Origin of the sequence: Polaromonas sp. (assembly GCF_016185115.1) — a bacterium.
In the GTDB taxonomy this organism is placed as follows: domain Bacteria; phylum Pseudomonadota; class Gammaproteobacteria; order Burkholderiales; family Burkholderiaceae_C; genus Polaromonas.
In genome coordinates this window covers 390627-446856 of the sequence record NZ_JACPOF010000017.1, presented here as the reverse complement: position 1 = coordinate 446856, position 56230 = coordinate 390627, and the positions used below count along the sequence as shown (strand labels likewise).

At 60.5% G+C, this 56230-nt stretch carries 54 protein-coding genes (2 of these 54 only partly in view); 37 read left to right on the top strand and 17 right to left on the bottom strand.

Annotated features, from left to right (window positions below; all coding sequences use genetic code 11):
* On the bottom strand, window positions 1-802 hold the start of the coding sequence (locus HYX42_RS12275; protein ID WP_293403325.1) for a peptide chain release factor 3. The gene continues 815 nt to the left of window position 1, outside the view; only the first 802 of its 1617 coding nucleotides appear in the window; its start codon is at window positions 800-802; its stop codon lies off the left edge, out of view.
* A 25-nt stretch (window positions 803-827) separates the two neighbouring features.
* On the bottom strand, window positions 828-1091 hold the full coding sequence (locus HYX42_RS12270; RefSeq protein ID WP_293403323.1) for a DUF1653 domain-containing protein: 264 nt from the start codon (window positions 1089-1091) through the stop codon (window positions 828-830).
* 326 nt (window positions 1092-1417) lie between these two features.
* On the opposite strand from HYX42_RS12270, the gene HYX42_RS12265 reads away from it, so the two are divergent.
* Both HYX42_RS12265 and HYX42_RS12260 read left to right on the top strand, forming a co-directional pair.
* Entirely contained in the window at window positions 1418-2671 is a 1254-nt protein-coding gene (locus tag HYX42_RS12265; protein ID WP_293403321.1) for an RsmB/NOP family class I SAM-dependent RNA methyltransferase, read from the top strand.
* 190 nt (window positions 2672-2861) lie between these two features.
* A complete protein-coding gene (locus HYX42_RS12260; RefSeq protein ID WP_293403319.1) occupies window positions 2862-4061 on the top strand; it encodes an acyl-CoA desaturase in 1200 nt (399 codons plus the stop codon).
* A 311-nt stretch (window positions 4062-4372) separates the two neighbouring features.
* Here the strand turns inward: HYX42_RS12260 and rpmG are convergent, their stop codons facing one another.
* The 3 genes from rpmG to trxB all read right to left on the bottom strand — a co-directional run bounded on the left by rpmG (window position 4373) and on the right by trxB (window position 5892).
* Complete coding sequence (rpmG, locus tag HYX42_RS12255; RefSeq protein ID WP_007863188.1) at window positions 4373-4540, bottom strand: 50S ribosomal protein L33; 168 nt, start codon at window positions 4538-4540, stop codon at window positions 4373-4375.
* Between the two features lie 11 nt (window positions 4541-4551).
* Window positions 4552-4785: a 50S ribosomal protein L28 gene (gene rpmB, locus HYX42_RS12250; RefSeq protein WP_293403299.1), complete on the bottom strand. Its 234-nt coding sequence runs from the start codon at window positions 4783-4785 to the stop codon at window positions 4552-4554.
* A 162-nt stretch (window positions 4786-4947) separates the two neighbouring features.
* Window positions 4948-5892, bottom strand: coding sequence for a thioredoxin-disulfide reductase (trxB, locus tag HYX42_RS12245; protein ID WP_293403297.1), 945 nt, complete (start codon window positions 5890-5892; stop codon window positions 4948-4950).
* A gap of 147 nt (window positions 5893-6039) precedes the next feature.
* Between trxB and HYX42_RS12240 the strand changes: the two genes are divergently transcribed.
* From HYX42_RS12240 to HYX42_RS12200, 9 genes are all read left to right on the top strand, one after another.
* Window positions 6040-6717 carry a Crp/Fnr family transcriptional regulator gene (locus HYX42_RS12240; protein ID WP_293403294.1) on the top strand — a complete coding sequence of 226 codons (678 nt, stop codon included), beginning with the start codon at window positions 6040-6042 and terminating at the stop codon, window positions 6715-6717.
* A gap of 87 nt (window positions 6718-6804) precedes the next feature.
* A complete protein-coding gene (locus tag HYX42_RS12235) occupies window positions 6805-9150 on the top strand; it encodes a DNA translocase FtsK (RefSeq protein ID WP_293403292.1) in 2346 nt (781 codons plus the stop codon).
* Between the two features lie 39 nt (window positions 9151-9189).
* Complete coding sequence (gene lolA, locus HYX42_RS12230; protein WP_293403290.1) at window positions 9190-9864, top strand: outer membrane lipoprotein chaperone LolA; 675 nt, start codon at window positions 9190-9192, stop codon at window positions 9862-9864.
* 44 nt (window positions 9865-9908) lie between these two features.
* A complete protein-coding gene (locus HYX42_RS12225) occupies window positions 9909-11279 on the top strand; it encodes a replication-associated recombination protein A (protein WP_293403288.1) in 1371 nt (456 codons plus the stop codon).
* A 223-nt stretch (window positions 11280-11502) separates the two neighbouring features.
* Window positions 11503-12432: a branched-chain amino acid ABC transporter permease gene (locus HYX42_RS12220; RefSeq protein WP_293403286.1), complete on the top strand. Its 930-nt coding sequence runs from the start codon at window positions 11503-11505 to the stop codon at window positions 12430-12432.
* 9 nt (window positions 12433-12441) lie between these two features.
* On the top strand, window positions 12442-13554 hold the full coding sequence (locus HYX42_RS12215) for an ABC transporter ATP-binding protein (RefSeq protein WP_293403284.1): 1113 nt from the start codon (window positions 12442-12444) through the stop codon (window positions 13552-13554).
* Between the two features lie 10 nt (window positions 13555-13564).
* A complete protein-coding gene (locus tag HYX42_RS12210; protein ID WP_293403282.1) occupies window positions 13565-14332 on the top strand; it encodes an ABC transporter ATP-binding protein in 768 nt (255 codons plus the stop codon).
* A gap of 24 nt (window positions 14333-14356) precedes the next feature.
* Window positions 14357-15073 (top strand): ABC transporter ATP-binding protein, encoded by a 717-nt coding sequence (locus HYX42_RS12205; protein ID WP_293403280.1) that lies wholly within the window; start codon window positions 14357-14359, stop codon window positions 15071-15073.
* Between the two features lie 23 nt (window positions 15074-15096).
* Complete coding sequence (locus HYX42_RS12200; protein ID WP_293403278.1) at window positions 15097-15447, top strand: VOC family protein; 351 nt, start codon at window positions 15097-15099, stop codon at window positions 15445-15447.
* Window positions 15448-15828: 381 nt separating this feature from the next.
* Here the strand turns inward: HYX42_RS12200 and HYX42_RS12195 are convergent, their stop codons facing one another.
* From HYX42_RS12195 to HYX42_RS12180, 4 genes are all read right to left on the bottom strand, one after another.
* Window positions 15829-16815: a tripartite tricarboxylate transporter substrate binding protein gene (locus HYX42_RS12195; protein ID WP_293403276.1), complete on the bottom strand. Its 987-nt coding sequence runs from the start codon at window positions 16813-16815 to the stop codon at window positions 15829-15831.
* Window positions 16812-17441 carry a nuclear transport factor 2 family protein gene (locus HYX42_RS12190; protein ID WP_293403274.1) on the bottom strand — a complete coding sequence of 210 codons (630 nt, stop codon included), beginning with the start codon at window positions 17439-17441 and terminating at the stop codon, window positions 16812-16814. The genes HYX42_RS12195 and HYX42_RS12190 overlap by 4 nt, the downstream gene beginning before the upstream one ends.
* 149 nt (window positions 17442-17590) lie before the next feature.
* Complete coding sequence (locus HYX42_RS12185) at window positions 17591-18511, bottom strand: LysR substrate-binding domain-containing protein (RefSeq protein WP_293403272.1); 921 nt, start codon at window positions 18509-18511, stop codon at window positions 17591-17593.
* A gap of 47 nt (window positions 18512-18558) precedes the next feature.
* Window positions 18559-19482: a tripartite tricarboxylate transporter substrate binding protein gene (locus HYX42_RS12180; RefSeq protein WP_293403507.1), complete on the bottom strand. Its 924-nt coding sequence runs from the start codon at window positions 19480-19482 to the stop codon at window positions 18559-18561.
* A gap of 285 nt (window positions 19483-19767) precedes the next feature.
* On the opposite strand from HYX42_RS12180, the gene HYX42_RS12175 reads away from it, so the two are divergent.
* Window positions 19768-20988, top strand: a complete 1221-nt coding sequence (locus tag HYX42_RS12175; RefSeq protein WP_293403270.1) for an MFS transporter — start codon at window positions 19768-19770, stop codon at window positions 20986-20988.
* A 19-nt stretch (window positions 20989-21007) separates the two neighbouring features.
* Here HYX42_RS12175 and HYX42_RS12170 read toward each other — a convergent pair whose 3' ends face one another.
* Window positions 21008-21937: a LysR family transcriptional regulator gene (locus HYX42_RS12170; RefSeq protein ID WP_293403268.1), complete on the bottom strand. Its 930-nt coding sequence runs from the start codon at window positions 21935-21937 to the stop codon at window positions 21008-21010.
* A gap of 110 nt (window positions 21938-22047) precedes the next feature.
* Here HYX42_RS12170 and HYX42_RS12165 point away from each other — a divergent pair, with 110 nt between their 5' ends.
* The 6 genes from HYX42_RS12165 to HYX42_RS12140 all read left to right on the top strand — a co-directional run bounded on the left by HYX42_RS12165 (window position 22048) and on the right by HYX42_RS12140 (window position 28717).
* Window positions 22048-23706, top strand: coding sequence for an FAD-dependent monooxygenase (locus tag HYX42_RS12165; RefSeq protein ID WP_293403266.1), 1659 nt, complete (start codon window positions 22048-22050; stop codon window positions 23704-23706).
* Window positions 23707-23775: 69 nt separating this feature from the next.
* Window positions 23776-24762: a tripartite tricarboxylate transporter substrate binding protein gene (locus HYX42_RS12160; RefSeq protein ID WP_293403264.1), complete on the top strand. Its 987-nt coding sequence runs from the start codon at window positions 23776-23778 to the stop codon at window positions 24760-24762.
* 37 nt (window positions 24763-24799) lie between these two features.
* Window positions 24800-25909, top strand: a complete 1110-nt coding sequence (locus tag HYX42_RS12155) for an aromatic ring-hydroxylating dioxygenase subunit alpha (protein ID WP_293403262.1) — start codon at window positions 24800-24802, stop codon at window positions 25907-25909.
* Window positions 25906-26859, top strand: a complete 954-nt coding sequence (locus HYX42_RS12150; RefSeq protein WP_293403260.1) for a VOC family protein — start codon at window positions 25906-25908, stop codon at window positions 26857-26859. Before HYX42_RS12155 ends, HYX42_RS12150 begins: the two co-directional genes overlap by 4 nt.
* 44 nt (window positions 26860-26903) lie before the next feature.
* Window positions 26904-27773 carry a fumarylacetoacetate hydrolase family protein gene (locus tag HYX42_RS12145; RefSeq protein ID WP_293403258.1) on the top strand — a complete coding sequence of 290 codons (870 nt, stop codon included), beginning with the start codon at window positions 26904-26906 and terminating at the stop codon, window positions 27771-27773.
* 11 nt (window positions 27774-27784) lie between these two features.
* Window positions 27785-28717, top strand: coding sequence for a 3-keto-5-aminohexanoate cleavage protein (locus HYX42_RS12140; RefSeq protein ID WP_293403256.1), 933 nt, complete (start codon window positions 27785-27787; stop codon window positions 28715-28717).
* A 269-nt stretch (window positions 28718-28986) separates the two neighbouring features.
* On the opposite strand, the gene HYX42_RS12135 is transcribed toward HYX42_RS12140, so the two are convergent.
* Window positions 28987-29712: a TetR/AcrR family transcriptional regulator C-terminal domain-containing protein gene (locus HYX42_RS12135; protein ID WP_293403253.1), complete on the bottom strand. Its 726-nt coding sequence runs from the start codon at window positions 29710-29712 to the stop codon at window positions 28987-28989.
* A 133-nt stretch (window positions 29713-29845) separates the two neighbouring features.
* Between HYX42_RS12135 and HYX42_RS12130 the strand changes: the two genes are divergently transcribed.
* From HYX42_RS12130 to HYX42_RS12110, 5 genes are all read left to right on the top strand, one after another.
* Window positions 29846-30859: an ABC transporter substrate-binding protein gene (locus tag HYX42_RS12130; protein WP_293403252.1), complete on the top strand. Its 1014-nt coding sequence runs from the start codon at window positions 29846-29848 to the stop codon at window positions 30857-30859.
* Complete coding sequence (locus tag HYX42_RS12125) at window positions 30856-31671, top strand: ABC transporter ATP-binding protein (protein WP_293403250.1); 816 nt, start codon at window positions 30856-30858, stop codon at window positions 31669-31671. Before HYX42_RS12130 ends, HYX42_RS12125 begins: the two co-directional genes overlap by 4 nt.
* The gene (locus HYX42_RS12120; RefSeq protein ID WP_293403248.1) at window positions 31658-32467 is read left to right on the top strand and encodes an ABC transporter permease; all 810 of its coding nucleotides are present in this window, start codon (window positions 31658-31660) and stop codon (window positions 32465-32467) included. The genes HYX42_RS12125 and HYX42_RS12120 overlap by 14 nt, the downstream gene beginning before the upstream one ends.
* Window positions 32468-32570: 103 nt before the next feature.
* Complete coding sequence (locus tag HYX42_RS12115; RefSeq protein ID WP_293403246.1) at window positions 32571-34628, top strand: hydantoinase/oxoprolinase family protein; 2058 nt, start codon at window positions 32571-32573, stop codon at window positions 34626-34628.
* Between the two features lie 12 nt (window positions 34629-34640).
* Entirely contained in the window at window positions 34641-36416 is a 1776-nt protein-coding gene (locus tag HYX42_RS12110) for a hydantoinase B/oxoprolinase family protein (RefSeq protein WP_293403244.1), read from the top strand.
* A gap of 252 nt (window positions 36417-36668) precedes the next feature.
* Here HYX42_RS12110 and xdhB read toward each other — a convergent pair whose 3' ends face one another.
* Together xdhB and xdhA are read right to left on the bottom strand one after the other, a co-directional pair.
* Window positions 36669-39074, bottom strand: a complete 2406-nt coding sequence (gene xdhB, locus HYX42_RS12105) for a xanthine dehydrogenase molybdopterin binding subunit (RefSeq protein WP_293403242.1) — start codon at window positions 39072-39074, stop codon at window positions 36669-36671.
* Window positions 39071-40567, bottom strand: coding sequence for a xanthine dehydrogenase small subunit (xdhA, locus tag HYX42_RS12100; RefSeq protein WP_293403240.1), 1497 nt, complete (start codon window positions 40565-40567; stop codon window positions 39071-39073). Before xdhA ends, xdhB begins: the two co-directional genes overlap by 4 nt.
* A 72-nt stretch (window positions 40568-40639) precedes the next feature.
* Here xdhA and HYX42_RS12095 point away from each other — a divergent pair, with 72 nt between their 5' ends.
* The 10 genes from HYX42_RS12095 to guaD all read left to right on the top strand — a co-directional run bounded on the left by HYX42_RS12095 (window position 40640) and on the right by guaD (window position 51382).
* Window positions 40640-41593 (top strand): LysR family transcriptional regulator, encoded by a 954-nt coding sequence (locus tag HYX42_RS12095; RefSeq protein ID WP_293403238.1) that lies wholly within the window; start codon window positions 40640-40642, stop codon window positions 41591-41593.
* A gap of 13 nt (window positions 41594-41606) precedes the next feature.
* Entirely contained in the window at window positions 41607-43154 is a 1548-nt protein-coding gene (locus tag HYX42_RS12090) for an ABC transporter ATP-binding protein (RefSeq protein WP_293403236.1), read from the top strand.
* 2 nt (window positions 43155-43156) lie between these two features.
* A complete protein-coding gene (locus HYX42_RS12085; protein ID WP_293403505.1) occupies window positions 43157-44266 on the top strand; it encodes an ABC transporter permease in 1110 nt (369 codons plus the stop codon).
* The gene (locus HYX42_RS12080; RefSeq protein WP_293403234.1) at window positions 44266-45186 is read left to right on the top strand and encodes an ABC transporter permease; all 921 of its coding nucleotides are present in this window, start codon (window positions 44266-44268) and stop codon (window positions 45184-45186) included. Before HYX42_RS12085 ends, HYX42_RS12080 begins: the two co-directional genes overlap by 1 nt.
* A gap of 178 nt (window positions 45187-45364) precedes the next feature.
* The gene (locus tag HYX42_RS12075) at window positions 45365-46516 is read left to right on the top strand and encodes a BMP family ABC transporter substrate-binding protein (protein ID WP_293403232.1); all 1152 of its coding nucleotides are present in this window, start codon (window positions 45365-45367) and stop codon (window positions 46514-46516) included.
* Between the two features lie 96 nt (window positions 46517-46612).
* Window positions 46613-47656, top strand: a complete 1044-nt coding sequence (locus tag HYX42_RS12070) for an adenosine deaminase (protein ID WP_293403230.1) — start codon at window positions 46613-46615, stop codon at window positions 47654-47656.
* 2 nt (window positions 47657-47658) lie between these two features.
* Entirely contained in the window at window positions 47659-48849 is a 1191-nt protein-coding gene (locus HYX42_RS12065) for an MFS transporter (protein WP_293403227.1), read from the top strand.
* A 200-nt stretch (window positions 48850-49049) separates the two neighbouring features.
* Window positions 49050-49685 carry a 7-carboxy-7-deazaguanine synthase gene (gene queE / locus HYX42_RS12060; protein ID WP_293403225.1) on the top strand — a complete coding sequence of 212 codons (636 nt, stop codon included), beginning with the start codon at window positions 49050-49052 and terminating at the stop codon, window positions 49683-49685.
* Window positions 49682-50044 (top strand): 6-carboxytetrahydropterin synthase, encoded by a 363-nt coding sequence (locus tag HYX42_RS12055; RefSeq protein ID WP_293403223.1) that lies wholly within the window; start codon window positions 49682-49684, stop codon window positions 50042-50044. Before queE ends, HYX42_RS12055 begins: the two co-directional genes overlap by 4 nt.
* A gap of 54 nt (window positions 50045-50098) precedes the next feature.
* Entirely contained in the window at window positions 50099-51382 is a 1284-nt protein-coding gene (gene guaD, locus HYX42_RS12050; RefSeq protein WP_293403221.1) for a guanine deaminase, read from the top strand.
* Between the two features lie 10 nt (window positions 51383-51392).
* Here the strand turns inward: guaD and HYX42_RS12045 are convergent, their stop codons facing one another.
* A complete protein-coding gene (locus tag HYX42_RS12045) occupies window positions 51393-51953 on the bottom strand; it encodes a dCMP deaminase family protein (protein ID WP_293403219.1) in 561 nt (186 codons plus the stop codon).
* A gap of 281 nt (window positions 51954-52234) precedes the next feature.
* On the opposite strand from HYX42_RS12045, the gene HYX42_RS12040 reads away from it, so the two are divergent.
* Together HYX42_RS12040 and HYX42_RS12035 are read left to right on the top strand one after the other, a co-directional pair.
* On the top strand, window positions 52235-52567 hold the full coding sequence (locus HYX42_RS12040; RefSeq protein WP_293403217.1) for a hypothetical protein: 333 nt from the start codon (window positions 52235-52237) through the stop codon (window positions 52565-52567).
* 150 nt (window positions 52568-52717) lie between these two features.
* Window positions 52718-53197, top strand: a complete 480-nt coding sequence (locus HYX42_RS12035; RefSeq protein ID WP_293403215.1) for a hypothetical protein — start codon at window positions 52718-52720, stop codon at window positions 53195-53197.
* 16 nt (window positions 53198-53213) lie between these two features.
* Here HYX42_RS12035 and HYX42_RS12030 read toward each other — a convergent pair whose 3' ends face one another.
* Window positions 53214-54128, bottom strand: a complete 915-nt coding sequence (locus HYX42_RS12030; RefSeq protein WP_293403212.1) for a delta(1)-pyrroline-2-carboxylate reductase family protein — start codon at window positions 54126-54128, stop codon at window positions 53214-53216.
* Window positions 54129-54251: 123 nt separating this feature from the next.
* Here HYX42_RS12030 and HYX42_RS12025 point away from each other — a divergent pair, with 123 nt between their 5' ends.
* Window positions 54252-54641, top strand: coding sequence for a hypothetical protein (locus HYX42_RS12025; protein WP_293403210.1), 390 nt, complete (start codon window positions 54252-54254; stop codon window positions 54639-54641).
* Window positions 54642-54658: 17 nt separating this feature from the next.
* Here HYX42_RS12025 and pcp read toward each other — a convergent pair whose 3' ends face one another.
* Complete coding sequence (gene pcp, locus HYX42_RS12020) at window positions 54659-55309, bottom strand: pyroglutamyl-peptidase I (RefSeq protein ID WP_293403208.1); 651 nt, start codon at window positions 55307-55309, stop codon at window positions 54659-54661.
* Between the two features lie 56 nt (window positions 55310-55365).
* Complete coding sequence (locus HYX42_RS12015) at window positions 55366-56064, bottom strand: DUF4136 domain-containing protein (protein WP_293403207.1); 699 nt, start codon at window positions 56062-56064, stop codon at window positions 55366-55368.
* A 152-nt stretch (window positions 56065-56216) separates the two neighbouring features.
* On the opposite strand from HYX42_RS12015, the gene HYX42_RS12010 reads away from it, so the two are divergent.
* A protein-coding gene (locus HYX42_RS12010; RefSeq protein WP_293403205.1) for a neutral zinc metallopeptidase crosses the window boundary here: on the top strand, window positions 56217-56230 show its 5' end (the start). 868 nt of this gene lie beyond the right edge of the window; 14 of the gene's 882 nt are visible here — the first part of the coding sequence; it begins with the start codon at window positions 56217-56219; its stop codon lies beyond the right edge, outside the window.

The following is a 56230-nucleotide window of genomic DNA, read 5'->3' as shown; positions in this document are numbered from 1 at the left end:
CCTCCTGCACGCCGAAGTTGTTGATGGCCGAGCCGAAGAACATCGGTGTTTGTTTGCCCGCCAGGAATTCATCACGGTTGAATTCAGGCGTTGCGCCGGCGACCAGTTCAATCTCGCCTTGCGCCTGGGTGTATTCGGCACCGAAGCGTTTGACTGCTTCTGCGTTGTCCAGCCCGGTCAGGATTTCATCGTCGCCACCGGCTTTTTCTTCGCCGGGGCTGAAGACGCGCATGCGGTCTTCGCGCCTGTCATACACACCGTGGAAGAGCTTGCCCATGCCCACCGGCCAGGTGAAAGGGATAACAGTCATGCCGAGTTCGCGCTCGATCTCGTCCATCACGCTCATGGGGTCCTGAACCTCACGGTCCATCTTGTTGACGAAGGTCAGGATGGGCGTGTTGCGCGCGCGGCAAACCTGCAGCAGGCGGCGGGTCTGCGGCTCGACGCCGTTGGCGGCATCAATCACCATCAGCGCCGCATCAACAGCGGTCAGCACGCGGTATGTGTCTTCAGAGAAATCCTGGTGGCCCGGCGTATCGAGCAGGTTGATCACGCAGTCGCGGTATTCCATCTGCATGACCGATGAAGCCACCGAGATGCCGCGCTGCTTTTCAATCTCCATCCAGTCCGAGGTCGCATGACGCGCGGCCTTGCGGGCCTTGACGCTGCCGGCGATCTGGATCGCGCCCGAGAACAGCAGCAGCTTTTCTGTCAGCGTGGTTTTACCCGCGTCGGGGTGGGAGATGATGGCAAACGTGCGGCGGCGCTTGACCTGTTTTTCGATTTCAGTGGATTCGGACATAACCCACGATTATCGACGACGTCGCTTATTTGATGGGTGTCGCGTCATCAACCTTGGTGAACCGTGGCTGCTGCACGCCTTCAATCACAACCTCCTCATTGAACATCGCCGCTGGTCGCACCCACAAGCCATGCTCCCCGTAAAGCGCTCGGTAAAGCGTCATGGGCTCCAGACTTTCGCTGTGGCGCACGGTGCCGACCACGTCGTAGAGCATGCCCTTGTAGTGGCGGTAACGGCCCAGTGGCGTTTCGATGAGCGGCGGAAAATTCTCTGGCGTTGTGTCGGACATGCTTGCGGTGTAAGGGTAAAGGGCTGGGAGAAGAGTAGGGGTGGGACAATAAGGAACTTGTCCGTGGGTAATTTGGGGTCGCGTTGCGACGCAATCGGGATGAGTTGGCTGCCAATATCACGCCGCATGGGCTCATGCCCATGCAAGGGATTTGGTAGTCAAATCGCCCGATTTCGTCACAACCCGCAGGGCAAATGGGTTTTCGGGCGATCTGCGTTGTTGCAAAATCAGGCAAGGCATCAGTCTTGCCTTGGATTTTGCGCCTGGCAGCTCATCACGAAAACCCATTTGCGCGGCCCCAAATTACCCACGGACAAGTTCCCTCTATGCATCCTAAAGCCTTACTCGACAGTTGTTCCGAGCTTCTCAAGCAGGTCCTCAAATTTGACCACCCGGCAGACATGGTGCTTTCGCGCTATTTCCGCGAGTTTCGCCTCGGGCCGCGTGAGCGCGCAACGGTTGCCGAAACCATATACGATGTATTGCGCAAGAAAAACCTCTATACCTACCTCGCCCAGCACGGTAGCGGCCCGCCCGAGCGCCGGCTGGCGATCCTGGGTTTTGCTGCAGACCGCGACTTCCTGCTGGCTGCACTGACCGACCAGGAAATCGACTGGTTAAAAAGGTGTGACCAGGTCAAACCGGCCGATTTGATGGAACTCCATCGCCACAACCTGCCGGCATGGCTGGTCGAGCCGCTCAAGGAGCAGCTCGGCGACGACTTCTGGCCGCTGGTCGAAAGTCTCAATGCCCCAGCCGGGCTTGATATGCGCGTGAACACGCTGAAAGACAAGCGTGCCGACATCCAGAAGGAGCTGACCAGGGCATCACTCAAGACCGTGGCCACGCCTTATTCGCCCTGGGGCCTGCGCCTGGCCGACAAGTCCCAACTGGGCAAACTTGATGCCTTCACGCGCGGCGCCATCGAGGTGCAGGACGAAGGCTCGCAGTTGCTGGCCTTGCTGGTTGATGCGAAGCGCGGCGAGATGGTGGTTGATTTTTGCGCCGGTGCAGGCGGCAAAACCCTGGCCCTGGGCGCCATGATGCGCAACACCGGCCGCCTGTATGCCTTTGACACCTCGGGTCACCGGCTGGATGCGCTCAAACCGCGGCTGGCGCGCAGCGGTTTGTCGAACGTGCATCCGGTGGCGATTGCGCATGAGCGCGATGACCGCATCAAGCGCCTGGCCGGCAAGATCGACCGGGTTCTGGTCGATGCGCCCTGTTCGGGACTCGGAACGCTCAGGCGCAACCCTGACCTGAAATGGCGGCAGAACCCCAAGGCGATTGAAGAGCTGGTTGCCAAACAAACCGCGATTTTGCAAAGCGCCGCGCGCCTGCTGAAACCGGGCGGCCGGCTGGTCTACGCGACCTGCAGCGTGCTGAGGCAGGAAAACGAGGCGATTGCGGAGGCCTTTGGCGCTGCAAATAAAGAATTCACGCCTCTTGAAACCGGATCTTTATTGACTCACCTTGGGGTGGAGCATGCCGAAACGCTTGTGAGCGGCCCGCATTTGCGCCTGTGGCCGCATCTTCACCATACCGATGGTTTCTTTGCGGCAGTTTGGGAAAAAGCATGATCATCGGCCAATAAGCCGGAACAAGTTCTCAAATGCGCTGATTTGAAGTGTTTCGGGAACCTGACTCCCTCTGAAGGTCAGATGAAAAGCTTTGTTTTCGGGGGGCTTCCGTTTAGAATAAGGGGCTGCCCGGATCGCCCGAACAGCGGCCATTTTTGGCTGCATTTTCCGGATTGTTTAAAGGACATACATGTTTGTTTTTGACGCCGCCATTGACTGGCTGGCCCACGGACTTCTCGCTGCAAGCTGGTGGCAAATTGTGTTGTACACCTTGGTGACCACACACATCACCATTGCCAGCGTGACGATTTACCTGCATCGCCACCAGGCGCACCGCGCCATGGACCTGCACGCCATTCCGTCGCATTTTTTCCGTTTCTGGCTGTGGCTTGGCACCGGTCAGGTGACCAAAGAGTGGGTGTCCATTCACCGCAAGCACCACGCCAAATGCGAAACCATTGAAGACCCGCACAGCCCGCAGGCCCACGGCATCAAGAAGGTGTTCTGGGAAGGTGCCGAACTTTATCGCGCCGAAAGCAAAAACAAGGAAACCATGGTCAAGTACGGCCACGGCACCCCTAACGACTGGCTTGAACGCAACCTGTATACCCGCTACAGCTGGCAGGGCGTTGGCCTGATGATGATCATCGACCTGGCCCTGTTCGGCGTTGCCGGCCTGGCCGTGTGGGCCGTGCAGATGGCCTGGATTCCCGTGACGGCAGCCGGCATCATCAACGGTATCGGCCACTACTGGGGCTATCGCAACTTCGAGGCGCCTGACGCCAGCACCAATATTTCGCCCTGGGGCATCATGATTGGCGGCGAAGAGTTGCACAACAACCATCACACCTATCCAACATCGGCCAAGTTCTCTGTAAAACCTTACGAGTTCGACATCGGCTGGATCTACATCCGTGCGCTTGAGCGCGTGGGCCTGGCCAGCGTCAAGAAGGTGCCGCCCAAGCTGCAACTGGGTTCCATCCAGCCTGTGGCCGACGAGAAAACCCTTGAAGCCCTGATCGCCCACCGTTATGAAGTGATGGCTGGTTTCGCGCGCGAACTGCGCCGTGCTGGCCGTGCCGAAGTTGAACTGCTGCGGGCAAAAAAAGCGGACATTTCTGTCTTGCGCGTCGCCAACCGCTGGCTGCATCGTGACGACGACAAGGTGCCTGCCACGGCCAGGACGCAGATTGCCCAGGCCAGGGCTGAACACCCTGTGCTGGACAAGATGGTCACCATGCGTGAAGAGCTGCGCCAGATGTGGCTGAGCACCAATGCATCGCGTGAGCAACTGGCTGCTGACCTGCAGGCCTGGTGCCACCGTGCTGAGGAAAGCGGTATTTCCGCCCTGCGCGAGTTCTCGATGAAGCTGCGCGCTGCCCGCGCCTGATCACCTCCCTGGCGCAAGCCAGACAAAACTGACCGCCGGCGGAAACGCCAGGCGGTTTTTTTACGCCGGTCTTCGCTGCAAGCGGCCGCGACTGACCATGCCGGCAACCATGTATGAATCTCCCTGCCGCAGCACTGAGAAAGTATCGACAGGCTGCTGCAGAGGTCGTGCGCTGCGGTTTGGCCGGAACTGCCAAAGGCGAGGGCGATTCGGCAGTGCTTGCCTGAAACACGAATCATGCAGACATAAAAAAACCGCTGTGATAACAGCGGTTTTTGTCGCAGCAAACGCTGCGTGGAGAGCAGGCCGAATTACTTCAGCTTGATTTCCTTGTATTCCACGTGCTTGCGTGCTTTTGGATCAAATTTCATGATCAGCATTTTGTCGGGCGTGGTCTTCTTGTTTTTGGTGGTCGTGTAGAAGTGACCGGTGCCGGCGGTTGATTCCAGCTTGATTTTTTCGCGTGCGCCTTTAGCCATGTCGGTTCTCCTTAGACTTCACCGCGGGCACGAAGGTCCACCAGGACGGCATCGATGCCTTTTTTGTCGATCAAACGAAGACCGGCGCTGGTGATGCGCAGGCGCACCCAGCGGTTCTCGGACTCGACCCAGAAACGGCGGTATTGCAGGTTAGGCATAAACCGGCGTTTCGTTTTGTTGTTGGCGTGGGAAACGTTGTTTCCTACCATCGGGCCTTTGCCCGTAACCTGACAGACGCGTGCCATGAGCACTCTCCGTAAAAAATTGAAATCGGATGCGAAAACCAAAATCGTTTAGACGTTCTGGAATTCAGCTTAGCCAATGATTATAGCCTGAAAAAGGATTTCGTCCAAATCCTGTTGCCCGAAGGCAAGCATGGGTCGGTAATTGGCAGAAAACGTCGCTTTTCAGTCGTTTTGCTCAAGGAAGCGCTGGGCATCGAGGGCCGCCATGCAGCCGGTGCCTGCGCTGGTGATGGCCTGGCGGTAAATATGGTCCTGCACGTCGCCCGCCGCAAAAATGCCCGGCACGCTGGTCATGGTCGCAAAACCCTGCAGGCCGGTTTTGGTGATGATGTAGCCGTCCTTCATCTCCAGCTGGCCGCTGAAGATGTCGGTATTGGGCTGATGGCCGATGGCGATAAAACAGCCCTTGAGGGTGATGTCCTGCTTCGTGTCGTTCAGCGTGCTTTTGAGGCGAACACCGGTGACGCCGCCTTGGTCGCCCAGCACTTCTTCCAGCGTGTTGTGCACCTTGAGGACGATTTTCCCGGCTGCCACCTTCTCGTTGAGCTTGTCGACCAGGATGGCTTCCGCCTTGAATTTGTCGCGGCGATGAACCAGGTAAACCTTGCTGGCAATGTTTGACAGATACAGGGCTTCTTCAACAGCGGTGTTGCCGCCGCCCACCACGCAGACCTCCTGTTCCCGGTAGAAAAAACCGTCGCAAGTCGCACACCCTGAGACGCCGCGGCCCATAAAAGCGGTTTCAGAATCAAGCCCCAGGTATTTGGCCGATGCGCCGGTGGCAATGATGAGCGAGTCGCAGGTGTAAGTGCCGCTGTCGCCGGTCAGGGTGAAGGGGCGCTTGCTGAAATCGACCTTGTTGATGTGGTCAAAAATGATTTCTGTCTTGAAACGCTCTGCATGCTCGAGAAAGCGCTGCATCAGGTCTGGCCCCTGTACGCCGTGTACGTCGGCGGGCCAGTTGTCGACCTCTGTTGTGGTCATCAGCTGGCCGCCCTGCGCGATGCCGGTGATGAGCACCGGGTTCAGGTTGGCGCGCGCGGCATAGACGGCGGCGGTGTAGCCAGCAGGGCCGGAGCCGAGAATCAGGACTTTAGAATGTTTCATTGTGAAAAGTGATTTTGCGATACAGGCAACTCAGTTAAAGTCGCGATATTGGGGAAGCTGAACCCAGCATGCAATCCTGGCATTAAAAATGCAATTGTATGAAGACGCTTTAGTCCTGTCGTCGGTGAGGTCGGAGGAAATTCAAATATGTCTACGATGGTGTCCAACCTGGAACTGATTCGCCGGGTTCCCCTGTTTTCCATGCTGACTGCCGCCCAGGCTGAATCGGTGTCCGAGGCAGTGATCAAATCCCGCTTCAAGCGGGGTGAGGCTATCGTCGAGCAGGGCAAAAAGTCCAACGCCCTGTCCATCATCCTGACCGGCCGTGCCCGCGTCATCACCACAGATGCACGCGGCCGGGAAGTCATTCTTGCCACGATGCAGCCCGGCGATTATGTCGGCGAAATGAGCCTGATAGACAACGAACCCCATTCCGCCACCGTGCGCGCAGAAGTCCAGACCGATGTGCTGGTGCTGGGCCGGCAGGAGTTTGCCCGCTGCCTGCCTGAAAATTCGTCCATGGCCTATGCCGTGATGAAGGGCCTGGTTCAGCGCCTGCGCCACGCAGACCGCAAGATCGAATCGCTGGCCTTGATGGACGTGTACGGACGCGTTGCCCGTGCGCTGCTTGAATTTGCCGTTGTTGACTCCGAAGGTAATGCGATCATCCGCGACAAGGTGTCCCGCCAGGATCTGGCCAAAATGGTCGGCGCCTCGCGCGAGATGGTCAGCCGTGTGATGAAAGACCTTGAAGAGCGCGGTTTTATCGAAACCCGCAGCGACGGCTCCATGCTGGTCAAGGAACGCCTGAATTCCCTCGGTTAGCCCTTACGGCTGTTCGCCTGACCGCTGCGGCAGCCTGCCTGCCGTTTTCGGACCTTTTACCCGACTGCGGTAAGCTCTGAAAAGTACATGACCTACTCTCTCGACACCCTGAATTCCCGAAATGCCCAGGCCGCAGGCGCGCCTGCTGGCGTCAAGCGGTTTGCCCATGAGGTTGCCCTGATTCTTGGCCTGCTGGGCCTGGTTTTCTGGCTGGCGGCCCTGCTCAGCTATTCACCGCAGGATGCCGCCTGGTCCACCTCTGGCAGCGGGCAGGCCACCGGCTTGCTGCCAGCGGCGGCACGCAATTGGGGTGGTCGCCTTGGTGCATGGCTGGCCGATGCCAGTTATTTTCTTCTCGGCTTCTCGGTCTGGTGGATGCTTGCCGCTGGTGCCCGCGTCTGGCTGGCCTCACTGGCGCGCTGGCTGCGGGGTGAATCGCGTGCCGAATCTTCCGGCCTGCACACGAGCCGCCTGAAGTTCTGGTTGTCGCTGCTGCTGCTGCTGGCTGCCAGTGCCGGACTGGAGTGGTCGCGGCTCTACCGTTTTGAAGGCCGGCTGCCTGATCAGGCGGGCGGCGCCCTGGGTTATCTGGTTGGCAGTGCCGGCATGAAGTGGATGGGTTTTGCCGGTTCGGGCCTGGTGCTGATTGCGCTGGGTGTGATTGCCGTGTCCGTGGTGTTCAGTTTTTCCTGGGCGCACGCGGCCCAGGGCATTGGCGAGTGGATTTACAACCTCATCGACTCGCGCCGTGAAAAACGCGAGATTGCAGAAGATCTTGCTCTCGGCAAACTCGCCGCGCGTGAGCGTGAAGAGACCCTTGTCGATGAGCGCATAGAAATTGAAGAACACCACCCTGTGCCTGTGCTGATTGAGCCCACGCTGGTCGACATTCCCAAAAGCGAACGTGTCGCCAAAGAGCGCCAGAAGCCGCTGTTCAGCGAGATGCCGGACTCCAAACTCCCGCAGGTCGATCTGCTCGACGGTGCAGTGGGCCGCCAGGAAAGCGTAGCGCCCGAGACGCTTGAGATGACCTCGCGCCTCATCGAGAAAAAGCTCAAGGACTTTGGCGTTGAAGTGCGCGTGGTTGCTGCAGCGCCAGGCCCGGTCATCACGCGTTATGAAATCGAACCCGCCACAGGCGTCAAGGGTTCGCAGGTCGTCAACCTTGCCAAAGACCTGGCGCGTGCGCTCAGCCTGGTGTCTATACGCGTGATTGAAACCATTCCCGGCAAGAACTTCATGGCGCTAGAGCTGCCCAACGCCAAGCGCCAGTCCATCAAGCTCAGTGAAATTCTGGGTTCGCAGGTGTACAACGAAGCCCGCTCGCTGCTTACGATTGGCCTGGGCAAGGACATCGGCGGCAATGCCGTGGTGGCTGACCTCGCCAAGATGCCGCACTGCCTGGTTGCCGGCACCACTGGTTCAGGCAAGTCGGTCGGTATCAACGCGATGATCCTGAGCCTGCTTTACAAGGCCGATGCACGTGATGTGCGCCTGCTGCTCATCGACCCCAAGATGCTGGAAATGAGCGTCTATGAAGGCATTCCGCATTTGCTGGCCCCCGTCGTCACCGACATGCGTCAGGCCGCGCACGGTTTGAACTGGTGCGTGATGGAGATGGAAAAGCGCTACAAGCTCATGAGCAAGCTTGGCGTGCGCAACCTGGCCGGCTATAACGCCAAGATTGAAGAAGCCAAAGACCGCGGCGAATTTCTTTACAACCCTTTCAGCCTGACGCCCGACCAGCCCGAGCCGCTGGAGCGCCTGCCCTACATCGTGGTGGTCATTGATGAGTTGGCCGACCTGATGATGGTGGTCGGCAAAAAGATTGAAGAGCTGATTGCGCGTCTTGCACAAAAGGCGCGTGCTGCCGGCATCCATCTGGTGCTGGCCACTCAGCGCCCCAGCGTTGATGTGATCACCGGCCTGATCAAGGCGAATATTCCTACCCGCCTGTCCTTCCAGGTGTCGAGCAAGATCGACAGCCGCACCATTCTGGACCAGATGGGCGCCGAGGCTTTGTTAGGCATGGGTGACATGCTTTACATGCCGAGTGGTACAGGCTTTCCAATCCGGGTGCATGGTGCGTTTGTGAGTGACGACGAAGTTCATCGCGTGGTGGCTTACCTCAAGTCCCAGGGCGAACCCAACTACATCGACGGCGTGCTGGAAGGCGGTACCGTGGACGGGGAGGGCGGCGACCTGGGTGGGGACCTGAGCGAAGCCGGTGGCGACAAAGACCCCATGTACGACCAGGCCGTAGAGGTGGTGCTGAAAAACCGCAAGGCCTCGATTTCGCTGGTGCAGCGTCACCTGAAGATTGGTTATAACCGCTCGGCGCGCATGCTGGAAGAGATGGAGAAAGCCGGCCTGATCAGTGCCATGTCGGGCAGTGGTCAGCGTGAAATTCTGGTGCCCGCACGGGCTGAATGACGACAGGCAAATCGACAGGCTGGCCCCAAACTTGTTCTCATGATTACAAAAGCCATTTCTTCATCTTCTCGTCTACTGGCCGTCGCTTCTTTGGCCTTGGCTTGTGTTGCCGCGCATGCGCAGACTTCGGGGCTGGACAGTCTTGAAAATTTCGTCAAAAACACAAAGAGTGGCCGCGCCGCGTTCACACAGGTCGTGACCAGCCCCGCCAAAGACGGCGCAGCGCCCAAAACAAAAACCTCCAGTGGCACGTTTGAATTTCTGCGGCCCAACCGCTTCAGGTTTGTCTACACCAGGCCGTTTGAACAAAGCATTGTGTCTGACGGCCAGACGCTGTGGCTGCATGACATGGACCTGAACCAGGTGACCTCGCGCAAACTCGCGCAGGCGCTGAACGGTACGCCCGCAGCAGTGATCGCAACGGCGTCTGACCTTAAAGGCCTGCAGGCTGATTTCAATCTGAAAGCGTTGCCTGAAAAGTCAGGTTTGCAGTGGGTTGAAGCCACCCCCAAGGGCAAGGACGGCCAGTTGCAGAGCATCACCGTCGGTCTCAAGCCCACAGACAAGGGCAGTGAACTGGCCGCACTTGAAATCCTCGACAGCTTTGGCCAGAAGTCGGTGATGACCTTCAACCAGTTTGAAGTCAACCCCACGCTGGCGCCTGCCAGCTTCCAGTTCAAGCCGCCTGCCGGTGCGGCCGTGATCCGCCAGTAAACGAAGCGCTTGCCGGCCTCTTGAGCGGGTTAAGCTTGGACACCATGACGGCAACCCGATCCACCAGCAACAAAAAAAACACGCCTGCGATTCCGCTGGCGGAGCGGCTGCGCCCGCAAACACTTGGTGAAGTCATAGGTCAGCAGCACCTGCTCGGCGAAGGCATGCCGCTGCGCATCGCGTTCGAGTCCGGCCAGCCGCATAGCTGCATTCTCTGGGGCCCGCCCGGCGTCGGCAAGACCACCATTGCGCGCCTCATGGCCAGCAGCTTTGATGCGCACTTCATCACCATCTCTGCGGTGCTGGGTGGTGTCAAGGAAATCCGTGAAGCGGTAGAGCAGGCCACCATCTGGCGCGGCCAGAGCGGTGACCTCGCAGATGCCGGGGGCAAGCCCACCATCGTATTTGTTGACGAGGTGCACCGTTTCAACAAAAGCCAGCAGGATGCTTTTTTGCCGCATGTTGAAAGTGGCCTGTTTACCTTTATTGGCGCAACGACAGAGAATCCGTCTTTTGAGGTGAACTCGGCTTTGCTCTCACGCGCAGCAGTTTATGTACTGCAGCCGTTGTCGGAAGACGACCTGCGCAAGATCGTCGCCGTAGCGCTTGAACGCAAGGCGCTGCAGGGCATTGAAAGCATGGAGGCCGCAGCTATCGACAGGCTGGTGGCCTATGCCGATGGCGACGCGCGCCGGCTGCTCAACACACTGGAGTCGCTGGCAGTCGCGGCAGGCAACGAAAAATCCGGCCCGATTACCGAAGTCACTGATGCCTGGCTCATGAAGGTGCTGGGCGAGCGCATGCGCCGCTACGACAAGGGCGGCGAGCAGTTCTACGACACGATCTCGGCGCTGCACAAATCCGTGCGCGGGTCAGACCCTGATGCCGCACTCTACTGGTTCATGCGCATGCTCGATGGCGGCGCCGAGCCCAAATACATGGCCCGCCGGCTGATACGCATGGCCAGCGAAGACATCGGCCTGGCCGACCCGCGCGCGCTGCGCATGGCGCTTGATGCCGCCGAAGTGTATGAACGGCTCGGCTCACCTGAAGGTGAACTGGCGCTGGCGCAGTGTGTGCTCTATCTGGCGATTGCCCCCAAATCCAATGCCGCTTATGTGGCCTTCAATGAGATCAAGGCCTTCATCAAGAATGACGGAACGCGCCCTGTGCCCATGCACCTGCGCAATGCCCCGACCAAACTCATGAAGTCGCTGGATTACGGCAAGAACTACCGTTACGCCCACAACGAGGAAGATGGTTTTGCGGCCGGTGAAAACTATTTCCCCGAAGGCATGCAGGCGCCCGAGTTTTACCGCCCGGTCAACCGCGGCCTTGAAATCCGCATTGCCGACAAGCTCAATGAGCTGAAGCAGAAAAACCGGGACAAACAGTCCGGGTCAAAAGGCGACTGAAAAAGAGTATCGACCTGTGTTTTCCACGGGTAAACCCCGCAGAAACCGGCAGGTTGGCCCGATTCTCGCTAAAGCCCCGTGGCTACAATTTGCGCATCAGCTCGCCCCCGGCTCTGTGGACAGTCTTTGGACAAGTTCCATTGCCACCAAGGCGGGCTTTTTGTTAACCTGACCTCACAATCAGGCGCGCAGAATTTTCTACAAGTCATGGGAGAGCCGTTTTATGGAAGTATTCCTGCAACAGATCATCAACGGTCTGGTTCTGGGCAGCATGTATGCCCTGATCGCTCTGGGGTACACCATGGTGTACGGCATCATCAACCTCATCAACTTCGCGCACGGCGAGGTACTGATGGTGGGCGCACTGACCAGCTGGACCATCATCGGCCTGATGCGCGAGTCCATGCCCAATGCCCCTGGCTGGCTGATCCTGCTGATTGCCTTGCTGATTGCCTGCGTAGTTTGCGCTGCGCTGAATTTTGCGATTGAAAAAATCGCCTACCGCCCACTGCGCAACTCCCCCAAACTGGCACCGCTGATCACCGCCATCGGCATGTCGCTGCTGCTGCAGACACTTGCCATGATCATCTGGAAGCCCAATTACAAACCCTACCCGACACTGCTGCCGGCCGACCCCATCCATGTAGGTGGCGCGGTCATCACCGTGACGCAGATTTTCATTCTTGGCGCCACGGCGGTCTCGCTGTCCATCCTGATGTGGCTGGTGCATTACACAAAACTGGGCAGGGCCATGCGCGCTACCGCAGAGAACCCGCGCGTTGCCGCACTCATGGGTGTCAAACCGGACACGGTTATCTCGGCCACCTTCATCATCGGCGCCGTGCTGGCCGCACTGGCCGGCGTGATGTATGCCTCCAATTACGGCACCGTGCAACACACCATGGGTTTTTTGCCCGGCCTCAAGGCTTTCACCGCTGCGGTGTTCGGCGGCATCGGCAACCTTGGCGGTGCGGTGCTGGGCGGCATCCTGCTCGGGCTCATCGAGTCGATAGGGGCGGGTTACATCGGCCCGCTGACAGGCGGCGTTCTGGGCAGCCAGTACTCCGATATCTTCGCGTTCATCGTGCTGATCTTCGTGCTCACCCTGAGGCCGTCAGGCCTGCTGGGCGAACGTGTGGCGGACAGGGCCTAGGAACACATCATGATGAAACCCAACAAACTCGTCACCTCCATCATCGTCGCCATCGGACTGCTGATACTGCCAGTGCTGTTGCAGCAGGGCGGCAACGCCTGGGTGCGCATTGTCGACATGGCGCTGCTTTATGTGCTGCTGGCGCTGGGCCTGAACATCGTGGTCGGTTATGCCGGCCTGCTGGATCTGGGCTACGTGGCCTTCTTTGCGGTCGGTGCCTACCTGTTTGCATTGCTCGGTTCGCCGCATCTGGCCGATGCCTTTCCGGCCATCAAGGCGGCGTTCCCCAACGGGCTGCATTTACCCATCTGGGCCATCATCCCCGCTGCGGCTGCGCTGGCGGGATTATTCGGCGTATTGCTGGGCGCACCCACGCTGAAATTGCGCGGTGATTACCTCGCCATCGTCACGCTGGGTTTTGGTGAAATCATCCGCGTCTTCCTGAACAACCTGGACCGTCCCATCAACCTGACCAATGGCCCCAAAGGCATCAGCCAGATTGATTCGATGAAGTTCTTCGGCTTTGACCTTGGCAAGACGCATGAATTTCTCGGCATCACCTTCAACTCGGTGTCCATGTATTACTACCTCTTCCTGGCGCTGGTGATCGTCTCCATCGTCATCTGCCACCGGCTTGAAAATTCGCGCATAGGTCGCGCCTGGATGGCGATTCGTGAAGACGAGATCGCCGCCAAGGCCATGGGCATCAACACCCGCAACCTCAAGCTGCTGGCCTTCGGTATGGGTGCTACTTTCGGCGGTGTGTCGGGCGCGATGTTCGCGGCCTTCCAGGGTTTTGTATCGCCCGAGTCTTTCAGTTTGATGGAGTCCATCATGATTGTTGCCATGGTGGTGCTGGGTGGCATTGGGCATTTGCCGGGCGTCATCATTGGCGCGCTGTTGCTTGCAGCCCTGCCCGAAGTATTGCGTCACGTTGCAGGTCCGCTACAGGCCATGACCGATGGGCGGCTTGATTCATCCATCCTGCGGCAGTTGCTGATCGCACTGGCGATGATTGTCATCATGCTGCTACGACCGCGCGGGCTCTGGCCTTCACCCGAGCATGGCAAGACGCGCATCAAGCCTGTTGCGCCCGTGCCTTCCAGTTCCATCAATCCATAAGGAGAATGGCATGAGCGAAACCATTCTCAAAGTCTCAGGTGTCTCCAAGCGCTTTGGTGGCCTGCAGGCCCTCAGTGATGTTGGCATCCACATCGAGCGCGGCCAGGTCTATGGCCTGATAGGCCCCAACGGCGCGGGCAAGACCACATTTTTCAATGTGCTGACGGGCCTCTACACGCCCGACAGCGGCAGCTTTGAACTGGCCGGCAAGAAGTACACACCTACGGCGGTGCATGAGGTCGCCAGGGCCGGCATTGCCCGTACCTTCCAGAACATCCGCCTCTTCGCAGAAATGACGGCGCTTGAGAACGTCATGGTGGGCCGGCACATCCGCACCAAATCCGGCTTGATGGGCGCTGTCTTGCGCACGCCTGGCTTCAAATCCGAAGAAGCGGCGATTGCCAAACGCGCACATGAGTTGCTGGACTATGTAGGCATAGCCAAATACGCAGACTTCAAGGCCCGCACGCTGAGCTATGGCGACCAGCGCAGGCTTGAAATTGCCCGCGCACTGGCGACAGACCCGCAACTCATCGCGCTCGACGAGCCCGCCGCCGGCATGAATGCGACCGAGAAGGTGCAGCTGCGCGAACTCATAGACCAGATCCGCAAGGACAACCGCACGATCCTGCTGATCGAACATGACGTCAAGCTCGTCATGGGCCTGTGCGACCGCGTGACCGTGCTCGACTACGGCAAGCAGATTGCCGAGGGTGCGCCTGCCGATGTGCAGAAGAATGAAAAAGTGATCACCGCCTATCTGGGCACTGGTCACTGAGCGCCATTGGAAAGAAACAACAACATGGCAAACACACTTCTCAAGATCAGCGGCCTGAAGGTCGCGTACGGCGGCATCCAGGCTGTCAAGGGCGTTGACCTGCATGTCAACGAGGGTGAACTCGTCACGCTGATCGGCTCCAACGGCGCAGGCAAGACCACCACCATGAAGGCCATCACCGGCACGCTGCCCATGGTCGATGGCGACATTGAGTACCTCGGCAAAAGCATACGCGGCAAGGGCGCGTGGGATCTGGTCAAGGCGGGCCTGGCCATGGTGCCCGAAGGCCGAGGCGTGTTCACGCGCATGACCATCACCGAGAACCTGCAGATGGGCGCCTACATCCGCAGTGACAAGGCGGGCATTGCCGAAGATATAGAAAAGATGTTCACCATCTTCCCCCGCCTGAAAGAGCGCAAGGACCAGCTCGCCGGCACCATGAGCGGCGGCGAGCAGCAGATGCTGGCCATGGGCCGCGCGCTGATGAGCCGCCCCAAGGTGCTGATGCTCGACGAACCGTCGATGGGCCTGTCGCCCATCATGGTTGACAAGATTTTTGAGGTGGTGCGTGATGTGTATGCGCGCGGCGTCACCGTGCTGCTGGTCGAGCAGAACGCCAGCCGTGCGCTGGGCATTGCCGACCGCGGTTATGTGATGGAGTCGGGCATCGTCACCATGAATGGCGATGCGAAGAAGCTGCTGGATGACCCGCGTGTGCGGGCTGCTTATCTGGGTGAATAAATCCTGGATCGCAGGAGCGCAGCATGCCAGCCCACAACAAGATCAACTACGTCGAATACCCGGCCCGTGACCTCGATGCGACCAAACTGTTTTTTCAAACCGCGTTTGGCTGGGCCTTCGATGACTATGGCCCTGACTACATCGCCTTTTCAGGGCAGGGCCTGGATGGCGGGTTCTTCAGGTCAGAGCTGACTGCAAGCACGGACAAGGGCAGCGCGCTGATTGTTTTTTATAGCGACCGTCTTGAAGAGACTTTGGCGAGTGTTGTCGCTGCGGGCGGCAAGGTCGTGAAGCCCATCTTCGCGTTTCCGGGCGGTCGCAGGTTCCACTTCACCGAGCCCAGCGGGAACGAGTTTGCGGTTTGGTCGGAATAGAGGGTCATCCGGTCGCTTCAAGCCCAGCGGTGATGGTACGGATTGCTGGATTCACTGGAATTGCTATTAAATTCGTAGCTACTCACGTGCATATCTATTGGCCTACAGCCATATTTGGCACCTAAAACAGGCCTTTTTGACCTGCTTTTCGGCTATTTCAAGCCATACAAATTGAAAAATGGGCCGCTCAGGCGCATTTTTTAACATCCACGTTAAATTTTTGCCGTGGGCGTTAAAAAAATGCGGATTGCCGTTCATCGCTTGTCATTGCGGACCTGATCCGCAATCCATGCTCAACGAAGCGGGGATGGATCCGGGATCAAGTCCGGGATGACGCGGGATGATTCAGGGGTCAGCGGCAATCCCGCATCTCAACGTCCGTCAATCCAGCGTGATCCCGGCGTCCTTGATCACCTTGGTCCACTTGGTGTACTCGGCCTTCACGAAGCGCGCTGTTTCAGCGGGTGGTACCCAGGGTTTCGGATCGAACCCGCCGGCGGCCAGCTCCTTGCGCATGTCTTCATCAGCCAGTGAGGCTTCCATGGCTTTGTTCAAACGCGCAATGGCCTCAGGCGGTGTTTTCGATGGCGCGAAAAGGCCAAACCAGGTGGTCATCTCCAGCGCAGGAAAGCCGGATTCGCGGGCGGTCGGGATGGTGTTCAGCGTGGCGTCGCGTTTCGGGCCTGTCACAAACAGGGCGTTGACCTGCTTGCTTTCGATAAAGCGGCGCGCTGACGGCAGCGAGTCGATGTAGATGTCGACGCGCCCGCCCAGCAGATCGATGTAGACTGGCTGCGCGCCCTGGTAGGGCACGTTGGTCATGTTGACGCCGGCTTCCTTCAGAAACGCCGCTGCCAGCACCTGCTGGCCGGTGCCGGCGCCGATGTTGGCGAGGTTCAGCTTGCCGGGGTTGGCCTTGGCATATTTGACGATGGACGCCAGGTCGGTCAAACCCAGATCCTTGCGGGTCACCATCACATACGGGCTTTCGGCTGCGATGCCGATGGCGGTGAAATCGGCGAGCGGGTCGTAGGGCAGTTTTTTGTACAGCGCCGCGTTGAACACCATGTTGGCCAGGCCGCCCATGGCCAGGGTGTAGCCGTCGGGTGGCGCCTGCAGGACGGCCATGGTGCCGACCAGCGAGCCCGCGCCTGGGCGGTTGACCACCACAATGCTCTGGCCGAGGTTTTTGGTCATGGCCTTTTCAAGGCGGCGGGCTACCAGGTCATAGCCGCCGCCGGCGGTGGTGCCGACGATCAGCGTGACGGCTTTGGTCGGGTAGGCCTGCGCCATCGACGACGACGCCATGCCCAGGCCAAGACCTGTGCTCATGCACACGGCAGCCAGTGTCGAAATGATTTTTTTCATGATTTGTCTCCTTCAAGCCAGGCTCTGCCTTTGGCGTAGATTGCTTGTTCTTCGTCGCTGTAAGTGGCTGGAATGCCCAGGGTGATGCTGTGGCCCTCGGATGCCTGCACATAGGCCAGATGGCGAAAGCCCAGCGGGTATTTCGCAAGTTCGGTGGGGTCGAGGCTGACAGAGCCGGCCGGGTCTACGGTGCGCAGAAAGTCCTTGTCGTACACCGGCTCACGCGACTGTATGCGCCACTGGCCATCATCGCACTTGAGCAGGCAGTCGATGAAGCGGCCGTACACGGTGATGTCGACCAGCTGGCCGTGCACTTCGCTGCGCAGCAGCAGCGTGATGCGCGATTCAGCCGTGGCGCGCCTGCCCTTGACGTAGCTGGTGGTGCCGCCAATGACGTGCATGCCGCCGCGGTCCTTGGGTTGCCGCTTGCGGCCCTGGATGCTGGCCTCCAGGAAACCTGCGGCCGGACCGTTGTACCAGGTGGTCACCATGGTGGCGTCCGGTGTGTAGCAGTTGCGCAGCCGCTCCCAGTCGCCGGTATCGCGCCAGTTGCCCCAGTTTTGCGTCAGTTGCGCAATCTGGAACTGGTCCAGCAGTTCGTCCATGCTCACGGAATGTTGTGTCAAGACTTGTCTCCTTCAGTCGCGCTTGTCGTTGTTGGGGAAGGCAAATCGCCTGTCCGTATGCCACTGTAGGGACTGGGGGCGTATCCGTGAAGATGGCAGTTTGATGCGACCCATGCCTGCGAGGCATGTGTGGGGCGCATACGAAAAGCCTATATGGCTGGCGGGGGATAGCGCTTGAGCATGGGCACCGCCGCGCGGCGGATCATGTCGCAGAAGTACTCCGCTGCCGGCGTGGGCGGCACGGCGGCGCGGTAGATCAGCGCGATGGCGGGAGCGCTGAGTATCTGTTCGACTTCAATCACGGTCAGCAGGTCCCTGAACATGGGCAGGTCGGCCCATGTGCGCGAGCTGATCACGATGGCGTCACTGCTCGTCAGTGCGGTGATCAGCGTCATGCTGGAGCCCACGCGCATCGACAACCGGGGGGGCGGCAGGCCTTGCGCTTCAAAGATGGCGCCGAATTCAAGTTCGGCCTTGTCGGTGATGGAGGTAGTGAGCCAGTTCGCATCGACCAGTTCGGCCAGCGACCTTGCGCCGGCCAACGGGTGGCCCTTGCGCGCCAGCACCACACGTGAGGGCTGAAAGAGTTTCTCGACCCGCAGGTCTGGCGGTATGTTGACGTCAGGCACCGGGCCCACATAGGCGTCAATGCTGCCTTCGCGCAACCGGCTTTCGACCTGCGGGTAGACACCCTCGATCAGGTGCAGCTTGACCAGCGGGTAGCGCTTCTGGAAAGGGGTGAGTGATTCGCCCAGCAGGGTGAGGTGGCTGACGCCCGAGATGCAGACGGTCACATCGCCATGCACCTCGCCCTGCATCTGGCTGATTTCTGCGCGGCCTTTTTCAAGCTCGCCCATCGCCATGCGTGCACGGCGTGCGAACACGATGCCCATCTGCGTCAGGGCCGCGCCGCGCGCATGGCGTTCAAACAGCGGTGCACCCAGCTCTTTTTCAAGCTCGCGAATGCTGCGGCTCAGCGAAGGCTGGGCAATGCCCAGGTGCTTGGCGGCGGCGCTGATGCTTTCTTTCTCGACGATGGCGAGAAAGTCGCGCAGGTGGTGGAGCTTCATGGTGGCCTGTTCTTCACCGCGCCATGCTGCCTGCGCAAGTCAACGCTTCAGTCAACCTTGGCGCCCGAGGCCTTGACGACCTTCTCGTATTTGGCGAGTTCGCTTTTCATGAAGGCGCCAAACTCCGCAGGTGAGCTGGCCACCGGTTCAGCCATGAGCGCAGCAAAACGTGTTTTGGCTTCGGGCGTGTTCAGCGCATCGACAAAAGCCTTGTTCAGTTTGGCGACCACATCGGGCGGGGTGCCCGCAGGCGCCACCAGTCCCCACCAGGTGTCGATCTCGAAACCCTTGAGCGTCTCGGCGATGGCCGGTGTGTCGGGCAGCACGGCGCTGCGTTTGGCGGTGGTGACGGCAATCGCCTTGAGCTTGCCGGCCTTGATGTTGGCCGATGCGGTGGCGAGGTTGTCAAAGTTGAAATCAACCTGGCCGCTGAGCAGCGCGAGCTGCGCCGGGTTGCCACCGTTATAGGGAATGTGCACCGCAAAAATGCCGGCCTGGGCCTTGAACATTTCTCCGGCCAGGTGGCCGGCGCTGCCGTTGCCACCGCTGCCGTAGTTGAGCTTGCCGGGGTTGGCCTTGGCGTATTTGACAAGGTCAGCCACCGTGTTGATCTTCAGGCGATTGGCGGTGTCGGCGTTCATGACCAGCACGTTGGGTACCCGCAGCATCTGCGTGATGGGTGCAAAGTCGGTGGCGGCGTTGTAAGGCATCTTGCTGTACAGCCACGGGTTGATGGCGTGCGTGGCGACGGCAGAAATACCAATCGTCATGCCGTCAGGCGCAGCCTTGGCAATCGCATCGACACCGATGTTGCCGCCACCACCGGGTTTGTTTTCAATGATGACGGTGCCGAGCGAATCCTTCACACGTTCGGCCATCAGGCGGGCCGTCACGTCGATGGGGCCGCCGGGGGCGTAGGGGACGATGATGCGCATGACCCTGGGTTGCGCGAATGCGAGGGTCGACGACATCGCCAAGGCGGCAACGGACAGAAGGGCGGTGCGGCGGCGCAGGCTGCCTTGGGAAGGGGTGGTGTTCATGAGGCTATTGTTGCAAAAGTCTGCGGTGCCTACCTTATGGCAATCCATTACTGCGGAGTAGCGCATGTAAAGCGGGACCACGTTTAAAAGCGTTGCCTTTCACGACCACGCCAGCGATAGCCTGGCATCAGCCACTCATGCGATCCCCGCTTGTCTACAGCGCTCGCACGAGCTACAAGCGCAAGTTCCCACGTCAGGCGACAATAAAACCGATCCATGACCCAGACCCCCCAAGCACCAGACCGCCCCAGCACCGGCGGCTGGACAGAACTCCTCATCACGCTCGCCATCCAGGCCATCGCATCGATGGCCGTGCTGAGCCCACCCGTCATAGCGCCTGTGATCGCCGCAGCGCTGGGCATCTCCCCGGTCTTTGCGGGTATCTACATTGGCGTGGTGTATGTGGGCGCCACGACAGGCAGTCTTGCCGCTGGTGCGGCGGTACAGCGCTGGGGACCAGTGCGTGTCAGTCAGGGCGGCCTTGTGCTGGGTGGCTTGGGCCTGGCCATGTTTTGCAGCGGCTGGTTTCCGGTGATGGCGGCTGGTGCGCTCATCATGGGGTTTGGTTATGGCCCCATCACGCCAGCCAGTTCGCACCTGCTGGCACGCAGCACACCAGCGCACCGCATGTCGCTGATTTTTTCGATCAAGCAGACGGGTGTTCCCTTGGGGGGCATCCTCGCGGGTACCATAGTGCCCGGCCTGATGCTGGCCACAGGCTGGCGCTGGGGGCTGGCCTTTGTGTCCCTCGCCTGTATTGCCTGCGCCGTGCTGGCCCAGCCGCTACGTGCCCGGCTTGACGCGCAGCGGGATGCATCTACAACACTGGGCCTGGGCAAACTGGCTGAACCCGCACGCATGGTGGCGGGCCATGCCAATCTGCGTGCGCTCGCAATCTGCTCCTTCTTCCTGTCGGCGTCGCAGCTGTGCCTGATGACCTATGCCGTCATCTATCTGCACTCTGAACTCGGTTTTGGTCTGGTCGCTGCAGGCTTTGCACTGTCGGTGTCGCAGATGGCCGGCGTCATAGGCCGTGTGGTGTGGGGCCATATTGCCGACAGCGGCCTGGGCGCCATGCGCATGCTGGCCCTGCTCACGCTGATCGTTGTCCTGTGCTGCGTGGGCATGGCTCTGCTCAGTGCCACCACGCCGCTTCCTGTGGTGCTCATTTTGCTGGCCGCGTTTGGTGCAACGGCCATAGGCTGGAACGGCGTCTTTCTTGCTGAGGTCGCAAGGCAGGCCCCGACGGGGTTTGCCAGCATGGCGACCGGCGGTGTGTCGGCATTCACATTTTTCGGCGTGGTCGTGGGCCCCCCCATTTTTGCGCTGCTGGCCAGCATGGCAGGCACTTACCGCGCCGGTTACCTCGCGATGGCCTTGCCCATGGCCTGGTGTTGCTGGCGCCTTTGGCGAAACTACCGCTTGCAGGCCTCATAGGCTTGCGCGCGGCAGCGGCTCAGCTCCGCGCGTGTTCGGGCTCCCTCGCCACCTCATAGACCAGTTCACGCAGGAACTTCACCGAGGGGTCACTCGCAATGCGCGGGTGCCAGTACTGGCGGATGGTGATGGCCGGAATCGTCTTGGGCAGGCGTACGATCTTCAGCGCCACGATGGGCGACAGCAGGTCATGCAGCTCGCGTGGAATCACCGCCACCATGTCGCTTGCGGCAACAATGAAAGGAATCGCCGCAATGTGCTGTGTGCTCATGGTCACGCTGGGCATGAAGCTGGCTTTGCGCAACTGCGCCTCCAGCCAGCCGGTCGTCACAGGTATCGAGCCGGTGTGCACCTTGCGTGCCAGGCTGAACTCCCTCCACGACATGGTTTGCCCCACCGTCGGGTGGTCCCTGCGTGCGATGCAGACATAGTCGCGCTGATACAGGCGCTGCTGGAAAAGGCGCGGGTCTGAGGTCGCGAAAAAACCTGCGGCGATGTCGAGCTCGCCTGACTCCAGCGCCGAGCTCAGGTTCTCGGAGTTGGTCTGTATGGGTGACAGCACGGCGTTGGGCGCCAGTTCGTACAGCCGCCTGACCAGTTTGGGCACCAGCGTGATGGCGCCCAGCTCATTCATGCCGATGCGGAATTCACGCCTGGTGGTGGCCGGGTCAAAACTCTGCAGCCCGCCGATTTCGGTTTCCATGATGCGCAGTACGCGTGCTGCTGGTTCCGCCAGACGCTGTGTGAAGGGCGTGGCCGCCATGCGGTTGCCTATGCGCACAAACAGGGGGTCGCCGAAGCGCTTGCGCATGCGGTCCAGGTGGTAACTCAATGCCGACTGTGTGGTGCCCAGCGCCGGCGCGGCACGTGTCACCGTGCCGTGTTCGATCAGCGCCAGCACGGCCTTCAGGTCGGCCAGCTCCGGTTGGGGGTCATCAAATTTATTCATAACCTGTATCCAGCTAATGATCTTTCCAATTATGTCCCGTGTGCTTAAAGTCCGTCTCACCCAATGACACAAACGGTGCAGGCGGTCTGCCAGGCACCGGGACGGAGACAATGACAACACCACACAACGCTGCGGAAGACGCGGCCGTACTCATCATCGGCGCAGGCCCCGCCGGCCTCTCGCTTGCCGTGGAACTGGGCAGCCAGGGACACAAGTGCATCGTGGTTGAGCGCCACGACCGCGTCGGTTACGCCCCGCGCGCCAAGACCACCAACGTGCGTACGCGCGAACTGATGCGGCGCTGGGGCATTGCCGACCGACTCGCCGCCGAATCGCCGTTTGGCGTCGACTACCCGTCCAATGTCGTGTTCGCCACCCGGATGGGAGGCCGCGAACTCCAGCGTTTTCCAAACGGCTTCAACTGCAACCCGGCGCGCGACGACAGGTATTCGGAACATGCGCAGTGGATTCCGCAGTACAAGGTTGAGGCGGTGCTGAAAAGCCGTGCCTCTGAAATGCCCTCTGTGGACATCCGCTTCGGCACCGAACTGAAGGAATTCAGGGACCACGGCGACCACGTCAGTGCGACCCTGCGCAATGTCGCCACTGGTGCGGAAACAACCGTCAACGCGGCATATCTGGTCGGCGCAGACGGCGCGCGCAGCACCGTGCGTGAAAAGCTGGGCATCAAGATGAGCGGTACCTCGCCGCTGTCAGAAAACCACAACATCATCTTCCGCGCGCCGGGGCTGGCAGAGCGGCACAAGCTCGGCCCAGCGGTAATGTACTGGCTGGTCAATGAAGAAGTGCCTTCGGTCATCTCGCCACTCGACACAGGCGACCGCTGGACTTTCGGCTGCCCCAAACTGCTCGATGCGTCGTCGGACCCAGCCACGCTGATCCGCCTGGCCCTGGGTTTTGACATCGACATTGACATCCTCAGCCGCGACGAGTGGACGGCGCACCAGCTGATTGCCGACAAATATTCGGCAGGCCGTACTTTCCTGATCGGTGATGCCTGCCACCTGCACCCGCCCTATGGCGGTTACGGCATGAACATGGGCGTAGGCGACGCACTTGACCTAGGCTGGAAGCTCTCCGCGGTCCTCTCCGGCTGGGGCGGGGAGAAGTTGCTGACCAGCTACGAGATAGAGCGCCGCCAGGTGCATGAGCGTGTGATTTCCGAATCGGTCGCCAACCACGCTTTCACCTCGCGCAAGCTGGTCGTCCCCGGTATGGAAGAAGACAGTGCTGCCGGTGATGCGATACGCGCCGAGCTGTCGCAAATGCTGGCCGACACCAAGCACCGCGAGTTCTACACCCTGGGTGTGACGCTGGGCAGTCGCTACCGGGAGTCCCCCGTACTGGCGGGCGAAACATCTGCTGCCGGCGATGCGCCTGACTCTACCGACTACACCCCTCTGGCAAGGGCCGGTTGCCTGGCGCCCCACGCCTGGCTGAACGACAACACTGAAGACCGCTCCATAGGTGCGTCTCTGTACGATCATTTCGAGCCCCGCGGTTTCACGCTGCTGATCACCCGCCAGGAAGCGGCAGCCGCTGCGGCTACCGTGGTTGATGCCGCGTCAGAGCAGGGCATTCCCCTGAAGCTGCTGTCACCCGGGCTGCCCGCACTGAGCGAACTGTATGGCTGCGACTATGCGCTGATACGGCCTGACCAGTACATCGCCTGGTGCGGAAACAGCATCGACGATGCCTTCGATCTGCTGGCCCGCGTGACAGGCAAGTCGCTTGAGGCGGTCGCCTGAAAAGCGATTGCCTGAAAACTGGTTGATCCGGTTTTGATTTTCGATTCGATTAATAAAAGGAGACATTTCATGAAAGCTTTCAACCGCCGTGCAGCGCTCGCTGCTGCCTGCATCACCGCCCTGATGGGCAGCACCGCCATGGCCCAGGCACCTGCGGCCTGGCCGACCAAGCCGGTGCGCATCTGGGTGCCGTCGCCAGCAGGCACTGCGCCGGACATCGTGGCCCGTGTCATGGGCGACAAACTTTCCAAGGCCTGGGGCCAGCCCGTCATCATTGAAAACCGTCCCGGCGCGGGGGGCATGATCGGCCTGGGCGCGATCAAGTCGGGCACGCAGGACGACCATACTTTTGCGATGGTGCCAGCTTCTGTCATCACGCTCTCGCCATACATGTACAAGACTGCTCAGGTCGATGTGGTGAAAGACTTTGTGCCCGTGGCGCTGGTGGCCGAAGGCCCGATGATGATGGCGGTCAGTGCCTCGTCGCCTGCCAATTCGCTGGCCGATGTGATGGCCATGGCCAAGAAAGACGGCGAGAAATTCGTCGTGACCTCGCCGCTGATGTATTCGGTGCCTCACCTGGCAGGTGAAGTGCTCGGCAAAGCTGCCGGCATTCCGATGCGGGCTGTGCCTTATGCCAACAGCGGCGCCGCGATTGCAGCCGTGATGAACAATGATGCACAAATCATCATCGACGGCATCCCGCCTATCGAGCCCATGGTCAAGGGCGGCAAGCTGAAAGCCATTGCCGTGTTCTCCGAGGCACGCCTGGCCAACCGCCCGCAGATTGCCACCGTGGCTGAAACCTACCCCGGCATGGTCATCAACGGCTGGTTCGGCATCATCGCGCCAAAGGGCACGAGCAATGCGGCCATTGAACGCATGAACCGCGACGTTGTGGCGGCCGCCAGGACGCCCGAATTGACCGAGCGCTTCGATACGTTTGGCGTGTACGCCAAGGGCTTGAGCCCAGCCCAGTTCGGCAAGTACTGGAACGACGACCTGGTCCGCTGGGAGAAAGTCCTGAAGGACATAGGCGCCAAACCGCAGCAATAAGAAAAGACATCCCGCCCTACGATTGAAGGACAACACCATGTTTGTATATAACGCCTGGTACATGGGCGCCTGGGCCGACGAGATCAAACCCCAGGGCCTGCTCGGCCGCGTGCTGCTTGATTTGCCCGTGGTGTTTTACCGCGGTGAAGACGGCAAGGCCTTTGCACTTGAAGACCGCTGCTGTCACCGCGCACTGCCGCTGTCGCACGGCTGTGTGATCGGCGACCAGCTGCAGTGCGGCTACCACGGCCTGGTGTATGACAACAAGGGCGCCTGCGTGAAAGTGCCGGGCCAGGACCGTGTACCGGCGCAGGCCAAAGTCAGGAGCTACCCGGTTGTCGAGCAGGATGCCATGCTCTGGATCTGGATGGGCGACCCGGCGCTGGCCGATGCCTCGCTCATCGTGCGACACCCCTGGCATAGCGACCCGGACTGGACCTGGGTGAAAGACAGGTATTCGATCAAGGCGAACTACCAGCTCATCACGGACAACCTGATGGACCTGACCCACGTCGGTTATGTGCACCAGCGCACGATTGGCGGCACACCGCAGGCGCATTCGGATGCAGACACCAAAACCACACGTTCGGAAACCGGCGTCAAGGTGACGCGCTGGATGATGGACTCTGTGCCGCCCCCGTCCTATGTGGCAGCCTTCAAGTTCAACACCCCAACGGTAGACCGCTGGATGGAAATTGATTTCTTTCCGCCCGCAGCAGTGCGTATACACACCGGCGCCAAGGACACAGGCACTGGCGCGCGCGAAGGCAACCGCATGGGCGGCCTGGCCTTCATGGGCCTGAACATGCAGACGCCCGAGACTGAAAAAACCACCCACTACTTCTGGTCTGGCGCACGCACCTACTCGGTTGATGAACCGGACGTGCGCGCCAAGCTGCTGACCAGCCTGCCCGTCACCTTTGCAGAAGACAAGGTGGTGGTCGAGGCCCAGCAGGAATCGATAGACCGTGAAGGCGGCGCACCGCTGGTCATGATCGCTTCCGATGCGGGCCTGGTGCACGCGCGCCGCCTCGTCGCAACCCTGCTTGAGGAAGAAGCCAGGGCCCGGGAAGTTGCAGGCATCAAGCCCGTCATCCCTATCCGTCCCGTACACGACGCCATGCAAAAACAGGAACACGCTTCATGAAAACCGATATCGAATCCGCATACATCATTCTCGAAAGCCGCAACCCGGCTGCCCTCAACAAATACCTCGGCGAAGTGATTGGCCTGATGCCGGGCGCACCCACACCGGATGGCGCTTCTACCTGGCGCGCCGACGGCAAGGCGCAGCGTGTGGTGCTGGCCCAGGGCCAGGCCAACGATGCGACGGCGATTGGCTTTGAACTCGAAAGCCGCGACGCGCTGGATGCGGCCGTCGCGCGCCTGCGCAAGCTGGGGCTGGACCCTGTGGCTGGGACAGCCGCCCAGAAGCAGGAGCGCCGTGTCAAAGATATGGTCAGCGTGCCCTCGCCATGGGGTGTACAGGTCGAGCTGGTGCTGGGGCTTGAAGAAGCGGCCACGCCGTTCGCCAGCAAGGTCTATCCCAACGGCTTTGTCACGGGCAGCCAGGGCTTTGGTCATTTTGTTTTCGGTGTTGCCGGTGAAGGCACCTATGCGGCGGCGCGCAAGTTTGCACTCGAAGGGCTGGGCCTGAAGCTGTCTGACTATTTGCGCCTGCCCATGGGGCCTGTGGAACTCAATGTGTCCTTCTTCCATTGCAACGCACGCCACCATTCGCTGGCGATTGCGAACATCCCTGCACCCGAAGTGCCACAGAAACTGCACCACATCAATTTTGAAGTGAAGCAGGTGGCCGATGTGGGCGCTGCGTATGAGCGCGCCCTGGGGGCGGGCACGCCTATCGCCAACATGCTGGGCCAGCACGAAAACGACGGCATGGTGAGCTTTTACAGCGTTGGCCCTGACGGCTGGCAGGTCGAAGTCGGCGCCACCGGCCGCCAGATCACAGACAACTGGGACGATGTGCGTGAGTACAACCGCATCAGCATCTGGGGCCACCAGCCGCCAGCCGTCTTTGCGCAGATGCAGGGCTTGACGGCACCCGCCGCCGCACCTGTGCCGGAAACCGTTTGAAGATACTGAACTACAACCCCCCCAACAAATAACGACTGCCATTCATGAAACTCGTAACCTTCTCGTGCCGCGGGCACCTTTCCATCGGCAAGATCATCGGCGACCAGGTTGTCGACCTGCCAGCCTCCGATACCAGCCTTCCAGCGACCATGCGTGAACTGCTCTCAGGTGGCGCGGCCATGATGCAGCGCGCCCGTGACGTGGATGCCACCAAGGGCGTGACATATCCGCTGGCCGATGTGCGCCTTGAGGCCACCGTGCCCAACCCGAGCAAGTTCCTCGCCATTGGCATGAACTACGCCAAGCACGCCGCAGAGGCGCGCCAGCTTGGCGTTCAGGTGCCCGATACGCAGGTCTGGTTCAACAAGCAGGTGTCATGTGTTAACGGCCCCTTCGACCCCGTGCATATGCCCAAGGTGTCTGACAACCTCGACTACGAAGCCGAGCTCTGCGTGGTCATCGGCAAGCGCTGCCGCCATGTGTCGGCTGCCGATGCGCGCTCGGTGATCGCAGGCTATATGGTCTGTAACGATGTGTCGGTGCGCGACTGGCAAAAACGCTCGGCCACCATGACGCTGGGCAAGTCCTTCAACACCACCGGCCCCATAGGCCCGTGGCTGGTGACGGACGACGACGTCGCCGATCCGCACAACCTGAACATGCGCATGCTGGTCAACGGCCAGGTCAAGCAGGAAGTGAACACCGGCGAGATGGTCCACAACATCTATGAGCAGATCGCCTACCTGTCGACCGTGATGACACTGGAGCCCGGTGACCTGCTGGCCACCGGCACGCCTTCAGGCGTTGGCGTTGCCATGAACCCGCCGCAGTGGGTGAAGATCGGTGACGTGATGCGCGTCGAGATCGACGGTATAGGGCATATCGAGAACGTCGTTATCGCTGAACCCGTCTGAAGAGCTGCTGAATGTCCAGAAAAGTCATCATCACCTGCGCGGTGACGGGGTCGGTGCACACGCCGACGATGTCCCGCTACCTTCCCATCACACCGCAGCAGATCGCCGACGAAGCGCTGGCGGCAGCTGAAGCCGGCGCGGCCATCCTGCATCTGCATGCGCGCGACCCGGTCGATGGGCGGCCGAGTTTTGACCCGGCCATGTTTCGCCAGTTCCTGCCGCAGATTCATGCCGGCACCGATGCGGTCATCAACATCACGACCGGTGGCTCGCACACCATGAGACTCGACCAGCGCCTGGCCGCTGCGCTGGACGTGGCACCCGAGATGGCGTCCTGCAACATGGGGTCGATGAACTTCGCAACCTTCCCCATCCTCGACAAGCTCAAGGAGTTCAAGCACCCCTGGGAGCGTGACTACCTTGAAGGCTCGCGCAACGCCATCTTCCGCAACACCTTTGGCGACATCGAGCAGATATTCAACCGTCTGGGCGTGGCGCACGGCACACGTTTCGAGTTCGAGTGTTATGACGTTGGGCACCTCTACAACCTCAAGCACTTTGTAGACCGCGGCCTGGTCAAGGGGCCGATCTTCCTGCAGTTTGTGTTGGGCGTGCTGGGCGGCATTGGCGCCGATGTTGACAACCTGGTGCACATGAAACACATCGCCGACAAGCTGTTCAAGGACAGCTACCGCTGGTCGGTGCTGGCTGCCGGTCGCCACCAGATGCCGCTGATCACACACGCCGCACTGATGGGCGGCAATGTGCGCGTCGGGCTTGAAGACTCGCTTTACCTGGGCCGGGGTGAGCTTGCAAAATCCAACGCCGAGCAGGTCAGGAACATCCGCGCGGTGCTGGAACCGCTGGGTTTTGAGTTCGCGACGCCGGACGAAGCCCGCGAAATGCTGGGCCTGAAGGGCAGGGCTGGCGTCAAGCTGCCTTGAGCTGAGATGCCAGGCATGTCGCAGAAAATTAACGTGTAAGTTAAAAACTTAACGTGTACGTTAAAAAATGGGTCCAGATGGCCCATTTGCCGTTTTTTGGGCCTTCAAATTGCCTCAAAACTGGCAAAAAATGGCTGTTTTGAGGCATAAAAACGGCTGCAGGCCAATAAATACGTGCGTGAGCAGCTATTAAATCAGGAGCAGATTTGATCTGTTGCCGGGTGGATGGCTGCCTGAATCCGCAGCCCCGCCAGCGGATTGCCACCCGGTCAGGGCCTGGCCTGCGTTTGCTGACTGGCGCTGATGGCCATGTTGTTCTCCAGCCCGAAAATCAGGGCGCGCAGGGTGTAGTCAAAACGGTGTGAAGGCTCAAGGTCGCCTGCGGCCTGCAGGGATCTTTTGAGTTCGGGATATTGGTCATCCTTGTTGTCCAGCACGGACTGCCGGAACTCAAGGTCGGGATGGATTTCCAGCTCGCGTTCGGTCACGTTGCGGCGTTCGCTGCGGGCGACCCAGCCTGCGACGAACTCCACAATCGCCCGCGTTGCATAGAGCGCGCCCACCTCGTCAAAGCCTGACTGGCGTGCCGCCTTGATCGACATCTCGTGCCGTATCAGGACGTTGTAGCCGGTGTGCGTCCTTCGTATGGTGTAGTCGGCCAGGCCGGGGACGGCTGCGTACATCTCAAGCAGGGCGTGTGCAAAGCTGACTGCCCAGCTGGACCAGCCTTCGCCTGTGTAGGGCTGCACGGGGAAACGTTCGGTCACGGCAGCCACCACTTGCGCGATGAGGTCTTCACGCCCCTTGACGTGGTGGTAGAGGGCCTGTGGCGTGACGCCCAGCGTATCGGCCACGGCCTGCAAGGTCAGGTTGCCCAGCCCTATGTCTGAAGCCGCCGCAAAGATCTGCTCCAGCGACACCTGTCTGGGCCGGCCTACGCCGCGCTTGACCACTGGTTTGCCGGTGTCTTCAGACGGTTTTGTGATTGAACTCATGGTTTCTACCAGTCTCCGGATTTTAATTATTTACTATCATTCAAATATTAACAGTCAGCGCAGGTTCTTGCAGGTTATATCGGCGCCGGCTGTTTTTTGGGCGACACATTTCCACTCATAAACAGGAGACAACATGCATTCAGATTTCTTTCCCAGAATAGGCGCAGCCCTTGTTGCGGCAGCGCTGGCACTCGCGGTCATTCCGGCCCGTGCAGCTGATCTTGAGCCCTTGAGGGTCCAGTTTGGTACGGTGGCCTTGCCCGCCTTTGCCGCACCCATTCTCGCAAGGGAAACCGGCATGTATGAAAAGGCCGGCCTCAAGGTCGACATCATGCCTGGCCGCCTTTCACAGGATACCGTCAATGCCATCGCAGCAGACAGCGCCGACATCGGTTTTGTACTGGCGATCAATCTTATCCAGGCCGTCGACAAGGGCCAGAAGCTTGTTGCCGTGGGCAATATGTACGGCAGCAACGGCTTTGGCGTGGTGGCGGCGAAAGACTCCGGCATCACAAAATTGCTGGACCTTCAGGGCAAGAAGATTCTGGTGCCTGGCGCCAGCTACGAATCCCTGCTGCGTGCCCTGATCAGCCGGCAGGGCGGTTCCCCGGACAAGGTGACCTACATCCTGGTGCCGCAGGTCAATGCCATGCTGACCTCCTATATCGCCAAACAGGCTGATGCCGTGTTGACCGCGATTCCTTTTGCGCAGGCCGGTGTCGAGACGAACCGTCCTTCCATCTACCTGCCTTTTGCAAAAGAAGGCGACCCCGAGCCTTTTTACGTGTGGGTTGCGCGGCCTGACGTCGTGGCAAAGAAAAAAGACCAGATACGGCGCTTCCTCAAAACCACGTACGAAGCGACCGGCATGATGAATGCCAACTCTTCGGTGGCTGTTGCACCGTTCGTCAAATCGGTGCCCGGTGCGCAGGCAGACCGGGTGGTGCCAGAGTACGCGCTGTGGACCCAGTTCCAGTGCGCTGAAGGGCAGGCCGTTGTCGGCCGCGCGTCCGACGCTGCATGGAAGGCGGCTGTTGACCTCTATCGCAACATCGGCCTGGTGACATCGGCCATGAAGCCGACGGACCTGTATACCAATGAATTTTTTGATGGCGCCAATGCAGTGTCATCCGTGAAGTGCAAATGAGCCCAAACGAAAGCGGGGCTGAAGCAGGGTCCCTGGCGTTTTCAGGCTCTGCCCTGACGCTTGTTGACGTCACCAAGCGTTTCGGAAACGTGAAGGCCCTGGACCAGGTCAGTCTGGATATACCCAAGCGCAGCTTTGTCAGCCTGCTGGGGCCGTCCGGCTGCGGCAAGAGTACCTTGCTGGCATTGATGGCGGGGCTGGAAAGCCCGAGCTCCGGCAGCGTGATGGTTCACGGGCGGGAACTTCGGGGAGCCAACAGTGCCGCCGGCATGGTCTTCCAGAAGGACCTGCTGCTGGGCTGGAAAACCGCGCTGGAGAACATCCTGTTCCAGTTCGAGATCCGGGGGCTGCCGTCCGCACCCCACGTTGAACGGGCACACAGCCTGCTGACGCTGGTGGGCCTTGAAGCATTTGCCAATTCATACCCGCACGAGCTTTCGGGCGGCATGCGGCAGAGGGTTGCGCTTTGCCGTGCGCTTGTGCATGAACCGGAGTTGCTGTTGATGGACGAGCCGTTCGGCGCGCTGGATGCGATCACTCGGGAAAAGGTGGCGATAGACCTCGAAAGCATCACGGCCAATTCAGAAAAAACAGTGGTGTTTGTGACCCACAGTCTTGAAGAAGCTGTCTTTCTGGGTGACGTCGTGCTGGTGCTTTCGGCGCGGCCTGGCCGCATTGCTGCCCGCATCGATGTGGATGTACCCCGGCCACGACGTGAATGGCCGCGTGGCGTCTCGGTCTTCACACCCTATATCGACCAGGCTTTTGCCGCACTTCAACAAGCGGGAGCGTACGACCATGTCGAAGCCTGAAGTATCTGCCGCTGGTTCGGCCAAAAAATCGGCCAGGTCCACCGACGCGGGTAGCCACATGCTGTGGACGCTGACCGGGTTTGCGATCCTGCTGGCGATGTGGCAGGTCGTGGTGCTGCTGGGCCGCTACCCGGAAGTGGTCTTGCCCGGCCCCTGGTCGGTGGCCGCCGGCATATTCAAGGACAGGGCGCTCCTGTTCACGCATGCTTTGGTGACACTGCGCGAGATCGGCGTTGGTTTTGCTCTTGCGGTGCTGATCGGCGTTCCCATAGGCGCGGCGGTGGCGTTTTCAAAACCGTTGTCGCGGCTGCTGATGCCCTTGATGGTGGTATCCAACTCCATCCCCAAGGTCGCGATAGCGCCCCTGTTCCTGCTCTGGTTTGGATACGGGCAGATCACCAATATTGTTCTGGCCGTGCTGGTGGCGATCTTCCCCATCGTGATCAATACAACACTGGGCCTGACGCATATTGAGCCGGACCTGATCAGGCTGGGAAAGGTCATGGGCGGCAGTCCTGCCCGTATCTTCTGGCAAATAAGGGTGCCTACGGCATTGCCCAGCATTTTTGCCGGGCTGAAACTCGCCATCACACTCGCAACCATAGGTGCGATCGTGGGTGAAATGATTGCCGGCCAGGCCGGCCTGGGCTACCTGGCGCAGTACGCGTCGGGGCAGCTTTTGACGGTGATGGCATTTGGCGCCATCGTTGTGATGTCTGCATTGGGCGTCGCACTTTTCTATGCGATTGCCTGGCTTGAAGTGATAGTCGTCGGCCCGAACCGGCGTGCCGCATGAGGCGCTGCCTTTGCTGAACGCCTTCCCTTAACCCTTTTTTTACCTGCATTGCCTGGGGCCGCCGCCGGTGTGTCCGGGTTCATCCTGAACGGGAGAAATCAATATGAAGAATTTTGTAGCTGTGGATACCGGTGGGACCTTCACCGACCTGGTGGCCTTCGAGCCCGACACCGGGCACGTGAAATACACCAAAAGCCTGACCACGCACCACAACCCCATTGAGGGCATCCTGGCCTGCGCCGACAAGACCGGCACGCGCCTCGACTCGGCGGCCATCTTCAAGCACGGCACCACTCTGGTCATCAACACCCTGCTTGAACGCTCCGGGCCCGAGGTGGCGCTGGTCACCACCAAAGGCTTTCGCGATGTGGTGGAGCTGGGCCGCGGCAACCGGACCGAGCCCTTCAACCTTTTTTACAGGCGTGACCCGGCGCTGGTATCGCGGGCGCTGCGGTTTGAAGTCAATGAGCGCATCAACAGCAGCGGGCAGACTGTGCGGCCGCCCGACGAGGCAGAGGTGCGTGCCGTCGCAGCGCGTATCCGTGCCACAGGTGCCGAGGCAGTTGCCGTGTCGTTCATCAACTCCTATCTCCAGCCCTCGCATGAATTGCTGGTCGCGAAAATCCTGCGTGAAGAACTGCCTGGCTGCTTCATCACCACGGGTGCAGAGCTGTCACGTGAATGGTATGAATACGAACGCACGGCAACTGCAACAGCCAATGCCTATGCCGGCCCGAAGATTGGCGGCTACATCGCCTCGCTCAGTGGCGCTCTGGCCGAGCGTAAATTCGCGGGCCGGTTTTTCCTGATGGGCTCCAACGGCGGTGTGCTGTCTGCGCCCCATGCTGCAAAGGCGCCCGTGCTGCTGGTGGAGTCCGGGCCGATTGGCGGTTGCATAGGCGCCAGCGCCTTCGGCATCGCATTGGGCATAGACAACATCATCGCTTTCGACATGGGCGGCACAACGGCCAAATGCGCGCTGGTGGAGTCAGGCGAATTTGCAGTGGACTCGATTTATTACGTGGGTGGCTATGGTCGCGGCATCCCGATCCGGGCGCCGGTGGTTGATATCGTTGAAGTCGGCGCGGGCGGCGGCTCCATTGCCTGGCTTGATGACCAGAAGCGGCTTCGTGTGGGCCCCAAAAGCGCCAGCTCCACCCCCGGCCCTGCATGCTACGGGCGCGGTGGCACCGAGCCCACAGTGACGGACGCCAACCTGCTGCTGGGACGCCTTAATGCCCAGCGTTTTCAGGGCGGCGAGATGGCACTGGATGTGGAGAAATCGGCAAAGGCACTGGAAGCAAAAATCGGTGAAACCCTGGGCTACAAGGGCCGCAAGCAGCTGCTGGAACTCGCCGATGGCGTTCTGTCCATCGCTGCAGTCATCATGGCGGGTGCCATCAAGCGCATCACCATAGAGCGGGGCAGGGACCCGCGCGATTTCACCCTGTTTGCCTATGGCGGCGGCGGGCCGCTTCATTCTGCGGGCCTGGCACGCGCGATGAACATTCCAAGAGTCGTCATCCCGCCTGAACCGGGCAATTTTTCGGCCATAGGCATGCTGCTGGCCGACATCCGCAGGGATCTTGACCGCACCGTGCTCAGGGCCATGGACGAGAACACGGTCGGCGACCTGGAGGGAACATTCGTGGAGATGGAAGACCAGCTCACTGCAGAGATGCGGGCAGACTTTGCCGATATCGGTATCGACTTCCAGCGCAGCGTTGAAATGCGTTTTGTCGGCCAGATGCATACCGTCCGGGTGCCGTTGAAAGGCACCGACACGCACGCCATCCTGAACCAGGCCTTCCAGATCATTTACAAGAAGCGTTATGGCCACGTGAACCCGAACGGAGAAGCTGAAGTGGTGTCGCTGCACACGGCAGCCCACGCCCGCACGCCGCGCCCGGACATAGGCAAGCTGGCAGTGACCGGCACCGGCACGCCGCCGCCACCGGGAAAACGCACCATCTATTTTTCAGAGGCCAAAGCCGAGCTTGAGGCTTCGGTGTTCGACCGCGCAACGCTGCCTGTGGGCTTTGCGGCAGACGGCCCTGCGGTGATCGAGGAGTACGGCTCGACCACCATCGTCGGGCCTTTCGACACCTTTGAAGTCGGCGTGCTGGGCGAACTGACGCTGCACATCGGCAAACAACATTAAGGAGCACACACCGTGTCCAACACCATCACAACAAAGTCAGCCATAGACCCCATCACGCTGGAGATCATCCGCAACGAGGTTCAGTCCATCCCCGACCTGGTAGAGGCCGACCTGATGCGCACGGCCTTCAGCCCGCTTATTTATGAATACAAGGACTACGCCGTGGGGCTGGTCGATGCGCAGGGCCGCAGCGTGGCCCTGGCGCGGCAGGGCATACCGCTTTTCCTGGCCAACCTGATCGGGCTGGCGGTCAATGACGGCATTGCCACTTACGGCGCAGAAGGCATTGAGGCCGGGGACGTGATCATCACCAACCATGCCGGCACGCTGGGCCAGCACCTGAACAATGTGGTGATGTACACGCCGGCCTGCACGGCTGACGGCAAGGTTGTTGCCTTCATGGCGGTGGTCGGCCACTGGATAGATATCGGCGGCCAGTATTCCGGTTCATGCCTGGGCACGGACACGACAGAGGTGTTCCAGGAGGGGCTGCAGATCCGCACCGTCAAGCTGATGAAAAAAGGCCAGCGTGTAGAAGAGATCTACCGCATCATCGAGCAGAACACCCGCCTGCCGGAAATGCTTTTGGGCGACATCGAAGCGCAGTTGACCGGCTGCATGAAGGGCAGGGAGCTTTTCGAGAGCCTGCTGGCGCGCCATGGCGAGCCCGTGCTGTTTGATGCCATCGGAGAGATCTGGCGCAGCGCCGAGGCTGCGGCTCGCGCAGGCGTGGAGGCCATCCCGGACGGCACCTACGAGATGGACAGTTTTCTGGACGACGACGGCGTGGAGATCGGCAAGCGCATACCGGTGCGAGTGGCCATTCACATCAAGGGATCAGACTTCACTGTTGATTTCTCCGGCGTGGCCGACCAGCTCAAGGGCCCCTTCAATTCGGGGCGCTACGGCGGTGCAGAGGTGTGCGCGCGCATTGCCTTCAAGTACCTGGTCGTGCCCGACGAGCCCGCCAACGAGGGCTGTTTTGCGCCGGTGAAGGTGGTCATTCCGCCGGGCAAGTTTTTGAGCGCCGGCCCCACCGCGCCGTTTTCGATGTACAGCCTGCCGCTGTCCACCGTGATTGACACCATCATTGCGGCGATGGCACCGGTTCTTCCCGAAAGGGTGGCTGCGGGGCATCACGCATCGTTCAGTGTCTGCAGCTTCAAGGGGCTTGAGCCGCGCTCGGGACGGCATTTCAATGTGTTCGATACGGCGCATGGCGGTTGGGGCGGTTCCATGCACGGTGACGGCGTCGGGCCTTACAAGACCCTGGGCCACGGCGACAACAAGGACATCCCGGTGGAAGTGCAGGAAGCCCTTTATCCGCTGATGATCGAAAGCTATGCGTGGCGCGAAGGCTCTGGCGGTGCCGGCAAAAATCGCGGCGGCCTGGGCACCACCAAGGTGTTCTCAATCACGGCGCCATGCACAGCGAGTTTTGCTTTCGAGCGGCATTTCTGCCCGCCCTGGGGGCTGGAAGGCGGGCACTCAGGCGAGCCGGGATATGTTGACTTTGAGAAAAGCGGCGGCACGACGGAAAAAATCCTGAAGATCAGCTCCTTGCCGCTGGCCCCCGGCGACCGCATTCATGTGTACAGCAGCGGGGGCGGTGGTTACGGCTCCCCGCTTGAGCGGCCTGCCGAACGCGTAAAACACGATGTCGACCTGGGTCTGGTCGATGCCGCGGACGCCAGCAATATTTACGGCGTTGTGCTGGACGGCAAACAGCAGATAGACGTGGCGGCAACCGGGAAGAAAAGGAAAGTGTTGTCGCAACAGGCGCGTTAGCGCATGGGCCGGGGATGGCGAAACTGCTCCCCGGTCGAGATTTAACGTATAAGTTAAAAATTTAACGTACACGTTAAAAAATGGGTCCGGGTGGCCCATTTGCCGTTTTTGGGCCTTCAAATTGCCCAAAAACAGGCTGAAAAAGGCCGTTTTCAGGCATAAAAATGGCTGAAAGCCAATAGATACGTGCGTAAGTTGCTACTGAATTAATAGCAATTTTCGGCTCGTTGCGGCAAGTAACGATGGCAAGTCTCAGCCGGTCAGGCTTTTAAGAACGTTCTCGGCTGTTGCGGGTGCGGTCAGGCTCACAGGCTTGCTGCCCGGTGCCGCAACATCCACGGCATTCCCCACCGCATCGCGCAGCGCCTCATACACGCTGATCGCCAGCATGAAGGGCGGCTCGCCGACCGCCTTGCTGCCGAAGACGTTGTCCTCGCGGTTGGGCTCCGGCCACAGGTCGACCTTGAAGTGTTCGGGGATGTCGCCGGTCGCCGGGATCTTGTAGGTGCTGGGGGCGTGGGTGGCGAGGTAGCCCTTGTCGTTCCACACCAGCTGCTCGGTCGTCAGCCAGCCCATGCCCTGCACGAAACCGCCTTCGATCTGCCCGATGTCTATGGCCGGGTTGATGCTGGTACCCACGTCGTGCAGGATGTCGACTTTCAGCACGCGGCTCTCCCCGGTCAGTGTGTCTATGGCAACTTCGGTGCAGGCAGCGCCGTAGGCGAAGTAGTAGAAGGGCCGGCCGGTGAGGGTGGTCTTGTCGTAGTGGATCTTGGGCGTGCGGTAGAAACCGTCGCTCCAGAGCTGTATGCGGTTGGCGTAGGCCAGCTTCACGACTTCTGTGAACGGCCGGCGGCCGGTGGGCGTGATGACTTCGCCGCAACTGAACTGCACGGCACCGGCGCCGCAGCGGTCCAGCCCGGCGACAAAAGCCGCCAGGTTGTCGCGCACATTGCGCGCGGCGTACTGCGCAGCGCGGGCGTTGAGGTCGGTGCCCGCCGATGCAGCTGTGGCCGAAGCGTTCGGTATCTTGCTGGTGTCGCTGGCCGTGGCCAGCACAGCTTCGTAAGGCACGCCCAACTCGTCGGCAACGATCTGGCAGACCTTGGTGTTCAGGCCCTGGCCCATTTCTGTGCCGCCGTGGTTCACCTGCACGCTGCCGTCGGTGTACACATGCACCAGCGCGCCGGCCTGGTTGAACAGCGTGGCCGTGAACGAGATGCCGAATTTGACCGGCGTGATGGCGATGCCGCGTTTGATGACGGGGCTGGTGGCATTCCAGTTCGCTATTGCACTGCGGCGTTCACGGTAGTTTGAAGAGTTTTCCAGCGTGGCGATCAGCGGCGCGAGGATGTTGTCCTCCACCTTCATCTGGTAGTGGGTGACATTTCTCTCTTTCACACCGTAGAGGTTGCGCTTTCGCACATCGATCGGGTCCAGGCCCAGCGTGCGTGCGATGTCGCCCATGATGGCTTCAATCACAATCACGCCCTGCGGCCCGCCGAAACCGCGAAAAGCCGTGTGGCTCTGCGTGTTGGTTTTCAGGCGATAAGACGCGATGGCCACGTCTTCGAGAAAGTAGGCGTTATCGGCATGAAAGACGGCGCGGTCGGCCACCGGGCCGGAGAGGTCGGCGCTGAAGCCGCAGTTGGCCATCATGGTGAGCTTGAGCCCGGTGATGCGGCCGCTGCCGTCAAAACCCACGGTGTAGTCGTAGGCAAAGGGGTGGCGCTTGCCGGTCACCATGAAGTCATCGTCACGGTCCAGCCGCAGCTTGACGGGGCACTTGAGCTTGTTGGCGGCAATCGCAGCCCATACCGCAAGGTGGCCGGCCTGCGTTTCCTTGCCGCCGAAGCCGCCGCCCATTCGCCTGCACTCCACGCGCACCGCGTGGTTGTCCAGGCCCAGCGCGTGCGAGACCCAGTGCTGTACCTCGCCGGGGTGCTGGGTACTTGAGTACACCACCCATTGGTTCTGCTCCTGCGGCACCGCGTAGGCGACCTGGCCTTCAAGGTAGAAGTGCTCCTGTCCGCCGACTTCCAGTGTGCCGCTGAGCGTGTGTTCGGCGCTGGCCAGCGCGGCTTCGGCGTCGCCGCGGTTCACGAACACCGGGGGCAGCACAAAACTTTCTGCCGCCATCGCGTCGTGCACGTTGAAGATGGCTTTGAGCGGCTCGATGTTGCACACGACTTTGCGCGCTGCGCGCCGCGCCCGCATGACCGAATCGGCCACCACCAGGCCTATGACCTGGCCGATGTGTTGCACGGTGTCTTTGGCGAAGACGGGTTCGTCCTGCGCAAAGCTGGCGAGCGTGCCGTCGCCGGGAATATCAGCAGCCAGAATCACGCCGCATACACCCGGCATGGCTAGCGCCGCCGTGCTGTCCACACCCAGTAATTTGCCATACGCGACTGTCGAGAGAATGGGCGCTGCAAACAGCGTGCCCTTGATCTCGGGAATGTCATCGACGTAGGTGGCCACACCTGCCACCTGCGCACGCGCGCTTTCATGAAAACGCGACTGACCGGCAGCCTGGCGGCTTGCTCTGTGGGATGTCGCAACCTGTGCAGCTTCCGGCGCCGCCTGGCGGTTGGCTGCAGCTACTTGCGGATCTGCGCCCGCATCGCGGCTGACGAGGGTGTCGGCGTCCTTGTTCATGCCGCCTCCTTCTCGTCGGCAAGCCGGAAGGATTCGAGATTGATCTGCTGAGCGCCCTGGCTTTCCAGCCAGTAGCGCTGCAACAGGTTGCCCAGCACCTGCATACGGTAAGCGCCGGAGGCGCGCATGTCCGAGATGGGTGTGAACTCCGCGCGCAGCACCGTCATGGCCTGCTGTACCGTGGCCTGAGTCCAAGGCTGGCCGGTGAGGGCGGCTTCGGTTTTGACGGCCCGCACCGGCGTGGCGGCAACCCCGCCTGCGCCAATCGATGCGTGACTGACCACGTCGTTGTCGATGTGCAGATTGATGGCGAGGCAGACGGCCGAAATATCGTCGTCGTAACGTTTCGAGATCTTGTAGACCTTCAGGTTTTCCGCAGGCACAGCTTTCGGGACCTTGATCCAGGCCAGCACTTCGTCCGGGGCCATGACGTTCTTGCGGTAGCCGGTGTATAGCTTTTCCAGCGGCAACTCGCGGTGGCCGCGAACGCTCATCAGCACCACATCGGCGCCCAGCGCGATCAGGAGCGGCATCGAATCACCAATCGGCGAACCATTGGCGACGTTGCCGCCCAGCGTGCCCGAGTTGCGCACCGGCAGGCCGGCAAAACGGTTGGCAAAGGTCTTGAGCTGCGGCCTGTTGGCGACCAGCGCGGCAAAGGCGTCGGTCAGGCTGACGGCTGCGCCTATGGCGATGTGGTGCGGGTAATGCTCGATGCGGCGCAGCTCGGCCACCTGCGTCACATCCAGCACGCGCTCGAACTGCATGTGCATCTTGGTGACCCACAGGCCGACATCGGTACAGCCGGCCACGATCTGGGCATCGGGGTGGGTTGCGCGGGCCTCCAGAAGCGCCTTCAGCGTGCGGGGCGAGTCGTATGAACCTGATTGACGCGTGGGCGCAATCTGTTTCAGGGCTTTCAGCAGGGTGGTTTCATCGAGCTTTGCCGCTGGCAATTTCTCCATGGCCTGTGCCGCGTCCAGGATGGGCCGGTAACCAGTGCAGCGGCAAAGGTTGCCTGAGAGTTCTTCCTGCGCCAGTCCGCGCGTGATCTGGCCGCCCTTGCAGACATGGTTCTGGTACATCCCAAAAAGACTCATCACAAAGCCCGGTGTACAGAAACCGCACTGGCTGCCGTGCGCCTGCACCATTGCCTCTTGGGCAGGGTGAAGGGCGCCATCGGCAGCAGCAATATCCTCAACCGTCCACAGCGCCATGCCGTCGATGGAATGCGCCAGCCGTATGCAGCTGTTGATGGCCCGGTAACGCACACCGCTTCCTTCGGCTTCGCCCAGCACCACCGTGCAGGCGCCGCAGTCGCCTTCGCCACATCCTTCCTTGGTGCCGGTGCAGCCAAGGTCCTCCCGCAGCACCTCTAAAAGGGTACGTTCGGGTGGTACATTGCTCAGGGAAACAACTTCACCACGCCGGACAAAATTGATGGTTTTGCGAATGGTTGCCACAGGTTTTTGCACTTCAGGTCGAAACGTCATGCGCGTCAGGGTAGCGCAGCCGCACAGCCATCATCATATAAAAGCCCATATCAGGCGCATGGGCGGCGGGGTATGACTGACCCGTCCAAAAACCAGATGATGTTCGACAAGATTGATCTGCACCTCATCAGGGTCCTGAACACCGTGCTTACAGAACGCAGCGTCTCGCGCGCCGCCATCCGCCTGGGTATGTACCAGCCTGCCGTCAGCGCTTCCCTGAAGCGCCTGCGCGAGCTGGCGGGCGACCCCATTCTTGTGCGATCCGGCGCGGGCATGGTGCCCACCGATGCAGGCCTGCGCATGATCGAGCCCTCGGCCAGCATCCTGCGCGCGGCTGGCATGCTGTTCAGCGACGCCAAGGGGTTTGACCCGGGCACGGCAGACGCCACCTTCCGCATTGCCGCCAGCGATTACCTTGACCCGCTGTTTCTGCCGCAGCTTGTGGCGCAGATCAAGACGCAGGCGCCGCGCTGCCACATCGACATCCAGCCGCTGTCGCCCGATTCGGATTACCGCAGCCACCTGGCCCAGGGCCAGGTCGATATCGTCATTGGCAACTGGTCCTCGCCGCCCGATGACCTGCACATGGGGCGCCTGTTTGGTGATGAAGTGGTCTGCCTGGTCGCCAAAGACCATCCTGCAGTACGCAAGAAGTGGGATGCGGCCAACCCGACAAGCTGGCTCGAAGCCGAGCATATCGCCCCCACCGCCACGCACCCCGGCGCCAAGGGCATCATCGACGAGCACCTGGCCAAGCTGGGCCTGTCCCGCAACATCACGGTGCGCTGTCCGCACTTTGGCTTGATGCCGTCCATGGTGGCGTCCAGCCTGCTGGTGATGACCACCGGCCGCCAGTATTGCGAACGGTTTGCGGGTCTGCTGCCGGTGAAGATTTTGCCCTGCCCGATTGAATTCCCCCGCATGATGTATTACCAGTTGTGGCATGAGCGCACCCATGCATCTGCGGCGGCGAAGTGGCTGCGCGATCATGTGAAGTCGGTGGCCAACGCGCTGCGCAAACAATGAACATGCCGAGACGATGAATCCCCCAGCCTCCAGCTCCACATCAATGACGGCACGCCTGCAACTGGCGGGCATCACCAAGGCCTACCCGGGCGTGGTGGCCAACAGCAATATCTCGCTGACCGTGCAGCCCCGCGAAATTCATGCTGTACTCGGTGAAAACGGCGCAGGCAAATCAACGCTGATGAAGATCATCTACGGCGCGGTCAAGCCCGATGCAGGCAGCATCACTGTCGATGGCAAGGCCGTGCAGGTGCGCAACCCGCATGAAGCGCGCGCGCTGGGTATCAGCATGGTGTTCCAGCACTTCAGCCTTTTCGACACGCTCACAGTGGCCGAGAACGTCTGGCTGGGGCTGGATAAAAAATTGAGCCTGGCAGATGTGTCACAGCGCATACGCGAAACGACCGAGGCTTATGGTTTGCAGCTTGACCCGGCGCGGCCGGTGCACACGCTGGGCGTGGGTGAACGCCAGCGGGTCGAGATCGTGCGGGCATTGCTCACCAACCCGCGCCTGCTGATTCTTGATGAGCCGACCTCGGTGCTGACACCACAGGCGGTTGAAAACCTGTTTGTCACCCTGCGCAAGCTGGCAGAGCAGGGCTGCAGCATTCTTTACATCAGCCACAAGCTGCATGAGATACGCGCGTTGTGCACGGCCTGCACGGTGCTGCGTGGCGGGCAGGTGACGGGTGTGTGCGACCCGCGCCAGGAATCAAACGCTTCGCTGAGCCGCCTGATGATTGGCGCCGAGCCGCCTGCGCTGGAGCACCGCGAATCAAAGGCAGGTGACATCGTGCTCGACGTGCGGCAGATGGATCTACCGGGTGACGGCCAGTTCGGGGTCAGCCTGCAGCAGATTGCGCTGAACGTACGCGCCGGTGAGGTGGTGGGCATTGCCGGTGTGTCTGGCAACGGCCAGAAAGAACTGCTCTATGCGCTGTCGGGTGAAGACACCCGCGCCGCTGCAGATGCCGTGGTGGTCAGGGGCAAACCTGCAGGCAAGCTCAGCCCGCGCAAGCGGCGTGAGCTGGGCCTGCACTTTGTGCCAGAAGAGCGTCTGGGCCGTGGCGCCGTGCCTTCGCTGTCGCTGGCCCGTAATTTGATGCTGACCCGCAAGGAAGCGATTGGCAAAAGCGGCTGGCTGCACCGCAGTGTGTTGCAGGCGCAGGCCGCGCGCATCATCGCAGCCTTCAAGGTCAAGGCTGGGGGCCCTCAGGCGATGGCCAAGTCGCTGTCGGGCGGTAACCTGCAGAAGTTCATCATGGGTCGCGAGATTGATGCCAAACCCACGCTGCTCATCGTCTCGCAGCCGACCTGGGGTGTGGATGTGGGTGCGGCATCGCAGATTCGCGGCGAGCTACTCAAGCTGCGCGATGCCGGCTGCGCCGTGCTGGTCGTAAGTGAAGAGCTTGAAGAGTTGTTCGAGATCTGCGACCGGCTGTATGTGATGGCCAAGGGGCAGATCTCGCCATCGTTGCCGCGCGCCGAGGCGACGACAGAACTGGTCGGGCAGTGGATGAGCGGTTTGTGGGGCCAGGCGCCGCAAGGGGCGGCAGCATGAACATGAAGCTCGAAGTCCGGCCGCAGCCTTCATCGTTCTGGAGTTATGCCTCTCCGCTGCTGGCGCTGCTGATCACCGTCGTGATTGGTGTGCTGCTGTTTGTAGCATTGGGCAAGGACCCCGTGCGCGGACTGCAGGTGTTTTTCTGGGAGCCGATACGTTCGGTGCGCGCCATCAGCGAACTGCTGGTCAAGGCGACGCCGCTGCTCATCATCGCGCTGGGGCTGTCGGTGTGTTTCCGGTCCAACGTCTGGAACATAGGCGCCGAGGGGCAGTTTGTGATCGGCGCCGTAGCCGCAGGCGGCGTCGCGCTGCTGGCTGAAAAAACCACCGGCCCGTGGATTATTCCGGCCATCCTACTGGCCGGTATTGCGGGCGGCATGGTGTGGGCCGGCATCACGGCGCTGCTGCGCGACCGATTTAATGCCAATGAAATCCTGGTCAGCCTGATGCTGGTGTATGTGGCCGACATGGTGCTCAACTACCTGGTCTTCGGCCCCTGGAAAGACCCGAACGGCTATAACTTTCCACAAACCAAAACCTTTGAGGCGGTGACGCAGATCCCCCGGCTGATGCAGGGCTCACGCGTCAATATCGGCATCATCCTGGCGCTCATTGGCGTCGCTGGCCTGTGGCTGTTTTTGTTCCGCACCTTTGCGGGTTTCCGTCATGAGGTCAGTGGGCTGGCGCCTGCTGCGGCGCGCTATGCCGGTTTTTCGTCACGCCGCGCCTTGTGGCTGGCGCTGTTGACATCAGGTGGTGCTGCCGGTCTTGCGGGGGCTCTTGAAGTTGCCGGGCCGATTGGCCAGCTCACGCCTTACGTCCCTGCGGGTTATGGTTTTGCGGCCATCATCGTCGCCTTTGTTGGCCGCCTGCACCCGGTAGGCGTGGTGTTCTCTGCCATTTTGATGAGCATGTTTTATATAGGTGGCGAGCTCGCGCAGTCGCGCCTGGGCATGCCCAAGTCCATCACCGGTGTCTTTCAGGGCCTGCTGCTGTTCAGCCTGCTGGCCTGCGACACGCTGATTGCCTACCGGCTGCGCCTTGCGAAGCCCATCACGATGCCGGTGGCTAACCCGCCTTCGACCGAAGTGCTGAAAGGAGCCGACTGATGGAATCGACCGCACTGCTGATTGCGGCGACGCTCAGCGCCGGCACCATCCTCGCCATCGCGGCGCTGGGGCTGCTGATCAACGAGAAGGCCGGCATCGTCAATCTGGGCGCGGAGGGCATGATGCTGTGCGCAGCCATCGCCGGGTTTGCCACGGTGGTGCATACCGGCAACAGCTGGCTGGGCTTTGCGGCCGGCATGGCAGCCGGGGCGGTGCTGGCTGCCGTGTTCGGGCTGCTGGTGATCTGGCTCAACACCAACCAGTACGCGACAGGGTTGGCGCTCAGCCTGTTTGGTGCGGGTTTTTCGGCCTTTGCGGGCATCAAGTACGTGCAGGAGAAGTTGCCCGAGCAATCGCAATACCCCATCCCGTTGCTGGGCGACATCCCCCTTATCGGCCCGGCGCTTTTTCGCCACCACCCCATGGTCTACATCGCCATGGCCATCACCGTAGGGCTGATCTGGTTTTTGTACCGCACGCGTGCAGGGCTGGTGCTGCGCTCCGTCGGCGAAAGCCCCGAATCGGCACATGCGCTGGGTTACCCGGTTCGGCGCATCCGGCTGATGGCTGTGATCGCTGGCGGCGCCCTGTGCGGTCTGGCTGGCGCCTATGTGTCGGTGGTCTACACGCCGCTGTGGGTCGAAGGCATGATTGCCGGCAAGGGCTGGATTGCGCTGGCCCTCACGACCTTCGCCACCTGGCGTCCGGCACGGGTGTTGCTTGGTGCCTACCTGTTCGGTGGCGTGACCATGCTGCAGTTTCACCTTCAGGGCCTGGGCGTGAACATTCCCAGCCAGTTTCTGACCATGCTGCCTTACCTGTCGACCATCGTGGTGCTGGTGCTGATATCACGCAACCCGCTGTGGATACGCGTGAACATGCCCACCTCCATCGGCAAGCCGTTTTACCCGGGTGCGTGATCTTGACTATCCTGAAGCTGCCATCCCGGACTCGATCCGGGATCCATCCCCGAATCCGGGGTCATGGATTGCGGGTCTGGCCCGCAATGACAGAAAAGCGTGCGCCCAGACCGCATAATTACTTTCCTGGCCCCGTGATTAACCGAAGTTCTTTATTCCTGAACGAAAGCGAGACGACATGACTGACCTGCAAAAACGTTCCCTGCTCAAGCTCGCGGCGCTGTCTGCCGTGGCTTCTGCCGCGCTGATGGGCTGCGGCAAAAAGGAAGAGCCGGCCCCGGCGCCTGCACCCGCACCTGTGGCGTCTGCCCCAGCCAAGGTTGAACCGCTCAAGATCGCCTTTGCCTATGTCGGCCCCGTCGGCGACGGCGGCTGGACGTTTGCGCACGACAACGGCAAAAAAGCCGTTGAAAAAGCCTTTGGCGACAAGGTCGTCACCAGCTTTGTTGAAAAAGTGCCAGAGTCTGCCGACGCAGAGCGCGTGATCCGCGACATGGCCGACCAGGGCAACAAGCTTATTTTCGGCACCACCTTCGGCTACATGGAACCCATGCTCAAGGTCGCTGCAGACAAGAAGGACGTGAAGTTCGAGCACGCCACCGGCTACAAGACCGCCGACAACATGCGCACCTACGACAGCCGCACCTATGAAGGCGCCTACATGGCCGGTGTGGTGGCGGGCAAGATGACCAAGTCCGGCACGCTGGGCGTGGTCGGTTCGGTGCCGATTCCTGAAGTGGTGCGCAACATCAACAGCTTCACGCTGGGCGCGCAGTCCGTCAACCCCAAGATCAAGACCAAGGTCGTCTGGGTGAATGAGTGGTTCAACCCGCCCAAGGAAACCGAAGCCGCTACCGCGCTGATCAACGGCGGCGCCGACGTGCTGTTCCAGAACACCGATTCGTCGGCGGTTCTGCAGACCGCCGAGAAAATGGGCAAGCGCGCTTTCGGCTGGGATTCGGACATGACCTCCTACGGTCCCAAGGCCCACCTGGCCTCGGCCATCATCAACTGGGGTCCGTACTACGTGAAGACCGTGGGCGATGTGCTGGAAGGCAAGTGGACCGGCAATGCCGGCGTCTGGTGGGGTGTGAAGGAAGGTGCCATCGACCTCGTCTCCATCGCCGCAGATGTGCCGGACGACACCAAAAAGAAGATTGATGAAGTCAAGGCTGGCCTGAAGGACGGCAGCTTCTCGATCTGGAAGGGCCCCATCATGGACAACACCGGCAAGGAACTGATCGCCAAGGATGTCGTCGCTGATGACAAATTTCTCGGTGGCCTGAAGACCTACGTCAAGGGCGTTGAAGGCAAGGTGCCGGGTAACTGATGTCCGGACTGTGACATCCCTTTAATGGGATGATGAAAGCTGCCTGCGGGCAGCTTTTTTATTTCTGCCAGCCCTTTTTCCACGTCTGGAGTGGCCATGACCGCCGTTAAAAACATTCCCCCTGAACGCCTGCCCGACCTGCTCAGGCGGATGCCCAAGGCGGAGCTGCATATCCACATCGAGGGCTCGCTGGAGCCCGAACTGATTTTTGCGCTCGCGAAACGCAATGATGTAGTCATTCCGTACAGCAGTGTTGAAGAACTTCGCAAGGCCTACGCCTTCACCAACCTGCAGAGCTTTCTCGACATCTACTATGCCGGTGCGAGTGTGCTGATCAAGGAGCAGGACTTCTACGACATGGCGCAGGCCTACTTCAAGAAGGCCGCTGCCGACAACGTGATTCATGCAGAACTGTTTTTTGATCCGCAAACGCACACCGCTCGCGGTGTGGGGATGGAGACCGTCATCAACGGCTTGCACCGCGCATGTGTGGATGCAAAGACGCTGGGCATCAACGCCTCGCTCATCATGTGTTTCCTGCGGCACCTCAGCGAGGAAGAGGCGTTTGAAACGCTGGAGCAGGCCTTGCCCTACCGCGACAAGATCATCGGCATAGGTCTGGACTCGGGCGAAGTCGGCAACCCGCCCGAAAAATTCGCGCGCGTGTTTGCGCGTTGCCGTGAGCTTGGGTTCCACCTGGTGGCCCATGCGGGGGAAGAGGGCCCGCCTACCTATGTCTGGACCGCGCTGGATGTGCTCAAGGTCGAGCGCATTGACCATGGCGTGCAGTCGGTGAAAGACCCCGCCCTGATGCAGCGCCTGGCCAGAGACCGCATCGCGCTGACGGTGTGCCCGCTCTCCAACCTCAAGCTCTGCGTGTTTCCCGATCTGGCCAGCCACAACCTGCGCCAGTTCCTTGACGCGGGCATTGCCGCCACGGTCAATTCAGATGACCCGGCCTATTTCGGCGGTTACATGAACGACAACTTCACGCAGACCTTCGCAGCCACAGGGCTGAATGGGCAACATGCCTGGCAGCTTGCCAGCAACAGCTTTGAAGCCAGCTTTACGGATGCCGCCAGCAAACGCCGTTATCTCGATGCGCTGACCGCCGTGTTTGCCTCTTTCGAAAATAACTGAACATGGTCTTGAACTCGACTCCTGCGGTTTTACGTCCGCTTGGCACCGGCACGCTGCTGTTGATGGCCGTGGCCTGCGGCCTGTGCGTCGGGGCCAATTATTTCAACCAGCCGCTCCTGCACTCCATCGCCGTGAACCTGCAGGTCAGCGAGGCCACCGCCTCCCTGATGGTCACGACAGGGCAGGTGTCTTATGCCATTGGCCTGCTTCTGCTGGTGCCACTGGGCGACATGCTGGAGCGGCGGGGCCTGGTCATCAGCCTGATGGTGCTGGCGGCGCTGGGCCAGTTCATCAGCGGCTTCGCGGGCAACATTGCCATGCTGGCAGCGGGCACCATCATGGCGGGGCTTTTTTCGGTATGTGCGCAGATATTGGTGCCCATGGCGGCTACGCTGTCAGACCCGCAGCGAAGCGGGCGCGCCGTGGGGCTGGTCATGAGCGGCATGCTGACCGGTATTCTTGCGGCGCGCAGCGTGGCGGGCCTGCTGTCGGCTTTGGGCGGCTGGACGCTGGTCTACCGCTGCGCGGGCGTGGTCATGCTGCTGGTGGCTCTGGCGCTGTGGCGCGCACTGCCGTCCTCAAGAAACCCCGCCAGGTCAGGCTATGGCGCCATCCTTGCATCCCTGGGCACACTGGTGCTGCAGTACCCGCGCCTGCGCACCCGGGCCCTGCTGGGCGCATTGTCTTTTGCCTCGTGCAGCGCGCTGTTTTCCACCATGGCACTGATGCTGGCCGGGCCCGCCCATGGCCTGAACGACGCGCAGATTGGCCTGGTGGGCCTGGCAGGTGTTGCCGGCGCCTTGATGGCCAACGTGGCGGGCCGGCTGGCGGACCGGGGCTGGGTTCAGTGGACCTCGGGGGTTTGCGCTCTGCTGACAGTGCTCAGCTGGGCCGTGCTCTGGCTGGGCGGTAGCAGCCTGGCGTGGTTTGTAGCTGGCATGCTGCTGGTTGACCTTGCCGTCCAGGGTGTGCACATCAGCAACCAGAATATTGTTTACAAGCTGGCGCCTGAAGCCAGGTCGCGCATCAATGCGGTTTACATGACGAGTTTTTTTGTGGGTGCTGCCGCCGGCTCGGCGATGGGCTCCATCGCGTGGTTGCGCGGCGGCTGGGCAGGGGTTTGTGTGCTGGGTGTGGTGCTGGCCCTGGCGGCAGCCGTGGTGTGGATTCAGGATGCGCGCAGGGGCGCATAGAGGGCCGCATAAAGACGGATACAGCCCCGGTTAAAATAGGCAACCAGCAACACGCCGCCCCGGCGCGCTGGTATCCATTCACCCGGGGCCATGTAGAGGACCACCATGTATAAAAACCTCGCAGCCCCCGGCACGTCCGCGTGTGGCGCTGCCAGCTTTTCTCCATCTCTTTTGCCACCAGCTTTCGGGCGGGCTGCGCCATGACTTACCAGGTCAAGGAAATTTTCTATACCCTGCAGGGCGAAGGCGCCAATGCGGGCAGGCCTGCGGTGTTCTGCCGGTTCGCGGGCTGCAATCTATGGACCGGCCGCGAGCAGGACCGTGCTTCTGCCGTGTGTCAGTTCTGCGATACCGATTTCGTGGGCACCGACGGCACCCTTGGCGGCAAGTTCCGCGATGCCGAAGAACTTGCAACCCGCATAGCGGCGCAGTGGCCCCAGGGCGATACGGCGAACCGCTTTGTGGTGATGACAGGCGGTGAACCCCTGCTGCAGCTTGATGACGCGCTGATAGCAGCCCTGCATGCGCGAGGTTTCCAGATAGCGGTCGAGACCAATGGCTCGATTGCCGCGCCCGAGGGCATAGACTGGATTTGCGTCAGCCCCAAGGCCGGCGCGCCCTGGATACAGCGCCGGGGACATGAGCTCAAGCTGGTCTGGCCCCAGCCTTTTTTTGACCTGGCCGAGCTTGAAGCGGCGCAGTTTGAACACCGTTACCTGCAGCCCATGGACAACGTTCTGCGTGCCGACAACACCGAGGCCTGCATCCAGCTTTGCATGCAGCGCCCTGCATGGCGATTGAGTTTGCAGACGCACAAAATAACGGGTATTCGATGAACTACGAGATCTCCCAGAAATTCTTTTTCGATGCCGCGCACACCCTCAAGCGCGAAGTTGAAGCTGACAGCAGCCTGCGCATCCATGGTCACACCTACCAGACCGAGGTTTCGTTGTCAGGTCAACCTGACGCCGTGACGGGCATGGTGCGTGACCTCGGGCTGGTGCGTGAGGCGATTGCCCAGGTGCGGACGAAACTGGACCACCATATGCTGGACGATGTTCCAGGCCTTGGCCCCGCGACGCTTGAAAACCTTTGCGCCTTTATCTGGCGTGAACTGCTGCCATCGGTGCCCGGTCTTTCTGCCGTGCGTGTGTGGCGCGAGTCGGTGGGCGACAGCTGCACGCTGCGTGCATAGTCTTCATCCTTTGGTGCGTATGAGTAGCTGCGATTTCTGCGCTACGCTTGCAACATGAAAGCGTATAGGGCGTCCCTCTTGTACTTTGCCGCGAATTCGGCGCAAGCCGTGTTCGAGGAGGACGGCCTGCTGGTGGTGGGCCCCAACGCAGAGGGCCGGCAAGTGGTGCAGGCTATTGGCAGTTACCAGAGCCTGTCGAAGGATTGGCCCAGCCTTGCTGTCGAGCATTTGCCCGGTCGGATCATCGCGCCGGGTTTTGTGGACATGCACATCCACTACCCGCAGCTGGATGTCATCGGTTCACCCGCCGAGGGCCTCCTGCCATGGCTTGAGAACTACACCTTCCCCCACGAGTCACGCTTTTCTGATGCAGGCTACGGCGCAGAGTCAGCCACTTTTTTTATTGACGAGTTGTTGCGCAATGGCGTGACGACTGCTCTCGCGTTTGCCACATCACACCCGGCCTCGGTTGATGCCCTGCTGGGCGAAGCGCAGAAAAGAAGCCTTCGCATGATCGCCGGCAAGGTGCTGCAGGACCAGAACTCGCCCGACGGTGTACGCGACCTCACTGAACAGAGCCTGGTCGATACCGAAACCCTCATCAACAAATGGCACGGCGTGGATCGACTGGGCTACGCCATCACGCCGCGCTTTGTGCCCAGCTGCAGCGAAGCGCAGTTGCGCGGCGCGGGTGAGCTGGCTGGCAGATATGCCGATGTCTGGGTGCAATCGCATGTCGCCGAGAACCTCGATGAGGTGGCCTGGGTGAAGCAGCTATACCCCAATGCCCGCAGTTATCTTGATGTGTATGGCCAGTTCGGCCTGCTCAGGCCGCGCGCGGTTTATGCGCACTGCATCCATATTGACGACGAAGACCGTGCCCTCATGCATGACACCGGCACGGCAGCAGCCGTCAGCCCGACCAGCAACCTCTTTTTGGGCAGCGGCTTTTTTGACTATGTGGCGGCGGAGCGCACCGGCTTTCTGTATGGCCTGGCCAGCGACGTAGGCGGCGGTACCAGCTTCAGCCCTTTCAGCACCATGCTGGCGGCCTATTACGTCGGACGGGAGGGGCAGACCAAACCCGGCGTGTCGCTCAAACCCGCGCAACTCTGGTGGCAGCACACGGCGGGCGCTGCGAGGGCGCTGGGGCTGGAGGGCCTTGTCGGCAATCTTTTGCCCGGCTGCGAGGCCGATTTTGTAGTGCTCAATCCCAAAGCCACACCGCTGCTGGCCCGCAAGACAACCCAGTCCGCGAGCCTGGACGAGTTGCTCTTTGCCCTCATCGTGCTCGGGGATGACCGCCTGATCGAGAAGACCGTGATCTCCGACGCCTGATAAAGACCTGCTAGATGTCGCCCTCGTCCGGGCTTGATGGTTTGGACGCGACAAAGTCGCTAAGCCTTGAAGACCAGTCGTAGGCATCATGGTCAAGCGCTTCAAGTTGCTCGCATGTAACGCCGCTGCTGGAAAACATCTTGTTGGATGCTGCGTTTTCTCCAACGTGGTGTTTTTTTTCGCGCAGATAAACGACCTTTCTTATGCCAGCCTGAATGATCGCCTGGGCGCAGCGGGGACAGGGGAACTGGGTCGTATAAATTGTGGCGTTGGTCAGCGGCAGGACAACGCAGTTGAGGGTTGCGTTTATTTCGGCATGAACCACATAGCTGTGCCGCGAATGAAACGCGTCATCATCATTGTCTGACCAGTAAACAGGGTCGTCGTCATTGCAGCCGCGGGGGAGGCCGTTGTATCCCACGCCGACTATTCTGTGATCGGGTGTGACGATGCAAGCCCCATTTCTTGCCCGATGGTCTTTTGAACGTGCTGATGCCAGCAGTGCTACGCCCATGAACATCGAATGCCAGCCAATCAATGCATGGGGCCTCAAGTTACTCTTGTCGCTCATATGGTGTTCAATGGAATCAGTGGTGAAACTCAGGTGCAGATCAACATGCTAGCACTCGACTCAAACGTGGGATTTTCCGGGTGCCCGACACCTGCTTTTTGAGCCAGACGTGGCTTGTGCTCAACTTTGCTGGCAAGGTACCGGGCGTAATTCCTACGGATTTTTGGCTGCTCCGCCGAGTGGCGCCCAGGTTACGGATTCTCTAGCATTGATTCATGTCTGGAGGGCATTACCCTAAGGTGGATATAGCGGCTTCAGGCATCACCACGAAGGAGTTCATCATGGCTGCTGTTGCTGGTTCCATCGGATTCGCAGCTGCATTTTCAGGCGGCTATTCAGCGCAACTTGCCTCCCCGGACTCCGTCGCGCGACCCTGTCGCTACTGGCCCTGTGAACTGCTTTCAGCCTTCATGCTCCAGATGGCCGCAAGGGGCTGCAGCGTCAACGAATCCATGATGCTGGGCAGCCACGACTACGCCATCGAAAAGCTCAGTTATGCGCATACGCTGGATGACGATGTGCTCAGGTCACTCGCCGTGCGGATGTTTTCATACTTTGACGATGAGCCTTGCCATGCGGTTACGCAGTTGGTGCACGCCTCACTGACTCACTAAATAAACACATTGGGCCCACCAGGCCGCGGGCAAGTCCTGCCGCCACATTCAGGCGTCCGCTCCGATAGCGCAAGCCCGCGCGAGGCGTGAGTGATGTACGTACATCGTGTTACATTTGTCTCCACTATTTTGTACAACATTGGAGACTTGATGACTTTTCGCATGATTGGGTTGGCTATTGCTTGCGTTGCAGCAACTGGCTGCGCATCCATTACCAACGACACAAGCGCTCCCGTCCGATTTGAGGCTTTCACTTCTTCGGGCGTAGAGGTCAAGGATGTGGATTGCAAGGTTGAGAACGACTATGGACCGCAAAGCTTCAAGGTTCCAGCCACGGTTAACGTAAGACGTTCCTCAAAGGATCTTCAGGTCACCTGCGAGAAAGCGGGTGAGAAGGATGGTCGTGGCGTTGCCATTTCCAGGGCTAACGGCGGAATGGCCGGCAATATTCTTTTTGGTGGCGGCATAGGGGCCATCATTGACCACAACAAGGGGACGGCCTACACCTATCCGATGTGGATTCAGATCGTCATGGGCAAGCTGCTCAGTTTTGATCGCAAGGCAGATGTTGAAGGCCAGCCTAATCGCGGTATGGAAATACCTGGAGCTACCCCGGTTGCAGTCAAATAAAAGTTGACCATGCCTGTTAGCGGCACGCCACCCGCGCCGCAGCCAGATCCCAGCCCGCCCAGCCGCAGCTTTTAAACAGCACCGGTCCGGCGGGTTTTTTCATGTCCTGCCTCACCACGTCGGTCAGCGTGGCAAAGGTGCTCACCTTCAGCCCGGCCTGGAGCAGGTCGCCTGCCTCATGCAGTGCGTCAGAGGTGTCCGCAAAGATGCTGCCTGTGTCTGCAAAATGCCTGCACAGCCGTGGTGACAGCTCCATCATGTTTGGGGTGAAGGCGCCCACGGCGCTGATGAACGCATCTGCACGTGGCAGGGCGTCCAGCACGACCGCACTGGCCGGCGTGCAGGTGACGGCCAGGGGGCAATCAGCGAGCGCCGCGTTGGCATCAAGGACCAGCCGGGTTTTCAGTCCCATTGCTTCGCCGTGAGCCATCAGGCGGGCGGCGGATTCGGGGCTGCGTGAGGCGATATGGAACTCATTGACACCCAGAACTTCTGCAAACACGTCCATGTGTGCCTTGCCCTGCACACCAGCGCCCACGATGAGCATGGGTCCCCGTGTGTTTGTGGCCAGGCGTTGCGCGGCAAATGCAGAAACTGCTGCTGTCCTGCGTGCTGTGATCGTCGGGCCATCAAGCACCAGGCGGCGCTGGCCCGTGGCGATGTCAAACACCACCACATCACCCTGAATCGCCGGCAGACTGCGGTTTGCGTTGGCGGGCGTGTAAGTGATGAGTTTGGTGATGGCGATCTGTCCATCGAGTGCGGGCATGACGAAGAGGCTGCCACCGCCTGGCAGTGCCTGTACAAGCCGGGGCGGAACTTGCACTGAGTCGTCCTCAAGCAGAAGGCCAATTTCGTCGGTGAGCAAGTTCCACGGCAGGCGCGCCTCTGTGTGGGTCGGGTCAAACAGGCTGCCGGAGGAAGTTGTCATGGCTGTTGGGAGGGTGAGGCTTTTATCCTACATCCTGAAGCGTTGGCCGCCGAATGGTGGCCTCCGGTGCGCCTTCTAGCATCGAGTCAACAAACAACCACCGTGCTTGAGGAGTACCCCGCCATGTTTTCAGATCACCTGCCAAAGATTGACCGTGTCAGTGGCCGCAGCCTCTTGCTGATGGCCGGAGGTCTCGTCATCGTCTGCCAGCTGGTCGCCATGGTGCTGGTGGCAGGTGAACAGGTCAGAAAGGCTGAATTGCGTGACACCCAGCAGTCGCAGCAGCGCGCGGCCATTGCCAGGTGTTATGAGGGGGCTACACGTGCAGCGAGGCAAGAGTGCATGCTGCAGGCCAGAAACGGTTTGCTGGCTGGAAACCAGATGGCCGCGAGCGTGAACACGCCAGATACCTCGCCAGTTCCACGTGAGCTGGCCAGCTACACCGACTTCACACGCGGCCCATCGGCTTCGATGCAGGTTGGCGTGATGGGCGTGTCCTTCGCGGCACGCTGAAAACCACATGTGACGGGTCAGCTGATCCGTCCTGCCCCCAACGCAGTATCTGCAGAAGTGAGCAACGCGCACTCTGTGGCCACCCTCAAACCCTTCACCATGTCTGCAAGTTCCATGGATGGCCTGCCTTGCTCCGGCAACCAGGGCACATGGATGAAGCCGCCGCGTATCCGCGCGGCCTTGCCCCGTTTTGCGATCATGTTCATCAGCGCATAAAAGACATGGTTGCAGACGAACGTACCCGCTGTCTGTGAGACCTCAGCCGGGATGCCGGTTTTTTGCAAAGCCAGCAGCATGGCCTTGATGGGCAGGGTACTGAAGTACGCTGCGGGTCCTTTGGGATTCACCGGCACATCGACGGGCTGCGCGCCTTCGTTGTCGGCAATGCTCGCGTCGGCGATGTTGATGGCGATGCGTTCCAGCGAGATGGCGCTGCGGCCGCCGGCCTGACCCACGCAGATGACCAGCGCAGGTTTGTGAACCCGCACAAGGCGTGCAAGCTCCCTGACCGAGCCTGAAAAGGCGGTGGGTATCTGTGCAGCGAGGAGCTTGTGGCCTGCCAGCGCTTCACCATTCAACGCCTGTACTGCCAGCCAGCTCGGGTTCAGGCTCGCACCGCCAAAGGCGTCAAAGCCTGTCAAAAGTACCCTGGGCGGTGCGGTGTTCATGCCCTGATTTTGCAACGCCGTCGGCGGCTCACCAATATGCACCAGTGAGGCGGGACTCAGGAAGGCGACTTCAGCTTGATGCTGTTGTCAGCCTTGCCGTCGAACTTCACCAGCCTGACCTTTCCGTTCTGGCCGGGGAAACCGTCAAAAACGGCACGAACAAGGTAGGGCACCAGATCGGGCAGGTCTTCGTTGTCGCCCTCGTAAACCGCACGTGATTCAAACACAGCACGCGGTTTGCCCGCCGGGTTGCCCTGCGTATCCAGCAGGCGTATGCGCAGGCTGCTGACCTGCATTGTCTGGATCACCTCGCGGTCACCCACGTAGCGCGAACCGAACCGGTCGGGTCCCCAGTAACCGGGGAACACATGGCCGGCGGCGTTGCGGTAGGGCGGGTGAAAGATGTAGTTGTCCCGGTAGACGGCCTCGCGCACCTTGCGCTCACGCGTGCCGTTGCCTGTCACGATGTCCACTTCAATGCGGCCCACCTGTCCCTGGGGTGCACGCTTGAGGCCGAGGCGCTCAAGCTCGACCTGCACATAGCCCTCATAGGCCTGCTGTTCCAGGTCATTGATGCCGTCGGTTGGCCGGATGTAGCTGAAGGTTGAGCCGGCAACATTGCCCGGCCACTGGTTGAAGCTGGTGACCTTGGCGGTGATGGGGCTGGCGCAGGCTGTGAGCAGCCCGGCGACAAGCGCGGCCAGAACAAGTCTGCAACGGATGCCGATGCGGGATGCAGGGGGCGGGTGTTTCATGATGGATGGACAGGGCTGACGTTTATTTTGTTCCGCAGCACCCCCGTGTTTATCTCTGCCGGGTAAAGTCAGTGTTCACGTGTTGATGTCTGACAAACAGGCGCGTGCGGTGAGCGCAAAATGGGGACAAAACTCATACGACAGGGGCAAGCATGAAGTGGGAAGG

Excerpts from the sequence above, each read along its gene's own strand:
- rpmG (WP_007863188.1), bottom strand. The coding sequence starts at position 4,540 with ATGGCTAAAGGCGCACGCGAAAAAATCAAGCTGGAATCAACCGCCGGC.
- HYX42_RS12090 (WP_293403236.1), top strand. The coding sequence starts at position 41,607 with ATGAATCCCCCAGCCTCCAGCTCCACATCAATGACGGCACGCCTGCAA.
- rpmB (WP_293403299.1), bottom strand. The coding sequence starts at position 4,785 with ATGGCACGCGTCTGTCAGGTTACGGGCAAAGGCCCGATGGTAGGAAAC.
- HYX42_RS12145 (WP_293403258.1), top strand. The coding sequence starts at position 26,904 with ATGAAACTCGTAACCTTCTCGTGCCGCGGGCACCTTTCCATCGGCAAG.
- HYX42_RS12225 (WP_293403288.1), top strand. The coding sequence starts at position 9,909 with ATGACGGCAACCCGATCCACCAGCAACAAAAAAAACACGCCTGCGATT.
- HYX42_RS12075 (WP_293403232.1), top strand. The coding sequence starts at position 45,365 with ATGACTGACCTGCAAAAACGTTCCCTGCTCAAGCTCGCGGCGCTGTCT.
- HYX42_RS12180 (WP_293403507.1), bottom strand. The coding sequence starts at position 19,482 with ATGTCGTCGACCCTCGCATTCGCGCAACCCAGGGTCATGCGCATCATC.
- queE (WP_293403225.1), top strand. The coding sequence starts at position 49,050 with ATGACTTACCAGGTCAAGGAAATTTTCTATACCCTGCAGGGCGAAGGC.
- HYX42_RS12205 (WP_293403280.1), top strand. The coding sequence starts at position 14,357 with ATGGCAAACACACTTCTCAAGATCAGCGGCCTGAAGGTCGCGTACGGC.
- HYX42_RS12045 (WP_293403219.1), bottom strand. The coding sequence starts at position 51,953 with ATGAGCGACAAGAGTAACTTGAGGCCCCATGCATTGATTGGCTGGCAT.
- HYX42_RS12135 (WP_293403253.1), bottom strand. The coding sequence starts at position 29,712 with ATGAGTTCAATCACAAAACCGTCTGAAGACACCGGCAAACCAGTGGTC.
- HYX42_RS12025 (WP_293403210.1), top strand. The coding sequence starts at position 54,252 with ATGTTTTCAGATCACCTGCCAAAGATTGACCGTGTCAGTGGCCGCAGC.
- HYX42_RS12130 (WP_293403252.1), top strand. The coding sequence starts at position 29,846 with ATGCATTCAGATTTCTTTCCCAGAATAGGCGCAGCCCTTGTTGCGGCA.
- HYX42_RS12175 (WP_293403270.1), top strand. The coding sequence starts at position 19,768 with ATGACCCAGACCCCCCAAGCACCAGACCGCCCCAGCACCGGCGGCTGG.
- trxB (WP_293403297.1), bottom strand. The coding sequence starts at position 5,892 with ATGAAACATTCTAAAGTCCTGATTCTCGGCTCCGGCCCTGCTGGCTAC.
- HYX42_RS12220 (WP_293403286.1), top strand. The coding sequence starts at position 11,503 with ATGGAAGTATTCCTGCAACAGATCATCAACGGTCTGGTTCTGGGCAGC.
- HYX42_RS12120 (WP_293403248.1), top strand. The coding sequence starts at position 31,658 with ATGTCGAAGCCTGAAGTATCTGCCGCTGGTTCGGCCAAAAAATCGGCC.
- HYX42_RS12215 (WP_293403284.1), top strand. The coding sequence starts at position 12,442 with ATGATGAAACCCAACAAACTCGTCACCTCCATCATCGTCGCCATCGGA.
- HYX42_RS12195 (WP_293403276.1), bottom strand. The coding sequence starts at position 16,815 with ATGAAAAAAATCATTTCGACACTGGCTGCCGTGTGCATGAGCACAGGT.
- HYX42_RS12040 (WP_293403217.1), top strand. The coding sequence starts at position 52,235 with ATGGCTGCTGTTGCTGGTTCCATCGGATTCGCAGCTGCATTTTCAGGC.
- HYX42_RS12095 (WP_293403238.1), top strand. The coding sequence starts at position 40,640 with ATGACTGACCCGTCCAAAAACCAGATGATGTTCGACAAGATTGATCTG.
- guaD (WP_293403221.1), top strand. The coding sequence starts at position 50,099 with ATGAAAGCGTATAGGGCGTCCCTCTTGTACTTTGCCGCGAATTCGGCG.
- HYX42_RS12085 (WP_293403505.1), top strand. The coding sequence starts at position 43,157 with ATGAAGCTCGAAGTCCGGCCGCAGCCTTCATCGTTCTGGAGTTATGCC.
- HYX42_RS12160 (WP_293403264.1), top strand. The coding sequence starts at position 23,776 with ATGAAAGCTTTCAACCGCCGTGCAGCGCTCGCTGCTGCCTGCATCACC.
- HYX42_RS12055 (WP_293403223.1), top strand. The coding sequence starts at position 49,682 with ATGAACTACGAGATCTCCCAGAAATTCTTTTTCGATGCCGCGCACACC.
- HYX42_RS12115 (WP_293403246.1), top strand. The coding sequence starts at position 32,571 with ATGAAGAATTTTGTAGCTGTGGATACCGGTGGGACCTTCACCGACCTG.
- HYX42_RS12155 (WP_293403262.1), top strand. The coding sequence starts at position 24,800 with ATGTTTGTATATAACGCCTGGTACATGGGCGCCTGGGCCGACGAGATC.
- HYX42_RS12015 (WP_293403207.1), bottom strand. The coding sequence starts at position 56,064 with ATGAAACACCCGCCCCCTGCATCCCGCATCGGCATCCGTTGCAGACTT.
- lolA (WP_293403290.1), top strand. The coding sequence starts at position 9,190 with ATGATTACAAAAGCCATTTCTTCATCTTCTCGTCTACTGGCCGTCGCT.
- HYX42_RS12065 (WP_293403227.1), top strand. The coding sequence starts at position 47,659 with ATGGTCTTGAACTCGACTCCTGCGGTTTTACGTCCGCTTGGCACCGGC.
- HYX42_RS12265 (WP_293403321.1), top strand. The coding sequence starts at position 1,418 with ATGCATCCTAAAGCCTTACTCGACAGTTGTTCCGAGCTTCTCAAGCAG.
- HYX42_RS12260 (WP_293403319.1), top strand. The coding sequence starts at position 2,862 with ATGTTTGTTTTTGACGCCGCCATTGACTGGCTGGCCCACGGACTTCTC.
- HYX42_RS12150 (WP_293403260.1), top strand. The coding sequence starts at position 25,906 with ATGAAAACCGATATCGAATCCGCATACATCATTCTCGAAAGCCGCAAC.
- xdhA (WP_293403240.1), bottom strand. The coding sequence starts at position 40,567 with ATGACGTTTCGACCTGAAGTGCAAAAACCTGTGGCAACCATTCGCAAA.
- HYX42_RS12270 (WP_293403323.1), bottom strand. The coding sequence starts at position 1,091 with ATGTCCGACACAACGCCAGAGAATTTTCCGCCGCTCATCGAAACGCCA.
- HYX42_RS12170 (WP_293403268.1), bottom strand. The coding sequence starts at position 21,937 with ATGAATAAATTTGATGACCCCCAACCGGAGCTGGCCGACCTGAAGGCC.
- HYX42_RS12080 (WP_293403234.1), top strand. The coding sequence starts at position 44,266 with ATGGAATCGACCGCACTGCTGATTGCGGCGACGCTCAGCGCCGGCACC.
- xdhB (WP_293403242.1), bottom strand. The coding sequence starts at position 39,074 with ATGAACAAGGACGCCGACACCCTCGTCAGCCGCGATGCGGGCGCAGAT.
- HYX42_RS12185 (WP_293403272.1), bottom strand. The coding sequence starts at position 18,511 with ATGAAGCTCCACCACCTGCGCGACTTTCTCGCCATCGTCGAGAAAGAA.
- HYX42_RS12030 (WP_293403212.1), bottom strand. The coding sequence starts at position 54,128 with ATGACAACTTCCTCCGGCAGCCTGTTTGACCCGACCCACACAGAGGCG.
- HYX42_RS12125 (WP_293403250.1), top strand. The coding sequence starts at position 30,856 with ATGAGCCCAAACGAAAGCGGGGCTGAAGCAGGGTCCCTGGCGTTTTCA.
- HYX42_RS12200 (WP_293403278.1), top strand. The coding sequence starts at position 15,097 with ATGCCAGCCCACAACAAGATCAACTACGTCGAATACCCGGCCCGTGAC.
- pcp (WP_293403208.1), bottom strand. The coding sequence starts at position 55,309 with ATGAACACCGCACCGCCCAGGGTACTTTTGACAGGCTTTGACGCCTTT.
- HYX42_RS12240 (WP_293403294.1), top strand. The coding sequence starts at position 6,040 with ATGTCTACGATGGTGTCCAACCTGGAACTGATTCGCCGGGTTCCCCTG.
- HYX42_RS12235 (WP_293403292.1), top strand. The coding sequence starts at position 6,805 with ATGACCTACTCTCTCGACACCCTGAATTCCCGAAATGCCCAGGCCGCA.
- HYX42_RS12070 (WP_293403230.1), top strand. The coding sequence starts at position 46,613 with ATGACCGCCGTTAAAAACATTCCCCCTGAACGCCTGCCCGACCTGCTC.
- HYX42_RS12210 (WP_293403282.1), top strand. The coding sequence starts at position 13,565 with ATGAGCGAAACCATTCTCAAAGTCTCAGGTGTCTCCAAGCGCTTTGGT.
- HYX42_RS12165 (WP_293403266.1), top strand. The coding sequence starts at position 22,048 with ATGACAACACCACACAACGCTGCGGAAGACGCGGCCGTACTCATCATC.
- HYX42_RS12035 (WP_293403215.1), top strand. The coding sequence starts at position 52,718 with ATGACTTTTCGCATGATTGGGTTGGCTATTGCTTGCGTTGCAGCAACT.
- HYX42_RS12140 (WP_293403256.1), top strand. The coding sequence starts at position 27,785 with ATGTCCAGAAAAGTCATCATCACCTGCGCGGTGACGGGGTCGGTGCAC.